Genomic DNA, 50075 nt, shown 5'->3' with positions numbered 1-50075 from the left:
TCAGGACATCGGTGACAGTTGGTGTCTCAGGACATCGGTGACAGTGGGCGTCTTCTGGGGGCCGATCCTCGGGGTCTGCCGTTGCCGACGTAGCGGGTGCCGGGTTGTGGCCAGGGGTGTTCGATGATGAGGGTGCCGCGCTCGTCGAAGATCATGATCAGGGCGGGGTTCCAGATCGCGTGGACTTGAGTGCCGGCGAACTCGTTCCCGAGTTGGAATGTGGTGCCGCGGATGCTGATGTCGCCGTGCGTGCGGACGATCCGGACGGCATCTCCAGTCGCCCCGGGATGGGTGGCAGCGTCAGGGTCTGGCTCTGGCGCGGGAGCTTTCGGTGTCGCGTCCCAGGCCTGTTGCGGGGTGCTCCGACCGGGAAGCGCCTGGTGCGGGCGCTCGGTGTTGTAGATCACGTCGAACCGGTCCACGAGATGTTGGAGTTCCTCGATCGTCCCGGCGAGGGGCTGCTTGTCCAACCATCGGAACAGGGTCTGGTGGAATCGCTCGTTCTTGCCCTGGGTCATGGGGTGCCCGGGCTTCCCGGTGATCGCGACGACGCCGAGCGTGCTCACGTAGGCGACGAGCTGACTGACGATGCCGCGGCGGTGCGGGTTCAATGCGGCACCGTTATCCGTGAGGAGCCGCTGCGGGACCCCATGCCGGGCGATCCCCTTCTCCATCACCGTGACCGCGCCCTTGCTCGTCTCCGCCCTCGCGACATGCGACGCGACCGCGAGACGAGCATGATCATCGGTGAGCTGGAAGATCACGCAGGTCCGTCCGCCCGCGAGGACGTACTCGGTCGCATCGAGTTGCCAGCACGCGTTCGGAGCGGGATACACGAACCGTCGGAACGCGGACCGCGGCTTCTTCTTTGGCTCCACCCGGGCGACGCCCGCTTCGCGGAAGATCCGTGCGAGTGAGGCGATCGACGGGGTCGTGAATCCCATCGATGTCATCTTGTCGTGCACGCTGATCGGCCCGTAGTCGAGCCCGGATCGCTCCAGCGCTGCCCGCACGTCCAGCGCGCTCCGCTTCACCTCCTCGCCGATCTTCGCCGGCGACGCGGACGGACGACGAGACTGCGGCTCCAGCACCGCCGCCGGGCCCTTCTCCCGCGCACGAGCGAGCAGCACATAGAACGTCTTCCGCGAGATCTCGTGCTCTCGACAAAACGACGTCACCGCCCCACGCGGAGCATCCGCAGGCCAACGAGAGATCGCGAGACGGACACGCGCATCAACAGGTTCAAGAGATCGCGAGACGGACACGCGCATCAACAGGTTCATTCTTCGACACCGCTCAATCTGAGCCGAGAAGTGTCACCACCAAGACCCCCAGAACTGTCACCGATGTCCTGATACAGAACCGTCACCGATGTCCTGAGACATAACAGCGGAAAGAGCGGCCGCGCCGGCAGGAAGGGACAGCGCGAGCGGAACAGAACAGCCTGCAACGAGAGAGGGCCCGCCGCGGTTGCGACGGGCCCTCAGCGGGCGGAACGGATCCGGATCAGTAGTGGACGGTGACCTCGGTGCCCTTGGGGCTCCAGTAGAACAGCCACTGCGCGCGGTACTCCGGCATGCCGACGCAGCCGTGGCTCATCGGCGTGCCCCAGTTGTCGTGCCAGTACACGCCGTGCAGGGCCTCGTCGCCGTTGAAGTACATGATCCACTTCACGGCGGGCTGGAAGTAGTACGGCGCGACCGAGGTGTCGACGTTGCCCATGTCCTGGGTGGCGAGCTTCCAGTTCACCGCGAACGTGCCGGTGTGCGTGGCGAAGCCCTCACGACCGGAGGAGATCTCCCACGAGTCGACGACATTGCCGTTCTCGGTGACCGTGAGCACCTCGGTGCTGAGGTTCACGTCGATCTTGCGCAGCAGCGAGGTGGTGGCGAACGGGGAGTCCTTCACCGGCAGCACGTAGACGCCGTTGCCGTTCCCGATCTGTGCGGCGAACGCGGCGGCGACGCCGGTGACGTCGCCGAGCTGGCGTCCGGTCACACCGCCGGTGACGTCCTGGAGCACCTCGCCGGCGGAGTTCACGATGCTCGTGGCGTTGACCGGGGCGCGGTTGACCGCGGCGGGCAGACCGGCGACGGCCTTCTGGATCGCCGCCTGATCGGCCTTGATCGTCAGGGCGCCGGCGTCGGGGGTCACCGTGATCCACGAGGCGGCTGTCGCCGGGTCGACCGGGACGGTGCGTTCGCTGCCGACGTAGAAGCCGATCGTGGAGAGCAGGGAGTTCAGCCGGGTCGTGGTGTCGCCCGCGGTCTTGTCGGTGATCGCGGCGGAGACCGGCGTGGCCTCCGCCCGGAACGACACCGTGCTTCGGCCCTGCTCGGAGGCGCGGGTGATCGCGGCGGTGAGCCTGGCGAGGTCGACGCCGGTGCCGTCCTTGGCCGGGGTCGTCACGTACTTGCCGGTCGCCTTGTCGAAGGTCACGGTCGCGTCGGCGGCGTCCTTGTAGACCGACGGCACCTGCGCGCGCAGCGCGTGGTCCGCGGCGCGGTCGTCGAGGGCGATCGTGCCGGTGATCGGCGCGCCCAGCCAGCTCGTGATGTTCCACATCGGGCGCTGGGCGAAGGCCTGCTCGGCGAGCCTGGTGGCGTCGATGTGCGCACCCAGGTCGGATCCGGTCACCGCGGTGCCGGATCCCGATCCGGTCAGCGTGATCCTCATGCCGGAGAGATGGCCGCTCACGGCCTCTGCGGCGGCGCCGACGGTCATCCCGCCCACCGGGACACCGGCGATGGCGGTGCCGGGGGCGATCAGCACGGTCGAGGCGGCACCCGCGCCGAGCGCGAGAACGCCGATGCCGATCGCGATCCAGCGGCCGATGCGGCGCTTCTTCCTCGGTGCGCCGTCGGCCGGAGCCCACTCCACCGGGCGCGCGCCGGATCCGTCATCGCCCGAGGCGACCTGGTCCGCCACGACCGCCGTGTCGGCCGTGGGCTCTGCGTCCGCGACCTGTTGCGCACCGTCGACGATGGTCGTCTCCTCCGTCGGAGCCCCCGCTGCCATTGCCAGATCCGTCACGTCCACACCCCCCTGCCCTCAGCGTTGAAAATCCACCTCTCAGGATACGGGATGCCATATCACAAAACGGCAACGGACGCACCTTTGGCGGGATCATGCCTGTTCAGGGGCATAAAGAGAGGTCCGCGGCGCTACTTCGCAGCGCAGACCCGGCTGAGCCCCTGGGTGGCGTCTGCGAGGTCCTTCGGGGCCTGCAGCAGCGCGAACGCCGCGCTCGGATCGTGATCCTGGACGGCGCGGGTCAGGGTGTCCCCGTACTTCTCGTACACGCCTTGGACCTTCAGCGCGGCGGTGCGGATCTCGCCGTTGCCAAGACCGTCGACAGCGGTGCGGACCTTGTCCACGTCCGCGGTGACACGCGCCATGGTGCCATTCGGATCTTTCGCTGCAGCCGTGGGGTCGATCGAGGCGACGTCCTGTCCCACCGTGGTGAGCACCGCCGTGACGGCGGCGCAGGCGTCCGCGGCGGACTGGGTGTCGGGACGAGAAGGGGCGCTCGAGGAGCCGGGCGCAACGGCGCCGGTGGCACAGGCGGTCAGGCCGAGGGCGGCGGCGAGGGTCAGCGCGGCGAGGGTCGGACGGCGGATCATGACGGACTTCCTCCAGGGCGATCGGCGGCGGGCCTCACATCCAAGCAGGCCGACCTGGCAGCGCCGTCCAGGAGGATCCGGGGCCGCGCTGCCAGGTCGGTGCGGAGCGAATGCGGCGCGGTCAGGCCGGGTCGACGATCGCGATGCCGTCGATCTCGACGAGCATCTCCTCGCGGGGCAGGCCGGTGAACACCGTCGTGCGCGACGGCAGCACGCCGCTCGTGGTGTGCGCGGTGACGAAGGCGCCGTAGGCGTCGTTCATGATCGAGAAGTCTTCGCGCTTGGTGAGGTAGACGCGGAGCATCACGACGTCGTCGAAGGTCGCGCCGGACGCCTCGACGATCGCCTTCACGTTCTCCAGCGTGCGGGTGGTCTGCGCGGCCACGTCGCCCGGGAAGAGGTACTCGTTGGTCACCGGGTCGACCGGGCCCTGCCCGGAGACCTGCACGAACGGGCCCTTGCGCACCCCCTGGGAGAACGTGTGGGCGGGGGCGGGGGCGGCGTCGGTGGAGACGCGGATCTTCTCGGACATGCCCCCAGTTTATTTCGCGCCGATCGCCCGCCCCGCACCGGGAGGACGGGCGGCGCACGAGCGGATAACGTGGACATGCGGCGTCCCCCAGCCGCAGGCCCGCCTCGACCCGATGGACGCCATGATCGCTCTCAGCCCCTCCCTCGCCGCCGCCGGGCGGATCCGCGTCTACCGAGGGGCGACCGTCGTCGACGGCACCGGATCCCCGCGCTTCGTCGCCGACGTGACGGTCGAGGGATCCCGCGTGGTCGCGATCGGCGAGGGACTGCCCGATCCGCTCCCGGTCGGCGTCGTCGAGGTCGACGCGCGCGGCCTCGTGCTCGCCCCCGGGTTCATCGACATGCACGCGCACAGCGACCTCGCCGTGCTGCAGGGCGCGGCGCACCGTCCCAAGCTGCTGCAGGGGGTGACGACCGAGGTGATCGGGCAGGACGGCATCGGCTACGCCCCGCTGGACGACGCGTCGGCTCCCGTGATCGCCGAGCGGATCGCCGGATGGAACGGCACCCCGGTCGCTCTCGACTGGCGCTCGATGGACGAGTTCCTGCGCCGGATCGACCCGGCCACCGCGGGCGGCGTCGCCGTGCTCGTGCCGCAGGGGAACCTGCGCATGATGACGGTCGGCCACGAGAACCGTCCCGCGACCGCGGACGAGCTGCGCCGGATGGGCGAGATCCTCGCCGAGGCCCTCGACGCCGGCGCCTTCGGCATGTCCAGCGGGCTGACCTACGCCCCCGGCATGTTCGCCGACACGGCCGAGCTCGAAGAGCTGTGCCGGGTGGTCACCGCGCACGGCGGCTATTGGGCGCCGCACACCCGCAGCTACGGCGGAGCGGCGCTCGAGGCGTACGCCGAGGCGCTCGACATCGGCCGGCGCACCGGCTGCCCGATCCACCTCACGCACGCGACGATGAACTTCGCGCCGAACCGCGGCCGTGCCGCGGAGCTGCTCGCCCTCGTCGACGCCGCCCTCGCCGACGGCGTGGACGTGACCCTGGACACCTACCCGTACCTGCCCGGGGCGACGACCCTGGCGGCACTGCTGCCCAGCCATCTCTCCGCGAGCGGCGACGTCGTCGCGGCGGTGGCGGCGCTGGACGCCGCGGGGCGGGAGCGGGTGCGCGTCGAGCTCGAGGAGGAGGGCTGCGACGGTTTCCACGGTGAGCCCGCGGACTGGTCGGTGATCGAGGTCTCGGGCACCGGATCCGAGGCCCTGGGCGGCCTCGTGGGCCGGACCATCGCCGACATCGCGGCCGCCGAGGGGCGCGCGACGATCGACGTCGTCCTGGACACCGTGGTCGCCGACCGCGGCGCGACCGGGGTGCTCATGCACATCGGCGACGAGGCGAACGTGCAGGAGATCATGCGCCACCCCCGGCACACCGGCGGCAGTGACGGGATCCTGATCGGCGCCAAGCCGCATCCGCGCGGGTTCGGCGCGTTCCCGCGCTACCTCGGCCACTACGTCCGCGAGCTCGGCGTGCTCACGCTGGAGGAGGCCGTGCGCCACCTCTCCGGCTCGCCGGCGGCCCGGCTCGGACTGGACCGCGGCGACGCCCCGCGCGGCGTGATCCGGGATGGCGCGACGGCCGACCTGGTGCTGTTCGACCCGGAGCGGATCGCCGCGGGCGCGACGTTCGAGGATCCGCGCCGGGAGCCGACCGGAGTCGTGGAGGTGCTCGTCGACGGCGTTCCCGTCGTCTCCGGCGGCGCGGTCACGGGGGAGACCCCGGGGCACGCGCTGCGCAAGGCGCCCGCGCACTCCGCCTGAGCCGTGCCGGATGCCGCGAGGATCCGCTAACGTTCTGGTAACCCGTGCATCGCTGTGCGGGCCGGAGGTTGCGCTTCACCCGATTCGTAAGGTGTACTAACAAACATGGTCCCACGGATGAGCGGCGGCGCCCGATGAGCACCGGTGCACCCAACCCGCACTCGTTCGGGTCTGCGCGTCATCTGCGCTCCCGCGGGAAGGTGCTGCCCGAGCAGGCCAGGGGGCACAACCGCTCGCTCGTGCTGCAGACGCTGTACCACTCCGGGGCGATGAGCCGGGCGGACCTGTCCCGCGAGACGGGGCTCACGCGCGTCACGATCTCCGACCTCGTCGCCGAGTTCATCGACGACGGCATCGTCGTGGAGAAGGGGGTCCGCGAGACCACCGGGCCGGGCAAACCGCCGATCCTCATCGACATCGATCGCTCCGGCCATCGCATCGTCGGCATCGACCTCTCCGGCCCCGGCGTGTTCGAGGGGGCCCTGATGAGCCTCGACGGCGAGGTGCTGGAACGGCGCGAGGCGCCGCGGCCGAGCGGAGGCACGGCCGCGTTCGAGGTCGTCCGCGACATGGCCCGGGAGCTCGTCGCGCTGTCGCCCGTGCCGGTGCTCGGCGTCGGCGTCGGCGCCCCCGGCATCGTCCGCCCGGACGGTGTCGTCCTGAGCTCGCCGAATCTGGACTGGACCGACTTCCCGCTCCAGCGGATGCTCGGCGCCGCCCTCGACCTGCCGGTGATGGTGCGCAACGACGCGAACGCCGCGGTGCTCGCCGAGTACACGTTCGGCCAGGCCCGCGCGGACATGCTGCTCATCAAGATCGGCCGCGGCGTCGGCGCCGGGCTCATCTCCGACAATCAGCCGCTCGTCGGCAGCCGGTTCGCCGCGGGTGAGATCGGGCACGTCGTGGTCGGCACCGATGGCGGCCCGCGCTGCGCGTGCGGCAAGAACGGCTGCCTCGAGGCCTGGCTGAGCGCCTCGAACCTGCGCGGACGACTGGCCGACGCGACCGAGGAGGAGGCCGAGGACGTGCTGCGCGAGGCCGGCACCCGCCTCGGCGTCGCGATCGCGCCGGTCGTCGCGGCGCTCGACCTCGCCGAGATCGTGCTCGCCGGCCCCGCCGATCTGCTCGACGGCACGCTCATCGACGCCGCCATCGCCGCGCTCACCGCGCGCACCCTGGAGGGCGTCTACGACGACGTCGTGATCCGGCTCACCACGCAGGACGACATCGTGCTGCGCGGCGCCGCCGTGATGGTGCTCTCCGGACAGCTGGGGGTCTCGTGACCGCCGTGCGGGTCGGACTGGACGTCGGCGGGACGAAGATCGAGGCACTCGGGCTCGGCGAGGACGACACGATCCTCGCGCGCACCCGGATCCCCACCGGCTGGGGCGACGAGGCCGTGATCGCCGCCGTGCACGACGCGATCGAGGCGCTCGCGGCCGCCGGCGGATTCGCCGTGGCCGACGTCGTCTCGATCGGGATCGGCATCCCCGGACTCGTCGACGCCCCCGGCGGCCGGGTCCTGCATGCGGTCAACCTCGGGGTCGACGAACTCGACCTCGCCTCGGCCGTGCGGGCACGGATCCCCGTGCCGGTCGCGATCGAGAACGACGTCAAGGCCGCGGCGGTCGGCGCCGGGTCCCTCCGCGGCGACGCGCACTCGATGGCGTACCTCAACCTCGGCACCGGGGTGGCGGCAGGCGTCGTGATCGGCGGCATGCTGTGGCGCGGCGCGCGGGGCACCGCGGGCGAGGTCGGGCACATCTCGATCGACCCCCGCGGTCGGGTCTGCGGCTGCGGCCAGCACGGCTGCATCGAGACGTTCTGCGGCGGCGGCGCCGTCATGAAGGCGTGGGGGCGCGGAGGCGAGCTTCCGCTGCGCGACGTCTTCGATCTCGCGGAGAAGGGGGATCCGCTCGCGGTCGAACTGCGCGAAGGGATCGCGTTCGGCGCGGCCGCCGCGGTGCGCAGCCTCGTGCTGAGCGCGGACGTGGAGACCGTCGTGCTCGGCGGCGGGGTCACCGCGCTCGGCGACCGCCTGCTCGACGACCTGCGGGACCGTCTGCGGCGCGATGCCGCGGAGTCGCCGTTCCTGGCATCCCTGCGCGTGGAGGAGAGGATCGAGCTGCTGCCGGCCGGGTCGCCGGCGGCGTCGCTCGGCGCCGCCCTCGTGGGCGCGGCCCTGCTGCACGGCGAGAACCCGCACACGGACCACGTGAACATCGAAGCCGATACGGCCGGAGCCGATATCGAACCGGAAGGGGCCGTGCATGGCTGAAGTCGTCATCGTCGAGAACTCCCAGGCCGCCGGCGAGCTGGTCGCCGCCGAGATCGCGCGGCTGATCGCCCGTCGCTCGGACGCGGTGCTGGGCCTCGCCACCGGATCCACCCCGCTGCCGGTCTACGCCGCCCTGCGCGAGCAGCTCGCCGGCACCGACGTGTCGCGCGTGCGCGGTTTCGCGCTCGACGAGTACGTCGGCCTCGACCCGGCCCACCCGGAGAGCTACCGCTCCGTGATCACCCGCGAGGTCGTCGAGCCGCTCGGGCTCACGCCGTCCCTCGTGCACGTGCCGGACGGCGCGGAGGCCGGCATCGAGCACGCCGGCGCGGAGTACGACGCGCGGATCCACGCGGCCGGCGGCGTCGACCTGCAGCTGCTCGGAATCGGCACCGACGGGCACATCGGCTTCAACGAGCCGGGATCCTCGTTCGCCTCCCGCACCCGCGTGAAGACGCTCACCGAGCAGACCCGTGAGGACAACGCCCGGTTCTTCGACTCGCTCGAGCAGGTGCCGCGGCACTGCATCACGCAGGGGCTCGGCACGATCCTGGAGGCGCGGCACCTCGTGCTGCTGGCGTACGGCGAGGGCAAGGCGCAGGCGATCGCCGACGCCGTCGAGGGCCCGCTGTCGGCGTTCATGCCGGCCTCCGCGATCCAGCTGCACCCGCACGCGACCGTGGTCGTCGACGAGGCCGCCGCGTCGAAGCTGAAGCTCGCCGGCTACTACCGGTACACGTTCGCGAACAAGCCCGCCTGGCAGGGGATCTGACGGATCAGGCGCGGGGCCACGCGATCGGGAGCAGGTGCTCCTCGCTGAGCGGGGCGAGCGGGAGGCCGTCGACGTCGCCGGCGGTGATCCAGCGCAGCTCGGCGAGCTCGGCCTGAACCTGCACGTCGCCGGGCTCGGCGGTCATCGCGAACGCCGTCGCGACGACACGATGGCCGGGCTCGTTCGCGGCGGCCGACACGAACACGCCCAGCGCACGCAGGTCGGCCTCGTCGACGTGAAGTCCGAGCTCCTCGTGCAGTTCGCGGACGAGCGTCTGTGCGGCGGTCTCGCCCGGCTCCGGTTTGCCGCCGGGCTGCATGAACCGCTCGGTGCCCTGTTTGCGCACCACGAGCACGCGGCCGGTCCGGTCGGTGATGATCGCGGCCGAGACGTGGATGTCAGGCATCGGATCCCTCCGGCCCCGTCTCGAAGGCCGGCCCCTCCTCGAAGACCTTCCCGGGGTTCAGGATCCCGGTGGGGTCGAACGCGCGGACGATCCGCTGCTGCAGGTCCCACTGGTCCTCGCCGAGCTCCTCGGCCAGCCAGCGGCTCTTCAGCACGCCGATCCCGTGCTCGCCGGTCAGCGTGCCGCCGAGCCGGATCGCCGCGCGGAACAGCTCCTCTGCGGCGCGCCAGATCACGTCGGGGATCTCCGGTTCGTCCGTGACGAAGTTCGGGTGCAGGTTGCCGTCGCCGGCGTGCGCGACGGTCGGGATCGGCACGCCGAACTCGCGCTCGATCCGGGCGATCTCGTCGAACATGTCCGGCAGCGCGCTGCGCGGCACCGACACGTCCTCGATGAGGGTGGTGCCGAGCGTGAGCATCGCGGCGTGCATGGAGCGGCGGATCCGCAACAGCCGCTCGCCCTCGGCGGCGTCGTCGGTGACGGTCACCGCGCCGCCGGCGGTGCGCAGCACCTCGGCGATCTGCGCGGCCTCGGCCGCGGCCAGGGGGCCGTCGGTCCGGATCGTCAGCTGAGCGAGGCCCTCGGCGGGCGGATCCAGCTCGAGCAGGGCGTGCACGGCCGCGAGCGAGCGCGCATCCATGAGCTCCATGATCGCGGGCTGCGCACCACTCGCGGTGACCGCGGCGGATCCGCCCGCGGCCGAGCGCACGTCCGGGAAGGTCGCGACGATCGTGCAGGGGGTGCCGGGCACGATCCGGCGCAGCTTCAGCGTCGCGCCCACGATGATGCCGAGGCGCCCCTCGGAGCCGATCACGAGCGAGGTCAGATCCAGGCCCGTGACGCCCTTCACGCTGCGGTGCCCGAGGTGCAGCAGCCGTCCGTCGGCGAGCACGAGGTCCACGCCGAGGACGGCGTCGCGCACCACGCCGTACTTCGCGCACAGCAGTCCGCCGGCGCCGGTCGCGATGTTGCCGCCGACCGTGGAGATGTCGCGGCTGGCCGGATCCGGCGGCCACCACAGGCCGTGCGGGGCGAGGATCGCGTCGAGCTCGCCGTTCAGGACGCCGGGTTCGACGACCGCGAGAAGGTCGTCGGGGCGGATCTCGAGCACCCGGCGCAGGTTCATCGTGGAGAGCACGATCTCGCCCGGGCCGGCGTTGGCGGCCCCGGCCAGGCCGGTGCCCGCGCCGCGGGCCACGACGGGCGTGCCGGTCGCGTGCGCGATCCGCAGCGTCGCCTGCACGTCCTCGACCGAGGCGGCGTGCACGACGGCGAGCGGGGCGCCGGAGGAGGAATGGCCGGAGCGGTCGGCCCGCGCATCCTCGAGGGTCGCGGGTGCGGTGTCGACCCGGTCTCCGAGGGCGGCGCGGAGCCGGTCGACGACGGCGTGCGTCATCGGGACAGCGTGCGACGCCCGGCGACGACTCCCGCGGCCACGGCGACCACCGCGAAGCCGAGGCCGATCCAGGCCTGGCCCATGGTCCACCAGGCGATCGTGACGCCGGCGTAGATGAGCAGCTCGACCGCGGCGCGAAGGAACGGGTGCACCGTGAGCACGGGCCGCGGGGACAGGAACAGCGCCCACAGCAGCAGGGTGATCAGCGGGGCGCCGATCGCGGCGACGATGTTCCACGGCATCGTCCAGGCGACGAAGCCCCAGAGCGCGAGCGAGGCGAGCGCGACGACCAGGATGACGACGCGGATGATGTCGAGGGGCGTCGCGCGGGGCAGGACCCCCTGCGGACGGGGCAGCGACGGCGTCGCGCCGGGGGTCTCGGAGGCAGGCGTGTCGGCGGACATGCCTGCAATTCTACGCGGCCGGGCGGTGGGGACCGCCGGGGGCCGGGGGCCCCGTTCCTCGCAGTGCACGTCCTAACAGTGCGCGGGGCCCGTCGAGTTCAGATCGAGCGTCGCGGGGGCGCCGAGCTGTGCCCCGAGCGCGTAGGAGAAGGTCACCGACGCACCGCGGTCGACCTGGCCGGTCAGCAGCGGAAGGACGAAGACGCCCGATCCGGAGGGACCCAGGACGCTCTCCGCGGTGCCGGTGACGCCGGAGATCGTGGCTTGGACGGTCGCTCCCGGTGCGCCGGTGAGCGGTACGGTCACCAGGACGTGGTGACCGCCGGGCGAGGCGGGTGCGCACGTCATCGAGACGGTGCCGAGCGCGAGGGCGGTCGACGGCGGAGTGCCCGGGGCGGTCGTTCCGGGGTTGGTCGTGCCGGGGTTGGTCGTGCCGGGGTCGGTCGTGCCGGAGTTGGTCGTGCCGGAGTTGGTCGTGCCGGAGTTGGTCGTGCCGGAGTTGGTCGTGCCCGTGTTGGTCGTACCGGGATTGGTCGTACCGGGATTGGTCGTTCCGGGGCCGGTCGTGCCGGGGCCCGCCGGCTTCGACGCGGTGGGAGGGGCCGCGGCCGCGCTGTCGGCGAGCGGCGCCGGAGCGGCGACGGGCGGGGCGGGCGGCGGGACGGGCGCGGGAGCGGGCACCGGCGCGGGCGGAGGGTCGACGGGCGGAGCGGGCAGGGGCGGCGCGGGCGGCGCGGGCTGCGGCGGCGCCGGGACGTCCTTCGGCGGCGTCACCTGGGCGACGATGCTCGACTCGGCCAGGTCGCTCGCCGAAGGCGCCGACGTGGAGGAGGGGTTCGCGGTCAGGCCGGGCACGACGGCGGACGCGACGATGGCTCCCGCGATCACGAGGGCGGCCGATCCCGCACCCACGAGCGCCCCGATCCCGGTGACGAGAGCGGATCCGGATCCGCCCGAGGCGCTTGCGGATCCCGTGGCACCCGAACCCGTCCCGCCGGCCGATCCGCTCGCCGCGCCGACCGTCCCGGATCCGACCAGGACGGCTCCGTGGACGACGCTCGACGGCATGGCGGCGAGGGCGACCACGGGAGCGGCGCCGCTCTGCAGCATCGCCAGGTAGGCACCGGATCCGCCGACGCCGAGCACGAGCGGCAGCAGCACGAGCGCGAGCCGGTGCGAGACCTCCTCGGCCTCCGCCGCGACGATCAGGCAGCGCGCGCAGTCGCCGAGGTGGTCCTCCAGCTTGGCGCGGTCGCGGACGCCCAGGTTGCCGCGGGCGTACGCGCCGAGGCGCTCGATCGTCCACTCGTGGACCGATCCGACCTCGGCCGTGCCGAGGTGCGCCTGGATCCACGCCTCGCGGAGGCCCTCACGGGCCCGGAACGCCAGCTGCGCGGTCGCCCCCGCGTTCAAGCCGAGCAGCACGCCGACCTCGGCCGGCTTCATCTGCTCGATCTCGGTGTACCAGAGCACCTCCTGCCAGCGCGACGGGAGACTGCGAAAGGCCTGTGCCGACAGGCTGTTGTCGAGGGCCTCGTCGGCCGCCTGATCGGTGGAGGCGGGGTCGGCGACGGCGTCGAGCTCGTCGACCGCGGTCTCCCGGCGGGCTCTGCCCCAGCCGGCCGCGGTGTTGCGGATGCTCGTGAAGAGGTAGGCGCGGAACGATCCGGTCGGGCCCCCGCCCTTCCGGATCGCCTGGTAGATGCGGGCGAAGGACTCCTGCACGAGGTCGTCCGCGTCGAACGTGCTCGTGATCGCGCGCGCCACGCCGATCCCCGCACCGTAGTGCCGTCGCCACAACTCGCCGTACGCCTCGGCGTCGCCGGACCGGGAACGCAGGACGAGATCGGCGTCACTGCGTGCCGGCGCCTCGCCGGCGTCGATCGGGGCGGTGGGGGTCTGGTCGGTCATCGATCGGTTCTCATGGGCGGATGCGGTGTCATCCGGGAAGACGCGGACTCTGGGTTTCTCGTCACGCGGAGTTCCCCATTCTTCACCTTCGCGCGGGAACCCGCCAGGCCGATCCGGAAATCGATGCGCCCGCATCGATGCGTCACACGTGCGAGCGTCCTCCGGGTGAGGGACGTCGCCGGACGCGGGAGAAGTTCGGAAGAAGATCCCGGAACCCGCGTAATGGATCGTGCCGATCGCCGTCTCCACCATCGGAGACGGTCTGCGCGGGCCACCGGGGGGCGGTGCGCGCAGGCTTTCGGCGGACCGGGATCCGCCGGCCAGGTCGGTCCGGGAGCCTCGGGGGAGGAGTTCCCGGGCCGCCTGCTCCGCAACCGGAGGACGCGCCGGGGATCCAGCCGGGCTGGTGAACCGCGGGGCCGCGCGAGGTCGCCGCGCCAGAAGCGCGGCGGCCTCCCACGCGCCACGAGGCGGCGTCGGTCGACGCCGCCCCGCTGTCGTTCAGCGCAGGGCGCCGCCCGTCCAGACCCGCGCGACCGTCGCGTCGGCACTCAGCAGCACCGCGTCGGCGAGGAACCCGGGCTCGAGCACGCCGAGCCGGTCTGCGACGCCGATCGCGCGCGCCGGCGTGCGGGTCAGCGCGTCGACCGCGTCGGGCAGCGCGACGCCGGCCTCGAGCGCGCGCCGGAGCGCGACGTCCTGGGTGAGGGTCGATCCGGCGATCGAGCCGCTGTCCACCCGTGCGACGCCGTCGGTGACGGTGACCCGCAGCGCGCCGAGCAGGTACTCGCCGTCGGCCGACCCGGCTGCGGCCATGGCGTCCGTGATGAGCGCGACCCGTCCCGGTGCCTCGTCGAACACGAGCTTGATGATGTGCGGGTGCAGGTGGATGTTGTCGGCGATCGCCTCGAGTGTGACGCGTTCGTCGTGCGCGGCGGTGAGCACCGGACCGGGCTCGCGGTGGTGCACCGGCCGCATCGCGTTGAACGCGTGCGTGAGGATCGTGGCGCCGGCATCGAACGCCGCGCGCAGGGTGTCGTCGTCTGCGTCGGTGTGCCCGACGGCCGCCGCGGCTCCCGCCGCGACGACCATCCGGATGGCGTCCAGCCCGCCCTCCAGCTCGGGCGCGAGCGTCACCTGCCGGACCGTGCCGCGGCCGGCGTCGAGCAGGCGGCGGACGGCGTCGGCGTCCGGTGCGCGCAGCAGCTCGGGGTCGTGCGCGCCCTTGTGGCCCACGTCGAGGAACGGCCCCTCCAGGTGCGAGCCGAGCAGATCCTGATCCGTCTCCATCAGATCCGCGATCGCCGAGACGCGGTCGGCGAGCAGGTCCAGGGTCGAGGTCACGAGCGACACGACCGCACGGGTGGTGCCGTGCGCGCGGTGCATGGCCCGGGCCGTGCGGATCGCCGCGGCGCCGTCGTCGAACGCGGCGCCGCCGCCGCCGTGCCCGTGGATGTCGAGGAATCCGGGCGTGAGGATCGCACCGGCGCCTGCGGCCTCGGTCGCGTCCACCACGACGTCGGCGGGAGCCCAGCCATCGCCCGTCCCGCGCGCCGCGACGACGCCGTCCTCGAAGCGGACCCAGCCGTCCTCGACGACGGATCCGCCGGACGCGATCCGGGCGGAGTGGATGACGAGCGTCCCGCGCTCGGAGCTCTCGGTCGTGCTCATGCGTTCTCCTCGGTGCTGGTCGCAGCGGTGGCGGTCGGGGGAAGGACGTCGTGATCGCCCACATCCAGGGTGGCGCGGTCGACGGCGATGCCGGAAGCCTCCCACGCCGGGGCGAGCTGCGCGACTCTCGCATGGAACGAGTCCCAGGTGCGCTGCGGGCCGCCGGGCGCGGACCACCCGATCTCGGCGTGCGCCGCGATGCGCGGGAACATCAGCCGGTCGGCCTCCGCGAGCGTCGTCACGGTCTCGGTCCACAGCGGCGCCTCGATGCCGAGGATCGCGCTCGCCGGGACGCCGTCGAGCACCGCCGTGGGCTCCCAGTCGTAGGCGGTGCGCAGCGGCACGGTCCCAGCCCAGGCGAGGCCGAGGGGGAAGTCGGCGGACGGTTTCATGTCGAGGTACGCGCGGTCGGAGGGGGAGAGGATCAGCGCGCCGCCCCGCTCCGCGAAATGCGCGGCGTGCTCGCCATGCGCGCCCTCGGGCTCGACGCCCGCCCAGTACTGCCCGATCATCCCCTCCGCGAGGTCCTCGGCGGCGCCCGCCTCGTGCCAGGCGATCGGCGTCTTGCCCGTCGCGGCGGCGATCCTGCTCACCCGGCGGAAGAACAGCGCGAAGTCCGGGGCCGGCGTGCCCAGGCACTCGTCCCCGCCGATGTGCAGGTACGGGCCCGGGGTGAGCTCGGCGAGCTCGCTGAGCACGTCCTGGATGAAGCCGTAGGTGCGCTCCTCGTGGATCCGCACCGACGAGTGCCCGACGGCCCAGCCCGCGTATGGCACGCCGTGCGCGGGGAGCGGCTGGCCGAGCTGCTCCGACTCGGTGATCGTCTTCTCGCTGATCCACGGTTCCTCGACGAGGTCGGGATAGGCGACCCCGGCGGCGTGGGTGTGCCCCGGCAGATCGATCTCGGGGACGACCGTCACGTGCCGGGCGGCGGCGTAGGCGACGATCTCGCGGTAGTCGTCCTTCGTGAAGAAGCCGCCGGATCCGCCGCTCGCATCGCTCGCGCCGCCGCGGTCGGCGAGCAGCGGCCAGGCGTCGACCTGGATGCGCCAGCCCTGGTCGTCGGTGAGATGCACGTGCAGATGGTTGAACTTCAGCCCGGCGGCGCGGTCGATGAACCGCTTCACGTCGTCGACGCCGAAGAAGTGCCGGGCGACGTCGAGCATGACCCCCCGGTAGGCGAAGCGCGGAGCGTCGGCGATGCTCACGGCCGGGACGGACCAGCCGGCGTCGTCGCGGCGCAGCAGCTGGAGGAGCGTGCGTGTGCCGTTGCGGAGGCCCGCCGCATCGTGCCCCGCGACCCGGATCGCGTCGCCGGAGGCCTCGAGCGCGTAGCCCTCGGTCTCGCCGATGGCGGGATCGATCGCGAGTGCGATCAGCGTCGTTCCGCCGTCGTGGATCGCGTCCGCGCCGATCCGCTCCGCGAGGTCGTCGCGCAGCAGGGCGGCCGCGTTCGGTTCTCCCGTGATCCGCACGGACGCGAGCGGGACGGATCCCTCGCCGACGCGGACGGAGGAGGGGAACGGGATGAGCGCCGGCGCATCATGCAGGACCATGAACAAAACCTACCGTGCGGTGAGCGTGGTGATCGCCTGACTCGGGGGCTGAGCGCACTCCCGGCGAAGTCATGACGACCGCAACGATGTCCGGCATGATGAGGTCGTGGGGTGGGAGCAGATCACGGCGAATGCGATTGCAGGGCCGATTGTCATCGTTGCCGGAGTTCTAATGGTCAAGTTTCGCAAAAAGTTCGGGCGGGGACAGGAGAACTTCGCGCGAATCTTGTTCGGGCAGGCCATCGGCGACATCATGCAACACGCGCATCCGGCGTTCTGGGCGGCGGTCGTTGGTGTCTGCGCGGTCGGTATGGGGGTCGCTGCCTGCGCTCTTGCGGTCGTCGGGGTTGTACAGGTGGCCACGTGAGAGCCGGGCGGGGCCTTCGGGAGCGCGCTCAGACTCCCGGCGCGACCGCGTAGCCGGGGATCGCCTCGATGAGCGCCGCGGTGTACGGGTCCTTGGGCGCGGCGAACAGCTCCTCCGGGGAGCCGGACTCGACGATCCGGCCTGCGCTCATCACGTGCACGCGGTGGGAGATCTGCCGGACGACGGCGAGGTCGTGGCTGACGAAGATGTACGCCAGTCCGAGCTCGCGCTGCAGCGAGACGAGCAGCTTCAGGATCTGCGCCTGCACGACCACGTCGAGGGCCGACACGGCCTCGTCCAGCACGATGACCTTCGGCGAGAGCGCGAGCGCGCGCGCGATGGCGACGCGCTGCCGCTGCCCGCCGGAGAGTTCGTGCGGGAATCGTGTGGCCACCTGCGGATCCAGCGAGACCAGGCCGAGCAGTTCCGCGACCCGGGCCTTGCGCTCTGCGGGGGTCCCGCGACGGTGCACGTCGAGAGGCTCGCGAATGCTCTGGCCGATCGTGAACCGCGGATCGAGCGACGCGTAGGGGTTCTGGAACACCGGCTGGACCTCGGCGCGGTAGGCGAACCTGCCGGCATGGCCGAGACGGGCGAGGGAGGCCCCGTCGAACCGGACGGTTCCGGAGGTGGGCACCTCGAGGCCGAGGATCATCCGTGCGGTCGTCGACTTGCCGGATCCGGATTCGCCCACGATCGCGACCGTCTCGCCGGGGGAGACCGTCAGTGACACGCCCTCGGCGGCGATGATCCGGTTGTCCTTGCCGGTGAGCGTGCGGTGGCCGAAGATCTTGGTCGCCGCCTCCAGTTCGAGGATGGGCGCCGCCTCAGGCGGTGCGGCGTCGACCAGACGCGCGGAGGTGAGGTTGGGGGCGGCGGCGAGGAGCTCGCGGGTGTACGCGCCCTTCGGGGCGGAGAGCACCTGCTCGGCCGTGCCGCGCTCGACGACCTCGCCGAGCTTCATCACGACGACGTCGTCGGCGCGCTCGGCGGCCAGGCCCAGGTCGTGCGTGATGAACAGCAGCGCTGTGCCCTGCTCCCGGGTCAGGTCGTCGATGAGGTCCAGGACCCGGCGCTGCACGGTGACATCGAGAGCCGAGGTCGGCTCGTCGGCGATGAGCAGCCGCGGACGGCAGGCCATCCCCATCGCGATGAGCGCGCGCTGGCGCATGCCACCGGAGAACTCGTGCGGGAACTGGTCGATGCGCCGAGCGGGCTGCGGGATGCCCACCCGGTCGAGGGCGTCGATGGCCTGCGTGCGCAGCTCGTCGTGGGAGAGGGAGGGGCTGCCCACGCGGATCGCGTGCATCAGCTGCTTGCCGATGCGCTGGACGGGGTTGAGATTGGACAGCGGATCCTGCGGGACGTATCCGACCTCCCGTCCGCGCAGCCGAAGGATCCGCGACGTGGACATCGTCGTGATCTCCTCGCCGTCGAGGCGGATCGAACCCTCGACCTTGGCGTTCGGCGGGAGCAGGCGGTGCACGGCGGAGGCGGTGGTCGACTTCCCGGACCCGGACTCGCCGACGACCGCGAGACGTCGCCCGGCTTCGAGTTGGAACGTGACGTCCTTGACGGCGCTGACGGTGCCTCGAACCGTTTCGAAGTGGATCGAGAGGTTCTCGATGCTGAGGAGCGGCACTGCTCCCGATGCGGCAGGGATCATGCTCTCGAAAGTAGGCGGTGCAATCGTGTGTTGTCAATCGGATCCAATGGATAACGATGTGCCTCCGGGCTCTTGCGGGGATTGCGGGTCCGCGATAGAAACTTCGACGCAATCGTTTGCAATTCGTGATACCCGAAGGAGCTCAATGATGACTCATACTCGTTCGCCGCGGAGGGCGGTCCGGAGCGCGACCGCGGGCGCCGTGCTCGCGGCCGCCGTGGCGCTGACCTCGTGTTCCGGTGCGGCACCACAGCCCGGGACCTCCCCCGCCGGGAGGACGGCATGGGCGGAAGGCGGCACTCTGACGATCGCGCTCAACGGGACCTCGACCGGGTCGCTGGATCCCACCCTGGCCAACACCCTCGTCTCGGTGAGCGTGATCGCCGCCCTGTGCGATCCGCTCTACGACGAGAGCGTGGACGGCAAGCTCGTCCCCCAGCTCGCCGAGCGGCCGCAGTTCTCGTCCGATCGGACCACGGCGACCGTGAAGATCCGCAGCGGAGTGACCTTCACGGACGGCACCGCCATGGACGCGGACGCGGTCAAGCAGACGTTCGAACGGAACAAGACGCTCAAGGGCAGCCAGCGGGCCGGCGACCTCGAGATCATCAAGGACATCCAGGTCGTCGATCCCACGACGTTGAAGTTCGTCTTCGACGGGCCGACCTCGGACGGCGCGTTCCAGGACGCCTTCGTGAGCCGCGCGGCCTATCCGCTGTCGCCCAAGGCCTTCACCTCGATGGGGGCCGAGTTCGCCACCCACCCCGTCTGCGTCGGGGGCTTCGTGCTGGACTCCCAGACGACCGACACGGTGACGCTCAAGCGCGACCCGGCGAAGACCTACTACGACCAGAAGTCGCTGCACCTGGACTCGATCGTGTTCAAGGTCGTCGCCGACCCGAGCGTCCGCTACGCGAACCTGCAGTCCGGGCAGTTCGACGTCATCCAGGACCTGTCGCCCAAGGACCTCTCGACGGCGAAGTCCGACTCCTCGATCGACGTGACGCAGTACCCCGGGCGCGGCTACGTCAACATCCTGCTGAATCCGAAGACGATGGCCCAGCCGCTCGTGCGCAAGGCCTTCGCCGAGAGCATCGACCGCAAGGCGATCTCGAAGGCCGTGTGGGAAGGCGTCTACACGCCGGCGTGCACCTTCATCCAGCCGCAGAGCCCGATGGCCGATCCCAAGAACCAGGCCTGCATCCCCTACGACCCCGCTCAGGCCAAGAAGGACCTGGCCGCCGCCGGGGTGACGACGCCGGTCAAGGTGGTCCTGGAGTACTCGTCCACACCGGAGCGATCGCAGCTCGCCACTCTGGTGCAGGCGATGGCGAAGCAGACCGGCTTCGAGGTGTCGCTCAAGCCGACCGACACCGCCTCGGTGCTCGCCGACACGCGAGCCGGCCGGAACGACGCCGGGATCAACTCGTACACGGGCGGTGCGGATCCGATCAGCAACCTGATGCTCACCCCGGGTGCGTTCCTGAACTCGTACCCGTGGAACGACGACCGCGTGAACGCGCTGTACGACAAGATCCTGGTCACACCCGATCCGGCCCAGGCGAAGCCGCTGTACGACCAGATCCAGGAGATCCTGAACACCGAGGTGCCCGTCGTGTACATCGCCCACAACGCGCTCATCCATGGGATCAAGAAGGCCGTGAAGGGACTGAACCTCACGGCGTCGGACGGCTTCTCCGCCATGCACGCCGGGTTCGCGAAGTAGCGAGCGCCGTGCGGAGGGGCGGGTGCGCGACGGCGCGCCCGCCCCTCCGTCTCGTCCTGCAAACGTGTGCTGTCATGGCTCACCGTCCCGATAATGTGATTCCCGCCGCAATATGGCCCTTGCGGAACCATCGACGTCTCGGGCAGTATGGGAGACAACAAACGTTTGCATCACCGAAGCAAAGGAGCAAGAGATGATGCGCAGGAAGGTCTCGCGGATCGGGACTCGGGGAATCGCGCTCGCCGCGACGGCGATCGTCACCGGTCTGGTCCTGTCGGCCTGCTCGGGAGGATCGGTGCCCGCGTCGACGCCGGCATCGTCCGCGAGCGCGAAGATCAAGGACGGCGGAACTCTGACGATCGGCCTGGCCGGCACGTCGATCGGTTCCGTGGATCCGTCTCTCTCGCAGACCCTCGTGTCGTCCAGCATTCTCAGCACCCTGTGCGAGCCGCTCTATCGTGAGTCGGTCGACGGCAAGCTGCAGCCGGCCCTCGCCGCCTCGGCGCCGAAGTTCAACTCGGACAGCTCGTCGGCGACGGTCACCCTGCGCGACGGGCTGAAGTTCACCGACGGCACGCCGATCGACGCCGCTGCCGTCAAGTTCACGTACGACCGCAACAAGACCATGAAGGGCAGTCAGCGCGCCGGCGACCTCTCCTCGGTGACGGCGATGACGGTCGTCGACCCGAAGACGGTCAAGATCGACTTCGCCGGTCCGACGACGCCCGCCGCGTTCAGCGACGTGTTCACCGGCCGTTCCGGCTACCCGGTCTCGCCGACGGCGGTGCAGAAGATGGGCGACGCGTTCGGGACGGCGCCGGTGTGCGCGGGCGGCTTCGTGCTGAAGACGCAGACCACGGACACGGTGCGGATCGAGCGGGACCCCGGCAAGAACTTCTACGACGAGAAGTCGCTGCACCTCGACGCGATCGAGTTCAAGGTGGTGGCCGACCCGAGCGTGCGGTTCACGAACCTTCAGTCCGGGCAGTTCAACGTCATCCAGCAGCTCTCGCCCAAGGACATCGCGGCGCTCAAGGGCAACAGCGACCTGTCCCTGATCAGCTACCCCGGCCGCGGCTTCGTCAACCTGTCGATGAACACCAAGACCCTCTCCGACCCGCTCGTGCGCCGCGCCCTGGTGGAGAGCATCGACCGGAAGGTGATCTCAGACACGGTGTACGCGAGCCTGTTCCCGCCGACCTGCTCCTTCATGAACGAGAAGAGCCCGCTGTCGAGCCCCGAGGCGCAGGCGTGCATCACGTACGACCCGAAGGCGGCGAAGGCCGACCTGAAGAAGGCGGGCGCGAAGACGCCGGTCCCGGTCGTGCTCGAGTTCTCGTCCAGTACCGAGTTCTCCCAGATCGCGACCCTCGTCCAGGCGATGGGCAAGGAGACCGGTTTCGACATCCAGCTCAAGCCCACCGACACCACCACGAACACGGCCGACACCAAGGCGGGCAAGAACGACCTCTCGATCGGGCAGTGGACCGGCGTGGCCGATCCCGCGGGCAACATCCAGCTCGACCCCGGCGCCTTCCTGAACCAGCGCGGCTACGACAACCCGAAGATGAACGCTCTCGTCGACCAGCTGCGCAAGACCGCCGACCCGACGAAGCAGAAGGCGCTGTACGGGCAGGTCCAGACCCTCATCAACGAGGATCTTCCGCTCATGTACCTCGTGCGCACCGCGGTGATCCACGGCGCGGGCAAGAGCGTGGCGGGCGTGCAGTACGGCCCCACGGGCGGCATCTACGCGATGCGCGCCGGCCTCACCTCCTGAGGACGCCTCCCGGGCGGGCGGGGATCCTGTGCCCCGCCCGCCGTGGAGCCCGCAGCACGGCGCTTCGCCCCACGGCGCGCAGAAGATCACCGCGGGCACGCCCCGTGAACCGATCGGCGGCTTCGGCCCGATGCGCGCCGGTCGCCCCCTGAACCAACCCACCAGGCGGACAGGCATCCCACCCGGTGCCGACTCCTACGAAAGGTCCCCATGTCACTCCTGATCAAGGGCGGTGTCGTCGTCACCGCCGAAGACGGCGCCGTTCCCACCACCTCGGACGTCCTCATCGAGGGCAATCGGATCGCGGCGATCGGCACCGACCTCGACGCGGAGGGCGCCGAGATCCTCGACGCGACCGGCGCCCTGGTGATGCCGGGTCTGATCGACACGCACACGCACTCCTGGCAGTTCGGCATCCGTGGGGCCCTCGTGCGCGGGCACGGATTCCTCGACTACGTCAAGAAGTTCGAGCTGTACCGTCACCGCTTCACCCCCGAGGACACGTACGACGCCGTCCGCGGCTGCAGCCTCGCCCAGCTCGACCTGGGGATCACCGGCGTGCTCGACTTCGCGCACGGCGCGAACGACACGCCCGCGCACGTCCGCGCCGCCTTCGATGCCCACCGGTCGACGGGGCAGCGCACGCTGTTCGCGGTCGGCAGCACCTCGGACGTGGAGGAGGCGGCCGACCCGGAGCGGTTCGAAGCGGCGCGGCAGGAGCGCCTGGACACGGTGACCGAGCTCGCGCAGCTCGTCGCGTCCGAGACCGACCCGCTCGTCACCGTCGCGCTCGGTCTGCTCACGCCGGCGCCCGGTCGCGAGCAGCGCGTGCTCAGCGAGATCGACTTCGGCCGCTCGCTCGGGCTCCAGCTCACCTTCCACCAGAACCGCCCGGGCGAGATCGCCCTGCTGGCCGAGAACGACCGGCTCGGCCCGGACCTCATCGTGGTGCACTCCAACACCGCGAACAGCGACGAGGTGGACATGCTCGTCGCCTCCCGGACGGCGCTGTCGGCGACCCCGGAGTCCGAAGTCGGCGCGGGATGGTCGCCGCACATCATGCGCCGGGCCCTGCGCCGGGGCATCCCGGTCGGCATCGGCATCGACACCCCGAGCACCGATCCGGTCAACCTGTGGCAGCAGATCCGCGTGCTCATGCTCCTGATGAAGGCACTGGACGCCGAAGAGGCGCGGCGGCTCGGCCGCTATCCGGTGGACTCGACGCTGGAACGGTCGACCCTGGAGTACGAGGGCGCGCTGCGCGTGGCGACCCGAGGCGGCGCGTACTCGCTCGCCGGGAAGGATGCCCGGCTGGGGATCCTCGAGCCCGGCGCCCTCGCCGACGTCATCGTCGTGCGCCCGGATGACCCGGACATCGCTCTCGCGGATCCCGCCCCCTACCTCGTGCAGTACGGCTCCGGGTCGCAGGTCGAGGCCGTCGTGGTCGACGGCGTCGTGCGCAAGCGCGACTTCGCGCTCGTCGACGTGGACGCCGAGGAACTGAAGAGGAAGAACAGCGCCGTGCGACGCCGCGTCGTGGACGGAGAGAGGAACGACTCATGAGCCGCATCGTGATCACCGGCGGAGTGGTGCTGACGGCAGACGACGACAGTCCCGTGCTGCGGGACGTCGACGTCGTGATCGAGGACGACACGATCGTCTCGATCGCCCCTGGCGCCGAAACCACCGGCGCCGAGGTGATCGACGCCTCGGGATCCATCGTCATGCCCGGTCTCATCGACACGCACCTGCACGCGTGGGAGTACGGCTGGCGCGGGACCGTGATGCGCAAGAACGGCCCCGTCGACTACATGAAGCTGCTCTTCCAGACCAGCGCCGGATACTCGCCGCAGGACGTGCATGACTCGATCGTCGGAGCCGGCCTGGAGACGATCGCCAACGGCGTGACCGGCGTGCTCGACTTCATGCACGGAGCGACCGGCACGGCGGAGCACACCGACGCTGCCGTCGAGGCCTATCGCGTGACCGGACAGCGCGCGCTGCTCGAGATCGGCGCTCTCCGCGCCAACAGCGCGTCGGACGAGGACTTCTCGCAGTCGCGCGCGGCGCGGATCGCCGATGTCGCCCGTCTGCGGGACGCGACACGGGACGACGGGCTCATCGACGTGGGCACGGCCCTGATCACACCGCGCCCAGGCCCGCTCTGGGAGATGTTCGTGGCCGATGTCACGGAGAGCCGCGAGATCGGCGCCCGCATGACCTTCCACGCGAACGAGGTCGGCGAGTTCCGAGAGATGGAGCGCTCCGGCCTGCTCGGCAGCGACATCGTCCCGTCGCACGGCAACCGCGCCTCGCGCCACGAGCTGAAGGCTCTGGCCGAACACGGCGTCGTGCTCTCGGTCTCGCCGCACACCGAGATCAACTCCGGCAAGTCGCCGGGGGTGTTCATCCGCGCCGTCGAGCAGGGCGTGAAGGTGGCGATCAGCATCGACACGCCGCCGAGCATCATGCCGCTCAGCGAGTTCGCCCAGCTCACCCAGCTGTGGGCCTCGGTGACGACCTTCGACCGGCTGGACGCCCGCGAGGGCGGCCGTTACGAGCTCGACTTCGACCTCGACCCGCAGTCCTTCACCCTCGAGGACGCGGTCCAGGCGGCGACCGTGAACGGGGCGGTGGCGCTCGGCTACGACAACCTGGGGCGGATCGCGCCCGGGCAGCTCGCCGACGTCATCGTCGTCCGGCCCACCGATGCGATCGCACTGCGCGACCCCGCGGCCTACGTGGTGCGCGCGACGCCGCACGCGAGCGAGGTGTCCGAGGTGATCATCGGCGGAACCGTGCGCAAGCGCGGCGGGCGTCTCGTCGCCGCGGACTCGATCGACATCCCCGCCATGAACGCGCGCTCGCAGGAGCGGGTGCTCGCCATGATCGAGGACCGGTGAGGAGGATCCGATGACCCGCATCGTCATCACCGGGGGAGCCGTGCTCACCGCCGATCCGGCGCAGCCCCTGCGGCACGGCGTCGACGTCGTGATCGAGGACGACACGATCGTCTCTGTCGGCCCGGACGCCGACATCACAGGCGCGGAGGTTATCGACGCCCGCGGCTCGATCGTGATGCCCGGGCTGGTCGACACCCACCTGCACGTGTGGGAGTACGGCTGGCGCGGCATCATGATGCGCAAGAACACGAAGTACGACTACATCGAGCTGCTCTGGAAGACGGGCGCCGGCTACCAGAGCGTCGACACGTACGAGTCCACGCTCGGCGCGAGCATGGACGGGATCAACAACGGCGTCACCGGTGTGCTCGACTTCATGCACGGCGCGAACACCACCGACGCGCACACCGACGGCGCGGTGAGCGCATACCGTGAGACCGGCCAGCGGGTCATGCTGGCGGTCGGCTCGCGCAAGCCCTACACCGCCCCCGCGGCGGAGTTCGACGCGGCCCGCGCCGCACGGATCGCGGATGTCGCGCGGCTGCGCGAGGCGACGCGGGGCGACGCGCTGATCGATCCGGGTGTCGCGCTGGTGACGCCGGACGGCGGACGGCTCTGGGAGCAGTTCGTGCAGGACATCGGCGCGAGCCGCGACATGGGCGCGCGCATGACGTTCCACGCGAACGAGATCGGCGAGTTCCACAGGATGGACCAGGCCGGTCTCCTCGGCAGCGACATCGTCCCCTCGCACGGCAACCGCGCCTCCGAGATCGAGCTGAAGGCGCTCGCCGAGCACGACGTCGTCCTGTCGGTCTCGCCGTACTCCGAGGTGAGCTCGGGCAAGTCCCCGGCCATGTGGAACCGCGCGGTGCGGGCCGGAGTCCGGCTCGCACTGAGCGTCGACGTGCCCCCGGGCATCATCCCGATCAGCGAGTTCGCGCAGATGCGGCAGTTCTGGGCGGTGCTCAACGTGTTCGACCGGCTCGACGCCCGCGAGGGCGGCCGGTTCGGCGGTCCGTACGCGCTGGATCCGCACACCCTCACGCTCGACGAGGTGGTCGAGGCGGGCACGTACAACGGCGCCCTCGCGCTCGGCTACGAGAACCTCGGACGGATCGCGCCGGGGCAGCTCGCCGACGTCATCGTCGTCCGGCCCGAGCCGGGCGACGTCGTGCTCGAGGACCCGGCGGCCTACGTCGTCATGTCGACGCCGAGCTCGCACGAGGTCAGCCACGTGATCATCGGCGGCGTCGTGCGCAAGCGCGACGGCGTGCTCACCGACGCCGACCGTCTCGACCTGGCGGCGGTCAACGCGCACTGCCGCGAGCGCGTGATGCGCATCGTGGAAGGCTGAGTGCGGACATGGCCGGGCGGATGACGCGGGCGGACGTCCTAGCGCCGGGAGAAGACCTCCGGGTGCTGCAGCAGCTCCAGGCGGCTGCGGCGGACGTGCGCGGCGAGCATCTGCTCGGCCTCGACGGCATCGCGGCCGCGCAGTGCGCCGACGATGAGCCGGTGGTCGTAATGGATCCGGCGATCGCCTTCGGCGGAGAACAGCCGGGACACCGCGCGCCGGTAGTGCTGGGTGCGGTTCCACAGCGACACGACGGTGTCCCCGAGCACGCTCGTCGGCGCGACCGACACCGACGAGAGGTGGAACTCCCAGTCCAGCCGGAGGAACTCCTCGACGTCATCGGTGCGCTCCATGAGTTCGGCGAGCTCGGCGAGACGGTCGATGAGCGCCTCGTCCAGAAGGGGCACGTTGAGACCGAGCAGGAGCGGCTCGAGCCGCTCGCGCATGCGGTACATCTCCTCGCACTCCGCGAGGCTGAGCTCGCTCACCCAGGCGCCGGTGTTGGCGACGACCGTCACGAGCCCCTCGCTCTCGAGCATGCGCAGCGCCTCGCGCACCGGGAGCCGGCTGATGCCGTGCGACTCGGCCAGCTCGTCCTGGCGGATCCGCTCTCCGGGGGCGTAGCGCCCGTCGAGGATCGCCTCCCGCAGCGCGTCCGCGAGCATCGCGCCGGTCGCCCCGTGCCCCGCCGAACCTCGCGCCACTCCCGGCTCCCCTTCCGCTTCGCTCCCGCGATTGTATCCAGTCGCACCCCATACACGCGCTTCCACCCCGGTCGACCGTCCGGGATCGGATGAATCGGATCAGAACTTCACCCCCTGCCCGGACACCCGGGCGACGTATCAGAGGAGAAACACCATGACCGCACCTGCCATCGGATGGATCGGCGCCGGCCGGATGGGCTACCAGCTCGCGACACGGCTGCTCAACGGCGGGCACGACGTGGCCGTCTACAACCGCACCCGCGCGAAGGCCGAGCCGCTCACCGAGAAGGGCGCGAAGATCGTCGACCGCCCGATCGACCTGGCCGACCGTGACATCGTCTTCATCATGGTGTCGACCTCGGACGATCTGCACCACGTGCTGTTCGGCGACGGCGGCCTGCTCACGGACCCCGACCGCACCCCGCGCATCATCGTCGACTCGTCGACCGTCTCGACCGACGCCTCCGCCAAGGCCCGCGAGGGCGCCGCCGCGCGCGGCACCGAGTTCCTCGCCGCGCCCGTGAGCGGCAACCCGAAGGTGATCGCCGCCGGCAAGCTCACGGTCGCGGTCTCCGGCCCGCGCGCCGTGTTCGACGAGGTGCAGCCGCTGCTCGCGCTGTTCGGCCGCGGCACCACCTACGTCGGCGAGGGCGAGGTCGCCCGACTCGTCAAGATCGCCCACAACGTCTACCTCGGCGTGGTGACCCAGTCGCTCGCCGAGATCACGACGCTCGTCGAGCGGGGCGGCGTCGAGCGGGGCGCCTTCATGGAGTTCCTGAACGACTCGGTGATGGGATCGATCTTCAGCCGCTACAAGTCCCCGGCCCTGGTCAACCTCGACTTCCACCCGACGTTCACCAACATCCTGCTGCGCAAGGACATGCAGCTCGGCCTCAGCGCGGGCAAGGAGCTCGGCGTGCCGATGCCGCTCGCCGCCGCGACCGACATGCTCGTGGCCGAGGCGATCGGCGCCGGACACGTCGAGCAGGACTTCGCCACGCTGCTGCTCGAGCAGGCGCGCCGCTCGGGCTACGAGCTCGTCGCCGAGACCGTCCCGTTCGACGACGGCCTCGCGCCTGAGGCGTCCGCGTGAGCGAGCACCGCACGCTCGATGCGGCGGGGCGACTCGCCGCACCGGGCCACACCGGTGTCGACTACGAGCAGCGCGTCGACTTCGACCGGTTGCGCCGGTATCGGCTCGGGCGGGCGCAGGACGCGATCCGCGCGAGCGGGTGCGGCGCGTTCCTGCTCTTCGACTTCTACAACATCCGGTACACGACGCAGACCTGGATCGGCGGCGCCCTCGGCGACAAGATGATCCGGTACGCGCTCGTGTTCCCGGATCGGGAGCCGATCCTCTGGGACTTCGGATCCGCGGTGCGCCACCACAAGCTGTACTCGCCGTGGATCGCGGAGGAGAACTACAAGGCCGGGTTCCTGGGCTTCCGGGGCGCCGTCGCGCCGGAAGCGGGGCTGATGCGCAATGCGGTGAGCGAGATCAAGGCGATCCTGAAGGAGGAGGGGCTCGCGGACGCCCCGCTGGGGCTGGACATCGTCGAGCCGCCGTTCCTGTTCGAGCTCGAGCGTCAGGGCATCACCGTGCGCGACGCGCAGCAGTCGATGCTGGACGCCCGCGTGATCAAGTCGGTCGACGAGATCATGCTCCTCAACCAGGCCGCGGCCATGGTCGACGGGGTCTACCAGGACATCGTGGACGTGCTCAAGCCAGGGATCCGGGAGAACGAGATCGTCGCGCTCGCGAACAAGCGGCTGTACGAGCTGGGCAGCGATCAGGTCGAGGCGATCAACGCGATCTCGGGGGAGCGGTGCAACCCGCATCCGCACAACTTCACGGACCGCATCATCCGTCCCGGCGACCAGGCGTTCTTCGACATCATCCACTCGTACAACGGTTACCGCACGTGCTACTACCGCACGTTCGGGGTCGGCAGCGCCACCACGTCCCAGCGCGACGCCTACAAGCAGGCGAGGGAGTGGATGGACTCTGCGATCGACGCGATCAGGCCGGGGACCACGACCGATGTCGTCGCGCGCACTCTGCCGAAGGCCGAGGACTTCGGGTTCGACGACGAGCTGTCGGCGTTCGGACTGCAGTTCGCGCACGGGCTCGGTCTCGGCCTGCACGAGCGTCCGATCATCTCGCGGCTGAACTCGCTGGAGAACCCGGTCGAGCTGCAGGTCGGCATGGTCTTCGCGATGGAGACCTACTGCCCGGCGTCGGACGGCGTCTCGGCGGCGCGGATCGAGGAGGAGGTCGTGATCACCGAGAAGGGCGTCGAGATCCTGACGAAGTTCCCGGCGCAGGAGCTGTTCGTGGCCAACGAGTACTGACCCCGCGCACACAGGAGAGGCCTCGTCACCCGCTGGACGAGGCCTCTTCTCGTCGCGCCGCGCGGCATGGCCGGGCGTCAGTGCGACGGCGTCAGTGCGACGGCGGAGCGGTCGACGCGCGGGTGACGAACTCGACCGGCAGCTCGGTGGATTCCGGATCCTCACCGCGCAGGATGGCCAGCAGCGCCTCGGCCGCGGCGCTGCCGATCTCCGCGTGCGGGACGTGGATCGTGGTGAGCGGCGGGTTGAGGAACTCCATGAACGGCAGGTCGTTGCAGCCGATGATGCTGACGTCCTCGGGGCAGCTCATGTCCATGCGGCGCAGCACGGAGAGCACGCCCACGGCCATCATGTCGTTGCCCGCGATCACCGCGGTCGGCCGCCCGCCCTCCTCGAGCAGCCGCTCGAAGAGCTCGGCGCCGTCGTGCTGACCGTATCCGGGGGACAGACGCACGGCGCGGTCCGAGGAGTCGAGGCCGCGGGCGCGCATGACCCGCTCGAACGCGACGTGACGGTCGAGGCCGGTGTTCGCGTCGCCGGCCGCGCCGATGTAGGCGATCTCGCGGTGCCCGAGGGAGAGGAGGTGGTCGATCGCCTGCTCGATGCCATCGCCGACCGATGCCGTGACCGTCGGAAGATCCGTCTCGACCCGGCGGTTCGCCAGCACGACCGGCGTGCCGGACGCGGCGATCTCGGAGTACAGCGACGGCGTCTTGGTGCTCGCGACGATGAGCCCGTCGACCTGGCGGGACACCAGCGCAGCGATCTCGGAGCGCTCGTGGGCCTGATTGGCGTCGGTGCTGACGACGAGGCCCACGTAGCCGGCACCGCGCAGGACGTCCTGCACACCGCGGGTGAGCGCGGCCGCGATCGGATTGGCGATGTCGGGCACGACGACGCCGACGGTCGAGGTGCGGTTGGTGCGCAGGCTCTGCGCGATCAGGTCGGGCGTGTAGCGCAGCTTGGTCGCGGCGGAGCGCACGCGCTCGACCGTCTCCGGGCTGACCAGGTGGGCGGTGTCCTCACGCAGAGCACGCGACGCCGTCCCGTAATGGACGCCGGCGAGCGTCGCCACATCACGCAATGTCGCCTTGCGCCCCATCGTGTCCCCCTCGCAGTTGCAGATTTCGTTGGCGCCAACTTACACACTCGGCGCATCTTCCGGTCGTCCGCATGATCAGACCCGCCGGGACTTCGGATCCATGGCATCGCGCAGGGCGTCGCCGAACAGGTTGAAGCCGATCGTGATCGCCAGGATCGCCAGACCCGGGAACAGTGCCATCCACCATCCGCCGCGGATGAGCTCCGCCTGCGCCTCGGACAGCATGATGCCGAGTGACGGCTGCGGGGGCTGCACGCCCAGGCCGAGGAAGGACAGCGCGGCCTCGCCCAACACGGCGGAGGGCACGTGCACGGTGAGCTGGACGAGGATCGCGCTGATCGCGTTCGGGAACAGGTGCAGGCCGAGGATGCGCGCGCCCGAGGCGCCGGTGGTCTGCGCGGCCTCGACGAACTCGAGATTGCGCATGCGCATGACCTCGGCACGGGTCACCTGGATGAACGGCACGAGGGTCGACACGATGAGCGCGATCGTCAGGTTGCGCTCCGACCCGCCCCCGAGGATCGCTGCGAGGCCGAGAGCGAGCACCAGGCCGGGGAACACCATGAGGACCTCGACGACGCGTGCCATGACCACCTGCACGGGGCGGTAGTAGCCGGCGAGCAGTCCGAGCGGGATGCCGATGCACGCGGCGATCAGCACCGAGAAGACGCCGATCCGCAGCGAGACGGCGATGCCGCTGAGAGTGCGGGAGAGCACGTCGCGGCCCAGCGAGTCGGTGCCCAGCCAGTGCAGCTCGCTGGGCGACTGGCTCGTGTGCAGCACGTCGGGGGCGGTGGGTGAGAACGGGGTGAGCATCGGGCCGATGATCCCGGCGAGCAGCATCACGACGACGAAGGTGACGCCGACGACGCCGCCGGGGCTCGCGAACACGTCGCCGATCACGGTGAGGACACGGCGGTCGCTCGTGCGCATGCGTCGCACCAGGACGGTCATGGTGGTCATCAGTGCTTCCTTCCGGAGATGCGCACGCGCGGATCGATCAGGGTGTAGACGACGTCGGTGAGGAGGTTGATGGTCACGTAGAGCAGCGCGATCACGATCACGACGCCCTGCACGACCGCGTAGTCGCGGCTCGCGATCGCGCCGAGCATGAGCTTGCCGAAACCGGGCAGCACGAACACCTGCTCGGTGACGACGGCGCCGGCGATGAGGAAGCCGAGCTGCAGGTTCACGATCGTCACGACCGCGATGACGCTGTTGCGCACGGCGTGGCCCCAGATCACCTGGTGACGGGGCAGGCCGTGCGCCCGGGCGCTGCGGATGAAGTCGGAGCCGAGCGTCTCGAGCATGCCGGCCCTGGTCTGGCGCATGGTGACCGCGGACAGGCCGGTGCTGAGCACGAACACCGGCATGATCATGCCGACGAGGTTCTTGACCGGATCGGTGAAGAAGGGGGTGAAGCCGGAGGCAGGCAGCCAGTGCAGGGTGACGGCGAAGACCAGGATGAGGATCATGCCGAGCCAGAAGCTCGGGACCGAGAGGAAGAACAGGGCGACGCCGTTCGTCGCCCACTCCTCGATGCGGCCCTTGCGCAGGGAGGCGACGATGCCGAACAGGATGCCGCAGATCGTGGCCACGAAAAGGGCCATGAAGGTGAGCTGCAGGGTCAGGGGGAGCGTCTGGCCGATGGCGACGGTGACCGGCTGGCCGGTGGAGATCGACATCCCCCAGTTGCCGTGCAGCAGACCGCCGACATAGCGGACGAACTGCACCGGCAGCGGCGCGTTGAGGCCCAGCGCCTCACGTACCTGATTCACGTCGAGCCGTCCGGACGTGTCCTGGGAGACCAGGACGTCTGCGGCGTCTCCGGGGAGCATGCGCACGCCGATGAAGATCACCACCACGGCGAGCACGAGAGTGATCAGTGCCTGACCGAAGCGCATCAGCAGATACCGCGCCATCGGTTCTCCCTCCATGAAGACTGCGTTGTCGTTGGTTGAGATTCTAGATGCAAACGTGTGCAATTCTGGCTACGATGTCAGAAGTTCGCCGAGTATCCCGTGAGAACCAGTCTACACAAGGGGTCACGTCGGACACATAGGTCAGTGACGACATGCAGTCGGTGTGATGACGCACACGATTGCGCAGAAAGGGAACCTGATGAGCACACCGGATCTGATCCTGCGGAACGGTCGCATCGCGACCCTGGCCAAGGACGGGACGGCGCCCGAGTTCGTGGAGGCGCTCGCCGTCCGCGGGGGGAAGGTCGTGGCGATCGGCGCCGAGGCCGATCTGCCGGCGGCGGGCCCTGCGACGGTCGTCTACGACCTCGACGGCAAGCTGGCGGTCCCCGGTCTGATCGACTCGCACGTGCACTTCGTTCGCGCCGGACGCACGTGGGACGACGAGGTGCGCTGGGAGGACATGTACTCGCTGGCCGACGCTCTCGCCTCGCTCGCCGCACGCGCCGAGGACGTCCCGGAGGGTCGCTGGATCCGCGTGATCGGAGGCTGGGACGAGAAGCAGTTCTCGGAGAAGCGCGGGCCGACGCGGGAGGAGCTCGACGCCGCGGCGCCGAACCATCCGGTGTACGTGCAGATGCAGTACACCTACGTCGTGCTGAACTCGCGCGGGATGACCGAGGTCGGTCTGCACGGCGACGGCGCCGAGGACCGCGTGCGGGACTCGCAGTTCCCGCAGGGGTTCCAGCGGGACGAGTCGGGGGCGCTGACCGGACGTGCCGGCGGCGGGCCGCTGATGACCTGGTTCTACCGGCAGCTGCCGATGCCGACGGTGGACGAGCAGGCGGCGGGCACCGTCTCGCTGTCGAAGGAGTTCGCGCGGCTCGGCATGACCGGCGCGATCGACGGCGGCGGCCTGTCCACCGGTCCCGAGGCCTACCGGGCGATCGCCAAGGCGAACTTCGACGGCGGTCTGAAGACGAAGGTGCGGCTGTTCAAGCACGCCACCCGCCCGGGCATGGAGGACGAGGACTTCTCCGGCTATTACCGCTTCGACAGCCCCGGGTTCGGCGACGACATGCTGCGGTTCTCGGGGATCGGCGAGATCATCATGTACCGCTCGCACGATCGGATCGCCGACCCCGCGGACTACTCGGACGAGGCGATGGCCGAGAACAAGGCCGTGATGCGCGAGGCGGCCAAGCACGGCTGGCCGGTGCAGGTGCACGCCCACCAGCGCGAGTTCATGGACAAGGTGATGACGGCCTGGGAGGAGATCAACGAGGAGTTCCCGATCACCGATCTGCGCTGGGGCTTCGTGCACGGCGAACTGCTGGGCGCGGGCGATGCGGAGCGGCTCAAGCGCCTCGGCGCGGGGGCACTGTTCCAGAGCCTGCTGCGCCTCAACGGCGAGGAGGCCATCGCGGTCTGGGGCGCCGAGCGCGTCGCGCACGCGCCCGAGCTGAACCTGATGTGGGACGCCGGGGTGCAGATCGGCCTCGGCTCCGACGCGATGCGCGTCGCGTCGTACAACCCGTGGGTGAGCCTGCACTGGTTCCTCACCGGCCGCACGATCCAGGGCAACCGCACCCTCGCCGACGAGCACCTGCTCAGCCGCGAGCGGGCGCTGCGCGGCTACACCCAGGGCGGGGCGTGGTTCACGTTCGAGGAGGAGGAGCGCGGGCAGCTCGTGCCCGGGTTCGCGGCCGACATCGCGGTGCTCACGGACGACTTCTTCACCATCCCGGTCGACGAGATCCCGCACCTCGCGTCGCGGTTGACACTGCTCGACGGCGACGTCGTGCACGACGACGGCACCGTCGCCCGCCAGTCCTGAGCGACGGATGACGAAGGAGGGAGGGGAGCGCGCTCCCCTCCCTCCTTCGTCATCTGCGACGACAGCCCTCAGTCGCCTGCGGCGAGGATCCTCGACCGGGTGGCGCTCAGACGCGCGGCCCGCTCGGCGGCGTCGGCCACGCCCACGAGCACACCGTCGCGCTTGCGCACGACGCCGTCGATGATCACCGTGTCGATCTCCCGCCTCTCGGCGCCGACGAGCACCAGGTGACCCACCGGATCCGTCTCCGCCGCGTCGCGGTCGGTCGGTCGCACCAGCACCACGTCCGCGAGGCAGCCCGCCTCGATGCGGCCGAGGTCCGCGCGGCCGAGCGCGTGGGCGGCGTTCGCCGTGGCGGCGCGCAGGAAGTCGTCCGGTCCCGCCGACGGCGGGTCGGTGTCGTCGAAGATCGGCAGGCGGGCGCCGTCTCGGGCCGCCCCGGCGTCGAGGTACTGCATCAGGCGGTAGCCGATCCGCAGCTGCTGCAGGAGGTCGATGTGGGCGCTGCCGGCGGTGTCGATGCCGAAGGAGATCCGCACACCGTGGCGGAACGCGCGGCCGATCACGGTGAGCGAGCGGCCCACCGAGCACTCGCACTCCGGGGTGACCGAGATCGGCACGTCCGCCTCGGCGAGCAGATCCAGCTCCCGGTCGGAGAGGGCGTTGCAGTGCACCGGCACGAAATCCGGGCCCAGCGCGCCGCGCTCGCCGATCCGGGCGATCTCCCTGGCGCCGTTCTGGTGCATGCTCGTGCGGGCGCCGATCGACCGGGCGAAATCGAGCTCCGTCCAGAAGTCGTCGCTCGTGGCCACGCCGGAGGCGCCGATGCCGACCTCGACGCGTGCGCCCGTGGCACGAGCGCGCAGGCGCGCGACGCGGGCGAGCCGCTCGTCGACGGGCGGGGCGAAGTGCTTCTGGCCGTGGAACGGGTAGCCGAGGCCCATGCCGTAGGCGAGCAGCACCCGCTGGCCCGTCGCCTCGTGCGCCTGCAGAGCGGAGAACCCGTGCTCCTCGGTGACCGCGGCATGGAAGAAGTCGAGGCTGCCGGTGATGCCCCGCTCGATCATGTCGAGCCCCGCGGCGTGGATGCTCTCGTAGACGTCCTGCGGGGCGTAGCGCTCCCGCAGGGACGCGATGCGCTCCTGATAGATCCGGTGCCCCCACAATCGCATGCCGATGCCCCGCGCCGCGTACTGCCAGGCGTGGTTGTGCGTGTCGATGAGACCAGGCATCACGAGGGCGCCGGTCCCGTCGATCACCTCGGCGCCGGTGGGTGCGGCGAACCCCGCGCCGACGGCGGCGATCCTGTTCCCGTCGATCAGCACGTCGTGGTGGCGACGCACCGGCATCGATGCGTCGCCGGTGAGCACCGTGGCGCCGCGGATCAGGATCGCCCCCATCAGGCGACCCAGACCGTTTTCAGGTTGCAGAACTCGCGGATGCCCTCGGCGGAGAGCTCGCGGCCGTAGCCCGAGCGCTTGACACCGCCGAAGGGAAGATCCGGATAGGAGACGGTCATGCCGTTCACGAACACCGCCCCCGCCTCGAGGGCGGCGACCGCGTGGTCGATCTCCGTGTCGTCGGTGCTCCAGAACGCCGAACCCAGGCCGAAGTCGTTGTCGTTCGCGATCCGCAGGGCGTCATCGAGCGACTCGGCGCGGTACAGCGAGGCGACCGGGCCGAACGCCTCCTCCGACCACAGCCGCATGTCCGGGGTCAGTTCGGCCACGACCGTCGGGCGGTAGAACCAGCCGTCTCCGTCCTGCCGGGAGCCGCCGGTGAGGATCCGGGCGCCGCGGGAGCGCGCGTCGTCGACGAGCTCCTCGACGTCCTCCCGGCCCCGTTCGGAGGCGAGCGGGCCGAGATCGGTGCTCTCCCGTGCGGGGTCGCCGATCGTCAGGGCGGCCATGCGCTCGGTGAAGCGCGCCGCGAACGCGTCGTAGACGTCTGCGTGCACGATGAATCGCTTCGCGTTGATGCAGGCCTGGCCGTTGTTCGTGACCCGTGCGCGCACGGCCGTCTCGACCGCCGCGTCCAGATCGGCGGACGGCATCACGATGAACGGATCCGATCCGCCGAGTTCGAGCACGCTCTTCTTCAGCGCATCGCCCGCGGCCGCGGCGATCGAGCGGCCTGCGCCCTCCGATCCGGTCAGCGTCACGGCGGCGACGCGCCGGTCGCGGATCACGCCCTCGACCCTGGCCGATCCGATCAGCAGCGTCGCGAAGGCGCCCGCGGGGAACCCGGCGCGCGTGAACAGCTCGCCGAGGTAGAGGGCCGCGCGCGGCACGTTGGACGCGTGCTTCAGGACACCCGCGTTTCCGGCCATCAGCGCCGGGGCGGCGAAACGGGCGACCTGCCAGATCGGGTAGTTCCACGGCATGACCGCGAGGATCACGCCCAGGGGGTCGAAGCGCGTGCGGGCGGCCGAGGCTCCGACGCGGTCCGGCTCCGCGAGTGCGGTCCCGGTGAGGAAAGACTCGGCGTTGTCGGCGTAGAACCGCATCGTCGCGGCCGACTTCGACACCTCCGCGCGGGACTGCGCGATCGGCTTGCCCATCTCGGCGGTGATCATGCCCGCGACCTCGTCGGTCTCGGCCTCGAGGAGGTCGGCCGCCGCCCGCATCCACTCCGCGCGGCGTGCGAACCCGGCCGCGGCAAGCATCCGCTGCGCGGTGGCCGCCGCGGCGAGGCGCTGGTCGACGACCTCGGGGGAATCCTCGTCGAACTCCTCGATCACGGATCCGGTGGTGGGGTCGATGCTGCGGATGCGGGACACGTCGCTCCTCGGGGTCGGATGGATGGTGAGCGCAGGGCTCAGAGCAGGGTCGAGAGGGGATTCTCGATGCGGTGCTGGAACGCGGCGAGCAGCCGGGCGGCGAGGGCGCCGTCGAGCACCCGGTGGTCGGCCGAGAGCGTGACGGTCATCACCGAGCCGACCCCGAGGGTGTCATCGTCGCCGACCACGGGCACGCGCCGCACCGCGCCGACGGCGAGGATGCCGGCGTGCGGCGGATTGAGGATCGCGCTGAACTCCGCCGTGCCGTACATGCCGAGGTTCGACACGGAGAAGCTGCCTCCCTCGAGCTCGTGCTGACGGAGTCGTCCCGCGCGCGCCCGCTCCGCCGCGTCGGCGATCTCGGCGCTGACGGCGGCGAGGGCCTTGCCGGCGACATCGCGGATCACCGGGGTGGTCAGTCCGCCCTCGATCGAGACGGCGACGGCGATGTCGACGGCCGCGAAACGACGGATGCTGTCGCCCCGCCACACCGCATTCGCCTCGGGGACCTCGCGCAGCGCGCCGGCGAGGGCCTTCACCACGAGGTCGTTGATCGAGACGCGCCGCTCGGAGAGCTCGTTGATCCTCGTGCGCAGGCGGAGCAGCTCGTCGACGCGGCAGTCCGCGACGAGGTAGAAGTGGGGCACGGTGCTCTTGCTCTCGGTGAGCCGGCGGGCGATCGCGGCGCGCATCCGATCCACCGGGACGTCGACGAAACCGGCGTCGGTCGCCGGGACGGCGGGAGCGGCCTCGGGGCGCATGGGCGCGGCGGCCTCGGGGCGTGCGGGCGCGGCGGCTGCTGTCACCTGCCGAGCGGCGAGGTGACGCTCCAGATCGCGGCGCACGACGCGGCTGTGCGGACCGGATCCGGCGATGTCCGCGGGATCCACCCCGTGCTCGGCCGCGAGCCGGCGGACGAGGGGGCTCGCGAACAGGCGCCGGGGTGCCGATGCCGGGTCGGGGTCGGGGGGTGTCCCGCGCTCGGCATCGGCACCGGTCGGGGTGGCGGCGCTCGCCGCGGTCGGGTCGGCGCCGGGGGTCCGCCCGTCCGCGACCGGCGCGAACCCGGCGGTCGCGAGAGCGGAGTCGATATCCGCGTCGCCCTCGCCGTCGGAGAGCAGAGCCACGATCGGGTCGCCGACCGTGGCACTGCCGCCCTCGTCGAGCAGCAGCCGGCCGATCACGCCGTCCTGCTCGGAGAGGTATTCGACCACGGCCTTGTCGGTCTCGAGCTCGGCCAGCGGCTGGCCGATCGCGACGTGATCGCCGTGCGCCACCAGCCAGGACTGCACGGCGGCCTCGCGGGCGCCCGCCAGGACCTCGGGCATGCGGATCAGCTCCACCATGTCAGCCTCCGAATCCGGTGCGCACGGCCTCGAGGCCGGCCGCGATGTCGTCGACGCCGGCGATCGCGGCCTGTTCCAGCACGCGCGAGATGGACGGCGAGGCCTCGCCGCCGGTGACGCGGGCGACCGGCTGATCGAGCCAGTCGAAGAAGCGGCGCTGGATCTCGTCGGCCAGCCAGGCCCCGTACGAGGTGCCGCGCGCGCCCTGTTCCACGATGAGCACGGCGTTGGTCTTGCGGATGCTCTCGCCGATGGTGTCCCAGTCGATCGACGCGCGGTCGAGCCAGCGCAGGTCGACGAGCTCGGCGTCGATGCCTGTGCGCTCGATCGCCGTGCGGGACTGCTCCACCATGGACAGGTAGCTGAGCACGGTGACGTCGGCGCCGGCGCGCACCACCGCGGCCCGGCCGGGCGGGAGCACGTAGTCGAGATCCCCGGCCGGCACCTCGTCGGCGCGGCTGTACAGGTCGACGTGCTCGATCACCAGCACCGGGTCCTCCAGCGCGAGCGCTGCGTTCATCAGCCCGACGTAGTCGGTCGCGTTCGACGGGGCCACGATCCGCCATCCCGGGTGCGTCGCGAAGATGCCCGCCGGATCCATCAGGTGCTGCGATCCGTAGCCGGATCCCATCGCGACCTTCGTGCGCAGCACGAGCGGCACGGGGTTGTCTCCGCCGAACATGTGGCGGGCCTTGCCGATCTGGTTGAAGACCTGATCCGCGGCCACCCAGACGAAGTCGGGGTACATGAACTCGACGACGGGACGGAAGCGCCCGTCCAGCGCCATGCCCCCGGCGAGACCCGTGAACGCGTTCTCGCTGATCGGCGTGCCCAGCACCCGGCCCTCGCCGTGGTGCTTCACGAGGTTCTTCGTCGCCCCGTTGGTGCCGCCGCTGAGGTGGTGCACGTCCTCGCCCATCACGACGATGCGCGGATCCTCGGTCATCCGCCGGTCCATCACCTGCGCGACCGCGTCGACGAACTTCACCGGCCGCGTCCCGGCGCCGGGGTCGAGCCGGGGGAGCCCCTCCAGCTCGGACGCGTCGCCGCGGACGCCGACGTTCACGAAGCCGGGGTCGGGCCACAGCTCGGGACGGATGCGGCGTCGGCCGGCGTGCTCGGGGTCCTCCTCGAGCAGGGCGTCGGCCGCGCGGGCCATCGCGGCCTGCGCGGCCTCGCGGAGCCGGGCGACCTCGCCCTCGGTGATGAGGCCCCGGGCGATCATCCGGCTCGCGACGAGGTCGAGCGGATCGCGGGCTCGCCACTGCGCCTCCTCCTCCTTGCTGCGGTAGCCGAACGCACTGCCCGGGTACGAGCCGTTCTGGTGGAAGAAGCGGTAGACCTCGGCCTCGACGACCGCGGGACCGGCGCCGGAACGCAGGTGCGCGGCGACCTCCTGCATGGCGAGGTGCACCGCGAGCGGGTCCATGCCGTCGACGCGCCACGACGGGATCCCGAAGCCCTGACCGCGCACCGAGAACCGGGTGTCGGCGGTGGCCTCGTCGGCGCGGGTGGAGACCGCGTAGAGGTTGTTCTCGACGAAGAAGCAGACCGGCAGTCGCCAGGCGGCGGCGAGGTTCATCGACTCCAGGACGGATCCGATCTGCGCCGCGCCGTCGCCGAAGTAGTTGATCGTCAGGTCGGTGGTGCCGCTGCGCTTCTGCGCCCACGCGTTGCCGGTCGCCATCGGGGCGCCGCCGCCGACGATCGCGTTGGTGCCGAGGGCGCCGGCCTCGAACCACTGCAGGTGCATCGAGCCGCCGCGTCCGCGGCAGTAGCCCGGGGCGAGGCCGAGGATCTCGGCGAGCGTGCGGTCGAGCACCTCCTGCACCGCCGCGTCGATCGGCGCGGCGGGGTCGATCACTCCGCCGGTGACGTGCGTCAGCGCCTTGGCGAGGAACTGGTGGTGTCCGCGATGCGAGCCGTTCACGCCGTCGGCGGAGCGCAGGCCGATGATCGAGCCGACCGCGCCGCCCTCCTGTCCGATGCTGGAGTGCGCGGGCCCGTGCACGAGCCCGTCGCCGGCCAGCTCGAGCACGGTCTCCTCGAAGGCGCGGATCAGGTGCAGCTGACCGAGCATGGATCCCAGCAGGGCGGGATCGGCCGCGGCCCAGTCCTCGTCGGTGGTCGAGAGCTCGATCCAGTCGACTCCCGTCTCCAGCCGCTTCTTCGCCGGCATCGCATGCCACCTCTCTTCCCGGATCGTCCCGGGTGTCGTTCCCTGCGCTCCGAAGATACGGGAAGATTGGATCCAATACAACCGTTTGCATGACGTTGGAGGAGGATCTACGTGACGGAAGAAGCTGTTCGGATCCAATCAAGGACGGAAGACAGAAACATGAGTCGAGGCATCCCCGGCCTGCGCGGCACCGACCACATCGGGTTCACGGTGCCCGATCTCGACGCGGCACACGCCTTCCTCGTCGACGTGATCGGCTTCGAGCCGATCTACACGCTCGGCGCCAAGCAGGCCGACGACGACTGGATGCGCACGCACCTCGGCGTGCATCCCGACACCGTGATCCGCGAGATCCGCTTCTACCGGCTCGGCAACGGCGCCAACTTCGAGGTGTTCCTGTACGAGTCCGCCGATGGGCAGAACCCGCAGCCGCGCAACAGCGACATCGGCGGCTACCACATCGCCTTCTACGTCGACGACCTGGACGCGGCCGTCGCGCACCTGCGCGCGCACGACGTCGAGGTGATGGGCGAGCCGACCGCGAGCAAGCAGTCCGCCGAGGGGCAGCGGTGGATCTACTTCCGCAGCCCGTGGGGTCTGCAGTTCGAACTGGTCAGCTTCCCGCAGGGCAAGGCGTACGAGGGCGGGGGCGGACCGCTGCTCTGGCATCCGGGACACCCCGAGCGCTGACGGACTCGCGGCGGCCCAGAGCGCCGAGCGATCGGAGAGTTTCCCGCGCTGGCCCGGGCGCAGGATCCTCCTGCGCCCGGCCCTGCGCGCGGTCAGGACAGCGTGCGCACCGATCCGGTCCGGGCGCGGATCTCCTCGGCGACCGCGATGGCATCTCCCGCGGCGGCGGTGGACTTGCGGTCGGGGCGGGCGAGGAAGAGGTAGAGCAGGCCCGTGACGAGCACGATCCCGAGGCCGATGAGGACGATCCCGTCGGTGAACGGGTTGCCGGAGGATCCGGGCTTCGCGAGCAGGTACATCGCGAACAGGCCGTAGGCGAGCGCGAGGGCGTTCACGACGATGCCCCAGCGGCCGAGCGAGAACGGTCCGGCCGGCCGCCAGCCCTTGATCCGCTGACGGAGGGCGGCGAGCACCACCATCTGGAACGCGACGTAGATCCCGAGCACCGCGAACGCCGTGACCGAGTTGAGCAGATCCTCGTTCACGAAGATCAGCAGCGCGAGCAGCACCGGCACCGTGCAGGCCACGACGAGCGCGTTCGCCGGCACCTTCGTGCGCGGTGTCACCTTCGACAGCCAGCGGTGGCCGGGCAGCATCCCGTCCCGGGCGAACGAGTACAGCAGCCGGCTGGCCGCGGCCTGCAGACTGAGCACGCAGGACAGGAACGCCGTCACGGCGACGACGAGGAACACCTTCGCGCCGATCGGTCCGAGCGTCAGTTCGAGGATGTGCGGGATCGGGTCGGCGTCCTTGCCGGCGACGATCGCGGACAGATCCGGAGCCGCGAGCACGTAGCCGCCGAACGAGAACAGTGCAGAGACGCCGCCGACGAGGATCGTCAGGATCATCGCACGCGGGATCCGGTGCGCCGGGCGCTCGACCTCCTCGGCGACGTCGCCGCACGCCTCGAAGCCGTAGAACAGGAACAGGCCGGCCAGGGCCGCGCCGAAGAACGCCGTCGCGTAGCCGCCGTCGCCCTGCACCCCCATCGTGTCGAAGAACACGCTGAACGGCTGCTTGCGCTGGAAGATCAGCAGATAGAGCCCGACGCCGATGACGCCCAGGAGTTCGGCGGCGAGACCGATCTGAGCGACCCGCGCCATCGTCTTCGTGCCGGAGAAGTTCAGCAGCAGTGCGACGAGCAGCAGGACGAGGGTGAGCAGCAGCGTCGACAGCGGGGTGACCTCGATGCCGAACAGGCTGGCCAGGAAGCCGGATCCGTACTCCGCGACCGCAGTGATCGTCACGATCATCGCCCAGATGTACACCCAGGCCGCCATCCAGGCGTATCGGCGGCCCCAGAGGCGCCGCGCCCACGGATAGATGCCGCCATGGATCGGGTACTGCGAGACGACCTCGCCGAACACGAGCGAGACGAGCAGCTGCCCCGCGCCGACGATGAAGATCCAGAAGATCGACGGCGGTCCGCCGACGGCCAGGGCCGTGGCGAACAGCGAGTAGACGCCGACGAGCGGGGAGAGGTAGGTGAAGCCCAGGGCGAAGTTGGCCCAGAAGCTCATCGACCGGTTGAAGTGGTCCTCATAGCCGAGGACGCTGAGGTGCTCGCCGTCCTCCAGGACGGTCTGCTTCTCGGAGTTGCGGGACATCGTCTTCCTTTCGCGCGTCGTTGCGCTGTCGGGGGAAGGGTGCACGGAAGCGGCGTGCGGACCTGGAGTCCGGGGTGCCTCTTCGACCGCATCCGGTGCGACCACCAATAAAACATATAGTACCGAATGATTTAGGAGCGCAACTGTTCGCCCCTTCCGACGGGCCGGGATCCTTGCGGGCGGATCCGGTCGTCACCTCCGGACACACCCACCGGATCCTCCTCGCGATCCGGTAGGCTCTTGGATGTCGCGACTGGCGTCTGGGTGGGTCACCACCGGGGAGCGACCGATACGGATTCGACCGCGCGCCTGGGCCGATGCATCAGCCATCCGTACACACCCCCCAATGCAGGAGGACGCTTTGACCGACCGCTTTTTCAACGCCCCGCTCGCCGAGGTCGACCCGGAGATCGCCCAGGTCCTCGACCGTGAGCTGAAGCGCCAGCAGACGTTCCTCGAGATGATCGCCTCGGAGAACTTCGTGCCGGTCTCGGTCCTGCAGTCGCAGGGCTCGGTGCTGACCAACAAGTACGCCGAGGGCTACCCGGGCCGCCGCTACTACGGCGGCTGCGAGGAGGTCGACGTCGCCGAGGAGCTCGCGATCGCCCGCGCCAAGGAGCTGTTCGGCGCCGAGTTCGCGAACGTCCAGCCGCACTCCGGCGCGACCGCGAACGCCGCCGTGCTGCACGCGATCGCCCGTCCCGGCGACACCCTGCTCGGCCTCTCCCTCGACCAGGGCGGCCACCTCACGCACGGCATGAAGATCAACTTCTCCGGCCGTCTCTACGACATCGTCGCCTACGGCGTGAACCCGGAGACGTCGACCATCGACATGGACGAGGTCCGCCGCCTCGCCATCGAGCACAAGCCGAAGGTCATCATCGCCGGCTGGTCGGCCTACCCGCGCACCCTCGACTTCGCCGCGTTCCGTGAGATCGCCGACGAGGTCGGCGCCCTCCTCTGGGTCGACATGGCGCACTTCGCCGGCCTCGTCGCCGCGGGCCTGCACCCGAACCCGGTGCCGCACGCGCACGTCGTCTCCTCCACGGTGCACAAGACCATCGGCGGCCCCCGCTCGGGCTTCATCCTCACGAACGACGCCGAGATCGCGAAGAAGATCAACTCCGCTGTCTTCCCGGGCCAGCAGGGCGGACCGCTCATGCACGTGATCGCCGCCAAGGCGACCGCGTTCAAGATCGCCGGAACCCCGGAGTTCAAGGAGCGCCAGGAGCGCGTGCTCCGCGGCGCCGCGATCATCGCCGACCGCCTCCTGCAGCCCGACGTGGCGGCCGCCGGCATCGCCGTCCGCTCGGGCGGCACCGACGTGCACCTCGTGCTCGTCGACCTGCGCGACGCCGAGATCGACGGCAAGCAGGCCGAGGACCTCCTGCACGACATCCACATCACCGTGAACCGCAACGCGGTCCCGAACGACCCGCGCCCGCCGATGGTCACCTCGGGCCTGCGCATCGGCACGCCGGCGCTCGCGACCCGCGGCTTCGGCGATGCCGAGTTCACCGAGGTCGCCGACGTGATCGCGCTCGCGCTGCAGCCGAACGCCGACGTCGAGGCCCTGCGCGCCCGCGTCGACGCGCTCGCCGGAGCCTTCCCGCTGTACCCCGACCTGCAGCAGTAGGCCCGGCGGATCCCGGTCCGCGCGCGGATCCGGATCCTGATCCGCGAGAAACCACTTCCCGCATGAGACACCACCCCACACGCGGTTTCTCATGCCCATAGTGGTTTCTCGCGGGTCGGTGGAGCGAAAACACGTAGGCATGAAAGGAAGCGACATGACCGCGAAGATTCTTGACGGCAAGGCGGCGTCCGCCGCGATCAAGGCCGAGCTCGCCGAGCGGGTCGCCGCGCTGCGGGAGAAGGGCATCGTCCCCGGCATCGCCACGGTGCTCGTCGGCGCCGACCCCGCCTCGCAGCTGTACGTGGGCATGAAGCACAAGCAGTCCGAGGCGATCGGGATGAACTCCATCCAGCGCGAGCTGCCCGCCGACGCCACCCAGGCCGAGGTCGAGGCGCTCATCGACGAGCTGAACGCGGATCCGTCCTGCCACGGCTACATCGTCCAGCTGCCGCTGCCGAAGCACCTCGACACGGACGCGATCCTGGAGCGGATCGACCCCGCCAAGGACGCCGACGGCCTGCACCCGACCAACCTCGGCCGGCTCGTGCTGAATGTGAACGCGCCGATCCGCACCCCGCTGCCGTGCACGCCGCGCGGCGTGATCGAGTTGCTGCTGCGCAACGACTACGACCTCAAGGGCAAGCACGTGGTCGTCGTCGGCCGCGGCGTCACCATCGGCCGCCCGATGGGGCTGCTGCTCACCCGCCGCGACATCAACGCCACGGTCACCCAGGTGCACACCGGCACGCCGGACATGGCGCCCTACCTGCGCGAGGCCGACGTCATCGTCGCCGGCGCGGGTGTGAAGCACCTCATCCGCGCCGAGGACGTGAAGCCCGGCGCCGCCGTGCTCGACGTGGGTGTGACTCGCGAGGACGACCGGGAGACGGGCAAGTCCAAGGTCTACGGCGACGTGCACCCCGACGTCGCCGAGGTCGCCGGCTGGATCTCGCCGAACCCCGGCGGTGTCGGCCCGATGACGGTCGCACTGCTGATGACGAACGTCGTCGAGGCGGCGGAGCGGCTCGCGGGCTGAGGCCGCGGCAGGTCTCCGCTCAGCCGAGGCCGAGAGCGCGCTGCACGAGCCAGACCAGGCCGAACACCAGCACGACCGCGGCGACGATCACGCTGAGCACCGTCGCCGTGCGCGGCGCCCGCCGGCGCAGCAGAGAGAGCGGCGGGAACAGGATCGCGATGATCGCGAGCTGCACCGCCTCGATCCCGAGATTGAACACGAGCAGCGACCAGAGCAGGGTCCACGACCACGGCTCCTGGATGTTCAGGGCGCTCGCGAAGCCGAGCCCGTGCACGAGCCCGAACGAGAACACGATCCCCAGTCGCACGGCCGTCGCCGCCCGGGAGGGGATCCGCGGACCCGCCGGCCTCGTCGGATCCAGCACCTGCGTGGGCGTCCGCCGGCGGGCGGTCCACAGGAACCAGCCGGCGACGGCGGCGATCGACAGGGCGATCGCCGGCTCGACGACCCGCGACGGCACGTGCACGAGGCCGAGTGCGGCGAGCAGGAACGTCACCGAGTGCGCGACCGTGAAGGCGGTCGCGGCGAACACGACGTCGCGGAGCCGGCGCGAACCGACGATGAGCGCGACGAGGAACAGGATGTGGTCGAGCCCGGTGAGCAGGTGCTCCGCGCCGAGCAGGAAGAACTCGGCGAACCGGTCCGTCCACGGCTGCGCGGTGGAGAACTGCGGATGCGCGGCGTCCAGGGCGGCGCTGCCTCTGCGCCCGTCGAGGGTGTAGGTCACGATCGTCTTCGTGTCCTTCACCTGGCCCTCGGAGTCCGGGAACAGCGCACTGCGCACCAGGTACGCCCCGCCGTGCGCGGATCCGCAGACGTAGCGGACCGCGAAGCGCGCGTAGTCGGTCGCGTCGCGGTTGTGGAAGCCGGCGGGCCCGTCGGGCTGCGGCCGGCAGGGGGTGCCGTCCTCGGCGGAGACCGTGAACCGGGCGGTCGTGTACGCGAGGATCGCGGCGGCGTGATCGGCGAGGACCTGGTTCTCGGCGCCCGGCTGCGGATCCCCGACAGCCTGTTCGAAGAGCGACGGATCGTTCTGCGCCTTCGCGGCGGAGGCGCTGAGCAGCTCGTACTGCAGGTCGAACTCGACGCGCACGTCGGTCGGGTTCGCCGCCGTGAGATCGGCGTAGGCAACCGTGGTCACGTGCGCGTCGGCGGGGGCTGCGACGAGCAGCAGAGCGGCCGCGACGAGGGCCAGGACGACGCCGAGGCGCGGGGCGGCGCGCATCGGGGGTCCGGAAAGGGCTCGGTCGAGCGCGGGTCAGGCCCGGGGGGCGCCCAGCTGCGACTCGACGCCCGAGATCCGGGCGTACTCGTCGAAGTGGAACGTCGCGCTGCCGCTGGCATCGCCCACGACCGCGCCGGAGTACGCCTCGTCCGTCCACTGCATGCTCCAGCCCGCGAGCCGGGCGAGGTCCCACACCGAGGAGCGCGGGTCGGAGAGGGTGAGCTCGGAGAGGATCCGGGGGAGGGCGGTCACCGCGTCGGCCACCGTGAGCGGCGCGAGCGGGGCGTCGAGCAGGAACACCGCGCGGGTGCCGCTGCCGACCGGCGCGGAGTAGTACGGGGAACGGCCGGTGATCTCCTCCGCGATCGCGCCGATCTGGTGCGCGGCTGCGGCGATCCAGGCGTCGACATCCGCGTCGGCCTCGGCCGGGAACGGCAGCTCGGGCTGCGCCAGCTCGGTCAGGGCGTAGGTCGTGCCGTAGTCGCGCAGCGCGGCGATCGACGGGTCGGCGCCGCCCTGCGGGTGCGCCCACGCCCACATCAGCGAGCGCGGTCCGGGCGCGATGGTCGCGACGAGCGAGGCACGGGCGACGAGCTGGCGGGAAGGGTCCGTCTCGGAGGTGAAGGTGAGCGTCCCGGCGGCCAGATCCGCATCCCAGCGGTGCTCGCCCAGGGCGGCGGTCGCGGCGACCAGCTGGTCCTGACGGAGGGCGGCGAACAGGGCCGCGCGGTCGGCGAGGGGCGCGAGGGCGGGGAACGTCATGTTTTCATCCTGCCGTCCCGGGCTATGAATGCGCCACTCGGGGCGCGTCGTCTCTCGGCGTTTCGAGGAGCGATGTTCGCTGTGCGGATGGCGTTTCGACGACGAACATCGCTCCCCGAAACGGGGGCTCGGCGGCGGGAGGGGATCCCTCAGCCGAGCTGGGCGCGGAGGGCCACGGCGGCGGACCGGGGATCCTCCGCCTCGGTGATCGCGCGGACGACGACCACCCGGGTCGCACCCGCAGACCGCACCTCGTCCAGCCGGGCGCCCGCCGCGACGCCGCCGATCGCGAACCACGGCTTGGCGGTGCCGGTCGCGGCGACCGCTCGCAGCGGGTCGAGGCCGACCGCGGCGCGGCCCGGCTTGGTCGGGGTCTCCCAGACCGGGCCGACGCAGAAGTAGTCCAGGCCGGGGTCGGCGTCCGCCTCGGCGGCCTGCCCCGCGGAGTGCGTGGAACGGCCGAGGATCACGTCGTCGCCGAGCAGCCGGCGGGCCTGGGCGGTGGTGAGGTCGCCCTGGCCGACGTGGAACACGTCCGCACCGACGAGGGCCGCGACGTCGGCGCGGTCGTTCACGGAGAAGAGCTTGCCGTGGCGTCGGGCGACGGCGGCGAGGATCTCCAGCGCCTCGATCTCGGCCCGCGCCTCGAGCCCCTTGTCGCGCAGCTGCACGATGTCGACGCCACCCGCGTAGGCCGCATCGAGGAACTCCTCCAGATCGCCGGTGGCCGTGCGCGCGGTCGTGCACAGGTACAGCCGGGCGTCGGCGAGGAGCTCCCTGCGCCGGGCACCCAGGGCGGCGGGCGCGGCTTCCGAGTCGGTTCGTGTCGGGAAGGGGTTCAGCGGTGCGGGCATAAGCCCTAGGGTAGAGGGGTCCGCGGGAGCCCAAGAGGGCTGAGAGGGCCTTGTGCCGACCGCCGAACCTGAAACGGGTCATGCCGTCGTAGGAAGGGGCACGCATGCGCATCGCCGTCGCCGGCGCCGGGATCATCGGCCTGGCCACCGCCGTCGAGCTGGATCGGCGCGGGCACGAGGTGGTCGTCTTCGACCCGGCGCCCGCGTCCGGGGCGAGCCTCGCGGCGGCCGGGATGCTCGCCGCCGTGACCGAGATCGCCTGGGCCCAGGACGCCCTGCACCCGCTCATGGCGGACTCCGCCGCGCGCTACCCGGATTTCGTCGCGCGGCTGGAGGCCGACGCCGGCCGCGCTGTCGGCCATCGCGTGACCGAGACCCTGTCCGTCGCCGTGGACGCGGCGGATCGTGAGACCCTTGCGCAGCTCGCCGCGCTGCAGGGCCCGTCGGCCGGGCGCGTGACCGGATCCCGCGCCCGTGAGCTCGAGCCCGCGCTCGCTCCCGCGGTCAGCGCCGCCGTGCTCGTCGCCGACGACCACCAGATCGACCCGCGCCAGGTCACCGCCGCGCTGCTCGAGCTGCTCGGGGAGCGGGTGCGTCGGGAACGGGTCGCGGAGGTGCTGCGCGACGCAGGCCGCGTCTCCGGCGTGCGGCTGGCCTCGGGCGAGCGCGTGGCGGCGGATGTCGTCGTGGCCGCCGCCGGGCTCGCCACCTCCGGCATCGCCGGGGTTCCGGTGCTGCCGCTGCGGCCGGTGTGGGGCGACATCCTGCGGCTGCGCGTGCCCGCCGCGCTGCGGCCGCTGCTCACCCGTACGATCCGTGCGCTCGTGCACGGACGCGCCGTCTACCTCGTCCCGCGCGAGGACGGCACCGTCGTCCTCGGGGCGACGGTCCGCGAGGGCGGCGTCGCCGGCGTGCAGGCCGGGGGCGTCCTCGCCCTGCTGCGCGACGCGGAGCGGATCCTGCCCGGCATCGACGAGTGCGAGATCGTCGAGATGCTCGCCCGCCCGCGCCCCGGCAGCCCCGACGCGGCACCGCTGCTCGGCGTCGTCGAGCCCGGCCTCGTGGTCTCGACCGGGTACGACCGGCACGGGGTGCTGCTCACCCCGCTCGCCGCAGAGGTCGGCGCGGATCTCGTCGAGGGGATCCCGGTGGATCCCGCTCGTGCCGCGGCGGTGGATCCGTTCCGGTTCGGGCCGCTCCCGGCGTTCGCCTCCGCACCCGACGCGGCGTCGCCGACAGTGCCCGCTCGCGACGTGGCCGCACCGGCGCCGTCCGCGCTGACGGCCGATCCGCCCGCGCTGACGGCCGATCCGGTTCCGCCCGCGCTGACGGCCGATCCGCCCGCCGTCGAAGCGGCGCCCCTTCTCCTCACCCTCCAGGAAGGCCGATGATGACCGACACCCTCACCGTCCGCGTGAACGGCGACGAGCACGCCGTCGCGTCGGGCGCGACCCTGCTCGACCTCGTCGTGCGCCTCACCGGTCATGCGCTGCGGCCGGACGGATCCCGCGCCGACGGCGGGCGCCTCGGCGTCGCCGCCGCGGTCGACGGGACCGTCGTCCCGCGCAGCCGCTGGTCCGCCCGCGCGCTCGCCGCGGGGGACGAGATCGAGGTCGTCACCGCGGTGCAGGGAGGCTGACGCATGACCACGATCACCGGCGGGACAACCGCCCTCCGGCCCGCGGCCGACCCCTTCCTCGTCGCGGGCGAGAGCTTCGGCTCCCGCCTCATCATGGGCACGGGCGGCGCGAGCAGCCTCACCCTGCTCGAGGACGCGCTCGTCGCCTCGGGAACCGAGATCACGACCGTCGCGATCCGCCGGTTCTCGCCCGAGGGGCGCGACTCCGTCTTCGCGATGCTCGAGCGGCTCGGCGTGCGGGCGCTGCCGAACACGGCCGGGTGCTACACGGCGCGCGACGCCGTGCTCA

General features: G+C 71.1%; 42 protein-coding genes and 2 riboswitches (1 of these 44 cut by a window edge). Of the genes, 19 read left to right on the top strand and 23 right to left on the bottom strand.

Features of this window, described 5'->3' with window-relative positions:
• Window positions 1–26 precede the first annotated feature (26 nt).
• The 4 genes from RBR11_RS12385 to RBR11_RS12370 form a co-directional block, all read right to left on the bottom strand.
• A complete protein-coding gene (locus tag RBR11_RS12385) occupies window positions 27–1271 on the bottom strand; it encodes an integrase core domain-containing protein (protein ID WP_419956800.1) in 1245 nt (414 codons plus the stop codon).
• Between the two features lie 235 nt (window positions 1272–1506).
• A complete protein-coding gene (locus RBR11_RS12380) occupies window positions 1507–3018 on the bottom strand; it encodes a L,D-transpeptidase family protein (RefSeq protein WP_308489656.1) in 1512 nt (503 codons plus the stop codon).
• A gap of 146 nt (window positions 3019–3164) precedes the next feature.
• Complete coding sequence (locus tag RBR11_RS12375; RefSeq protein ID WP_308489655.1) at window positions 3165–3623, bottom strand: hypothetical protein; 459 nt, start codon at window positions 3621–3623, stop codon at window positions 3165–3167.
• Window positions 3624–3744: 121 nt separating this feature from the next.
• Window positions 3745–4155 (bottom strand): RidA family protein, encoded by a 411-nt coding sequence (locus tag RBR11_RS12370; RefSeq protein WP_308489654.1) that lies wholly within the window; start codon window positions 4153–4155, stop codon window positions 3745–3747.
• Between the two features lie 121 nt (window positions 4156–4276).
• Between RBR11_RS12370 and RBR11_RS12365 the strand changes: the two genes are divergently transcribed.
• The 4 genes from RBR11_RS12365 (at window position 4277) to nagB (ending at window position 8976) form a co-directional block, all read left to right on the top strand.
• Window positions 4277–5926, top strand: a complete 1650-nt coding sequence (locus tag RBR11_RS12365; RefSeq protein WP_373889796.1) for an N-acyl-D-amino-acid deacylase family protein — start codon at window positions 4277–4279, stop codon at window positions 5924–5926.
• A gap of 134 nt (window positions 5927–6060) precedes the next feature.
• Window positions 6061–7209, top strand: a complete 1149-nt coding sequence (locus tag RBR11_RS12360; RefSeq protein WP_308489652.1) for an ROK family transcriptional regulator — start codon at window positions 6061–6063, stop codon at window positions 7207–7209.
• Complete coding sequence (locus RBR11_RS12355; protein WP_308489651.1) at window positions 7206–8204, top strand: ROK family protein; 999 nt, start codon at window positions 7206–7208, stop codon at window positions 8202–8204. The genes RBR11_RS12360 and RBR11_RS12355 overlap by 4 nt, the downstream gene beginning before the upstream one ends.
• Complete coding sequence (nagB, locus tag RBR11_RS12350; RefSeq protein WP_308489650.1) at window positions 8197–8976, top strand: glucosamine-6-phosphate deaminase; 780 nt, start codon at window positions 8197–8199, stop codon at window positions 8974–8976. The genes RBR11_RS12355 and nagB overlap by 8 nt, the downstream gene beginning before the upstream one ends.
• A 4-nt stretch (window positions 8977–8980) precedes the next feature.
• On the opposite strand, the gene RBR11_RS12345 is transcribed toward nagB, so the two are convergent.
• The 6 genes from RBR11_RS12345 to RBR11_RS12320 all read right to left on the bottom strand — a co-directional run bounded on the left by RBR11_RS12345 (window position 8981) and on the right by RBR11_RS12320 (window position 16320).
• Entirely contained in the window at window positions 8981–9382 is a 402-nt protein-coding gene (locus RBR11_RS12345; protein WP_308489649.1) for an NUDIX hydrolase, read from the bottom strand.
• Window positions 9375–10778, bottom strand: coding sequence for an FAD-binding oxidoreductase (locus RBR11_RS12340; RefSeq protein WP_308489648.1), 1404 nt, complete (start codon window positions 10776–10778; stop codon window positions 9375–9377). Before RBR11_RS12340 ends, RBR11_RS12345 begins: the two co-directional genes overlap by 8 nt.
• Window positions 10775–11182, bottom strand: coding sequence for a YrdB family protein (locus tag RBR11_RS12335; protein ID WP_308489647.1), 408 nt, complete (start codon window positions 11180–11182; stop codon window positions 10775–10777). Before RBR11_RS12335 ends, RBR11_RS12340 begins: the two co-directional genes overlap by 4 nt.
• A gap of 72 nt (window positions 11183–11254) precedes the next feature.
• Window positions 11255–13093 (bottom strand): sigma-70 family RNA polymerase sigma factor, encoded by a 1839-nt coding sequence (locus RBR11_RS12330; protein ID WP_308489646.1) that lies wholly within the window; start codon window positions 13091–13093, stop codon window positions 11255–11257.
• Between the two features lie 501 nt (window positions 13094–13594).
• Window positions 13595–14764 carry an N-acetylglucosamine-6-phosphate deacetylase gene (gene nagA, locus RBR11_RS12325; RefSeq protein WP_308489645.1) on the bottom strand — a complete coding sequence of 390 codons (1170 nt, stop codon included), beginning with the start codon at window positions 14762–14764 and terminating at the stop codon, window positions 13595–13597.
• On the bottom strand, window positions 14761–16320 hold the full coding sequence (locus tag RBR11_RS12320) for a family 20 glycosylhydrolase (protein ID WP_308489644.1): 1560 nt from the start codon (window positions 16318–16320) through the stop codon (window positions 14761–14763). The genes nagA and RBR11_RS12320 overlap by 4 nt, the downstream gene beginning before the upstream one ends.
• A 106-nt stretch (window positions 16321–16426) precedes the next feature.
• On the opposite strand from RBR11_RS12320, the gene RBR11_RS12315 reads away from it, so the two are divergent.
• Entirely contained in the window at window positions 16427–16687 is a 261-nt protein-coding gene (locus RBR11_RS12315) for a hypothetical protein (protein ID WP_308489643.1), read from the top strand.
• A gap of 28 nt (window positions 16688–16715) precedes the next feature.
• Here the strand turns inward: RBR11_RS12315 and RBR11_RS12310 are convergent, their stop codons facing one another.
• Entirely contained in the window at window positions 16716–18353 is a 1638-nt protein-coding gene (locus RBR11_RS12310; RefSeq protein ID WP_308489642.1) for an ABC transporter ATP-binding protein, read from the bottom strand.
• 148 nt (window positions 18354–18501) lie between these two features.
• Here RBR11_RS12310 and RBR11_RS12305 point away from each other — a divergent pair, with 148 nt between their 5' ends.
• The 5 genes from RBR11_RS12305 (at window position 18502) to RBR11_RS12285 (ending at window position 26116) form a co-directional block, all read left to right on the top strand.
• On the top strand, window positions 18502–20079 hold the full coding sequence (locus RBR11_RS12305) for an ABC transporter substrate-binding protein (protein ID WP_308489641.1): 1578 nt from the start codon (window positions 18502–18504) through the stop codon (window positions 20077–20079).
• 193 nt (window positions 20080–20272) lie between these two features.
• Complete coding sequence (locus RBR11_RS12300; protein WP_308489640.1) at window positions 20273–21859, top strand: ABC transporter substrate-binding protein; 1587 nt, start codon at window positions 20273–20275, stop codon at window positions 21857–21859.
• Between the two features lie 210 nt (window positions 21860–22069).
• Window positions 22070–23422, top strand: a complete 1353-nt coding sequence (locus RBR11_RS12295) for an amidohydrolase family protein (RefSeq protein WP_308489639.1) — start codon at window positions 22070–22072, stop codon at window positions 23420–23422.
• On the top strand, window positions 23419–24762 hold the full coding sequence (locus tag RBR11_RS12290) for an amidohydrolase family protein (protein WP_308489638.1): 1344 nt from the start codon (window positions 23419–23421) through the stop codon (window positions 24760–24762). Before RBR11_RS12295 ends, RBR11_RS12290 begins: the two co-directional genes overlap by 4 nt.
• Before the next feature lie 10 nt (window positions 24763–24772).
• Window positions 24773–26116, top strand: coding sequence for an amidohydrolase family protein (locus tag RBR11_RS12285; RefSeq protein ID WP_308489637.1), 1344 nt, complete (start codon window positions 24773–24775; stop codon window positions 26114–26116).
• Window positions 26117–26154: 38 nt separating this feature from the next.
• On the opposite strand, the gene RBR11_RS12280 is transcribed toward RBR11_RS12285, so the two are convergent.
• Window positions 26155–26820: a GntR family transcriptional regulator gene (locus RBR11_RS12280; protein ID WP_308489636.1), complete on the bottom strand. Its 666-nt coding sequence runs from the start codon at window positions 26818–26820 to the stop codon at window positions 26155–26157.
• 154 nt (window positions 26821–26974) lie between these two features.
• On the opposite strand from RBR11_RS12280, the gene RBR11_RS12275 reads away from it, so the two are divergent.
• Both RBR11_RS12275 and RBR11_RS12270 read left to right on the top strand, forming a co-directional pair.
• On the top strand, window positions 26975–27913 hold the full coding sequence (locus tag RBR11_RS12275) for an NAD(P)-dependent oxidoreductase (protein ID WP_308489635.1): 939 nt from the start codon (window positions 26975–26977) through the stop codon (window positions 27911–27913).
• Window positions 27910–29172 (top strand): M24 family metallopeptidase, encoded by a 1263-nt coding sequence (locus RBR11_RS12270; protein ID WP_308489634.1) that lies wholly within the window; start codon window positions 27910–27912, stop codon window positions 29170–29172. Before RBR11_RS12275 ends, RBR11_RS12270 begins: the two co-directional genes overlap by 4 nt.
• 91 nt (window positions 29173–29263) lie before the next feature.
• On the opposite strand, the gene RBR11_RS12265 is transcribed toward RBR11_RS12270, so the two are convergent.
• The 3 genes from RBR11_RS12265 to RBR11_RS12255 all read right to left on the bottom strand — a co-directional run bounded on the left by RBR11_RS12265 (window position 29264) and on the right by RBR11_RS12255 (window position 32196).
• On the bottom strand, window positions 29264–30274 hold the full coding sequence (locus tag RBR11_RS12265; protein ID WP_308489633.1) for a LacI family DNA-binding transcriptional regulator: 1011 nt from the start codon (window positions 30272–30274) through the stop codon (window positions 29264–29266).
• A 75-nt stretch (window positions 30275–30349) separates the two neighbouring features.
• Entirely contained in the window at window positions 30350–31237 is an 888-nt protein-coding gene (locus RBR11_RS12260; RefSeq protein WP_308489632.1) for an ABC transporter permease, read from the bottom strand.
• Window positions 31237–32196 (bottom strand): ABC transporter permease, encoded by a 960-nt coding sequence (locus RBR11_RS12255; RefSeq protein WP_308489631.1) that lies wholly within the window; start codon window positions 32194–32196, stop codon window positions 31237–31239. The genes RBR11_RS12260 and RBR11_RS12255 overlap by 1 nt, the downstream gene beginning before the upstream one ends.
• Window positions 32197–32395: 199 nt before the next feature.
• Here RBR11_RS12255 and RBR11_RS12250 point away from each other — a divergent pair, with 199 nt between their 5' ends.
• The gene (locus RBR11_RS12250; RefSeq protein ID WP_308489630.1) at window positions 32396–34033 is read left to right on the top strand and encodes an amidohydrolase; all 1638 of its coding nucleotides are present in this window, start codon (window positions 32396–32398) and stop codon (window positions 34031–34033) included.
• Window positions 34034–34101: 68 nt separating this feature from the next.
• Here the strand turns inward: RBR11_RS12250 and RBR11_RS12245 are convergent, their stop codons facing one another.
• Genes RBR11_RS12245 through RBR11_RS12230 form a run of 4 tightly spaced genes read right to left on the bottom strand, consistent with a single transcriptional unit; the run spans window position 34102 to window position 40337 of the window.
• A complete protein-coding gene (locus RBR11_RS12245; RefSeq protein ID WP_308489629.1) occupies window positions 34102–35433 on the bottom strand; it encodes an amidohydrolase family protein in 1332 nt (443 codons plus the stop codon).
• Window positions 35433–36812, bottom strand: a complete 1380-nt coding sequence (locus RBR11_RS12240) for an aldehyde dehydrogenase family protein (RefSeq protein WP_308489628.1) — start codon at window positions 36810–36812, stop codon at window positions 35433–35435. The genes RBR11_RS12245 and RBR11_RS12240 overlap by 1 nt, the downstream gene beginning before the upstream one ends.
• Window positions 36813–36850: 38 nt before the next feature.
• Window positions 36851–38158 carry a dihydrolipoamide acetyltransferase family protein gene (locus RBR11_RS12235; RefSeq protein ID WP_308489627.1) on the bottom strand — a complete coding sequence of 436 codons (1308 nt, stop codon included), beginning with the start codon at window positions 38156–38158 and terminating at the stop codon, window positions 36851–36853.
• 1 nt (window position 38159) lies between these two features.
• A complete protein-coding gene (locus tag RBR11_RS12230; protein WP_308489626.1) occupies window positions 38160–40337 on the bottom strand; it encodes an alpha-ketoacid dehydrogenase subunit alpha/beta in 2178 nt (725 codons plus the stop codon).
• A 159-nt stretch (window positions 40338–40496) separates the two neighbouring features.
• Here RBR11_RS12230 and RBR11_RS12225 point away from each other — a divergent pair, with 159 nt between their 5' ends.
• A complete protein-coding gene (locus RBR11_RS12225; RefSeq protein ID WP_308489625.1) occupies window positions 40497–41027 on the top strand; it encodes a VOC family protein in 531 nt (176 codons plus the stop codon).
• Window positions 41028–41119: 92 nt separating this feature from the next.
• On the opposite strand, the gene RBR11_RS12220 is transcribed toward RBR11_RS12225, so the two are convergent.
• Window positions 41120–42634 carry an APC family permease gene (locus RBR11_RS12220; RefSeq protein WP_308489624.1) on the bottom strand — a complete coding sequence of 505 codons (1515 nt, stop codon included), beginning with the start codon at window positions 42632–42634 and terminating at the stop codon, window positions 41120–41122.
• Window positions 42635–42873: 239 nt separating this feature from the next.
• Window positions 42874–42956: riboswitch (ZMP/ZTP riboswitch) on the top strand.
• A 39-nt stretch (window positions 42957–42995) separates the two neighbouring features.
• Here RBR11_RS12220 and glyA point away from each other — a divergent pair.
• Both glyA and RBR11_RS12210 read left to right on the top strand, forming a co-directional pair.
• Entirely contained in the window at window positions 42996–44270 is a 1275-nt protein-coding gene (gene glyA, locus RBR11_RS12215) for a serine hydroxymethyltransferase (RefSeq protein WP_308489623.1), read from the top strand.
• Window positions 44271–44424: 154 nt separating this feature from the next.
• Window positions 44425–45306: a bifunctional methylenetetrahydrofolate dehydrogenase/methenyltetrahydrofolate cyclohydrolase gene (locus RBR11_RS12210; RefSeq protein ID WP_308489622.1), complete on the top strand. Its 882-nt coding sequence runs from the start codon at window positions 44425–44427 to the stop codon at window positions 45304–45306.
• A gap of 19 nt (window positions 45307–45325) precedes the next feature.
• Here RBR11_RS12210 and RBR11_RS12205 read toward each other — a convergent pair whose 3' ends face one another.
• The 3 genes from RBR11_RS12205 to thiE all read right to left on the bottom strand — a co-directional run bounded on the left by RBR11_RS12205 (window position 45326) and on the right by thiE (window position 48147).
• A complete protein-coding gene (locus tag RBR11_RS12205) occupies window positions 45326–46531 on the bottom strand; it encodes a HupE/UreJ family protein (RefSeq protein WP_308489621.1) in 1206 nt (401 codons plus the stop codon).
• A gap of 33 nt (window positions 46532–46564) precedes the next feature.
• A complete protein-coding gene (locus RBR11_RS12200; RefSeq protein ID WP_308489620.1) occupies window positions 46565–47293 on the bottom strand; it encodes a DUF6882 domain-containing protein in 729 nt (242 codons plus the stop codon).
• A gap of 149 nt (window positions 47294–47442) precedes the next feature.
• Complete coding sequence (thiE, locus tag RBR11_RS12195) at window positions 47443–48147, bottom strand: thiamine phosphate synthase (protein ID WP_308489619.1); 705 nt, start codon at window positions 48145–48147, stop codon at window positions 47443–47445.
• 12 nt (window positions 48148–48159) lie between these two features.
• A riboswitch (TPP riboswitch) is annotated at window positions 48160–48259 on the top strand.
• Between thiE and thiO the strand changes: the two genes are divergently transcribed.
• From thiO to RBR11_RS12180, 3 genes are all read left to right on the top strand, one after another.
• Window positions 48252–49538, top strand: coding sequence for a glycine oxidase ThiO (gene thiO, locus RBR11_RS12190; RefSeq protein ID WP_308489618.1), 1287 nt, complete (start codon window positions 48252–48254; stop codon window positions 49536–49538). It overlaps the preceding riboswitch by 8 nt.
• Window positions 49535–49786, top strand: a complete 252-nt coding sequence (thiS, locus tag RBR11_RS12185; RefSeq protein ID WP_308489617.1) for a sulfur carrier protein ThiS — start codon at window positions 49535–49537, stop codon at window positions 49784–49786. The genes thiO and thiS overlap by 4 nt, the downstream gene beginning before the upstream one ends.
• A gap of 3 nt (window positions 49787–49789) precedes the next feature.
• On the top strand, window positions 49790–50075 hold the beginning of the coding sequence (locus RBR11_RS12180) for a thiazole synthase (RefSeq protein WP_308489616.1). It continues 545 nt past the right edge of the window; the window shows 286 of its 831 coding nt (coding positions 1–286); the start codon lies at window positions 49790–49792; the stop codon falls past the right edge of the window.

This window comes from Microbacterium capsulatum (assembly GCF_030865425.1).
GTDB classification, from domain to species: domain Bacteria; phylum Actinomycetota; class Actinomycetes; order Actinomycetales; family Microbacteriaceae; genus Microbacterium; species Microbacterium capsulatum.
The sequence above is the reverse complement of the archived record's forward strand: the minus strand, read 5'-3'. Positions and strand labels throughout refer to the sequence as shown.

What these genes read in the sequence shown, in the direction of transcription:
- RBR11_RS12375 (WP_308489655.1), bottom strand. Translation starts at nt 3,623, where the DNA reads ATGATCCGCCGTCCGACCCTCGCCGCGCTGACCCTCGCCGCCGCCCTC.
- nagB (WP_308489650.1), top strand. Translation starts at nt 8,197, where the DNA reads ATGGCTGAAGTCGTCATCGTCGAGAACTCCCAGGCCGCCGGCGAGCTG.
- RBR11_RS12225 (WP_308489625.1), top strand. Translation starts at nt 40,497, where the DNA reads ATGAGTCGAGGCATCCCCGGCCTGCGCGGCACCGACCACATCGGGTTC.
- thiS (WP_308489617.1), top strand. Translation starts at nt 49,535, where the DNA reads ATGATGACCGACACCCTCACCGTCCGCGTGAACGGCGACGAGCACGCC.
- RBR11_RS12320 (WP_308489644.1), bottom strand. Translation starts at nt 16,320, where the DNA reads ATGGTCCTGCATGATGCGCCGGCGCTCATCCCGTTCCCCTCCTCCGTC.
- RBR11_RS12250 (WP_308489630.1), top strand. Translation starts at nt 32,396, where the DNA reads ATGAGCACACCGGATCTGATCCTGCGGAACGGTCGCATCGCGACCCTG.
- RBR11_RS12330 (WP_308489646.1), bottom strand. Translation starts at nt 13,093, where the DNA reads ATGACCGACCAGACCCCCACCGCCCCGATCGACGCCGGCGAGGCGCCG.
- RBR11_RS12235 (WP_308489627.1), bottom strand. Translation starts at nt 38,158, where the DNA reads ATGGTGGAGCTGATCCGCATGCCCGAGGTCCTGGCGGGCGCCCGCGAG.
- nagA (WP_308489645.1), bottom strand. Translation starts at nt 14,764, where the DNA reads ATGAGCACGACCGAGAGCTCCGAGCGCGGGACGCTCGTCATCCACTCC.
- RBR11_RS12255 (WP_308489631.1), bottom strand. Translation starts at nt 32,196, where the DNA reads ATGGCGCGGTATCTGCTGATGCGCTTCGGTCAGGCACTGATCACTCTC.
- RBR11_RS12370 (WP_308489654.1), bottom strand. Translation starts at nt 4,155, where the DNA reads ATGTCCGAGAAGATCCGCGTCTCCACCGACGCCGCCCCCGCCCCCGCC.
- RBR11_RS12285 (WP_308489637.1), top strand. Translation starts at nt 24,773, where the DNA reads ATGACCCGCATCGTCATCACCGGGGGAGCCGTGCTCACCGCCGATCCG.
- thiE (WP_308489619.1), bottom strand. Translation starts at nt 48,147, where the DNA reads ATGCCCGCACCGCTGAACCCCTTCCCGACACGAACCGACTCGGAAGCC.
- RBR11_RS12365 (WP_373889796.1), top strand. Translation starts at nt 4,277, where the DNA reads ATGATCGCTCTCAGCCCCTCCCTCGCCGCCGCCGGGCGGATCCGCGTC.
- RBR11_RS12210 (WP_308489622.1), top strand. Translation starts at nt 44,425, where the DNA reads ATGACCGCGAAGATTCTTGACGGCAAGGCGGCGTCCGCCGCGATCAAG.
- RBR11_RS12340 (WP_308489648.1), bottom strand. Translation starts at nt 10,778, where the DNA reads ATGACGCACGCCGTCGTCGACCGGCTCCGCGCCGCCCTCGGAGACCGG.
- RBR11_RS12310 (WP_308489642.1), bottom strand. Translation starts at nt 18,353, where the DNA reads ATGATCCCTGCCGCATCGGGAGCAGTGCCGCTCCTCAGCATCGAGAAC.
- RBR11_RS12275 (WP_308489635.1), top strand. Translation starts at nt 26,975, where the DNA reads ATGACCGCACCTGCCATCGGATGGATCGGCGCCGGCCGGATGGGCTAC.
- RBR11_RS12205 (WP_308489621.1), bottom strand. Translation starts at nt 46,531, where the DNA reads ATGCGCGCCGCCCCGCGCCTCGGCGTCGTCCTGGCCCTCGTCGCGGCC.
- RBR11_RS12345 (WP_308489649.1), bottom strand. Translation starts at nt 9,382, where the DNA reads ATGCCTGACATCCACGTCTCGGCCGCGATCATCACCGACCGGACCGGC.
- RBR11_RS12295 (WP_308489639.1), top strand. Translation starts at nt 22,070, where the DNA reads ATGTCACTCCTGATCAAGGGCGGTGTCGTCGTCACCGCCGAAGACGGC.
- RBR11_RS12305 (WP_308489641.1), top strand. Translation starts at nt 18,502, where the DNA reads ATGACTCATACTCGTTCGCCGCGGAGGGCGGTCCGGAGCGCGACCGCG.
- RBR11_RS12300 (WP_308489640.1), top strand. Translation starts at nt 20,273, where the DNA reads ATGATGCGCAGGAAGGTCTCGCGGATCGGGACTCGGGGAATCGCGCTC.
- RBR11_RS12335 (WP_308489647.1), bottom strand. Translation starts at nt 11,182, where the DNA reads ATGTCCGCCGACACGCCTGCCTCCGAGACCCCCGGCGCGACGCCGTCG.
- RBR11_RS12385 (WP_419956800.1), bottom strand. Translation starts at nt 1,271, where the DNA reads ATGCGCGTGTCCGTCTCGCGATCTCTTGAACCTGTTGATGCGCGTGTC.
- RBR11_RS12200 (WP_308489620.1), bottom strand. Translation starts at nt 47,293, where the DNA reads ATGACGTTCCCCGCCCTCGCGCCCCTCGCCGACCGCGCGGCCCTGTTC.
- RBR11_RS12245 (WP_308489629.1), bottom strand. Translation starts at nt 35,433, where the DNA reads ATGGGGGCGATCCTGATCCGCGGCGCCACGGTGCTCACCGGCGACGCA.
- RBR11_RS12290 (WP_308489638.1), top strand. Translation starts at nt 23,419, where the DNA reads ATGAGCCGCATCGTGATCACCGGCGGAGTGGTGCTGACGGCAGACGAC.
- RBR11_RS12380 (WP_308489656.1), bottom strand. Translation starts at nt 3,018, where the DNA reads ATGGCAGCGGGGGCTCCGACGGAGGAGACGACCATCGTCGACGGTGCG.
- thiO (WP_308489618.1), top strand. Translation starts at nt 48,252, where the DNA reads ATGCGCATCGCCGTCGCCGGCGCCGGGATCATCGGCCTGGCCACCGCC.
- RBR11_RS12265 (WP_308489633.1), bottom strand. Translation starts at nt 30,274, where the DNA reads ATGGGGCGCAAGGCGACATTGCGTGATGTGGCGACGCTCGCCGGCGTC.
- RBR11_RS12220 (WP_308489624.1), bottom strand. Translation starts at nt 42,634, where the DNA reads ATGTCCCGCAACTCCGAGAAGCAGACCGTCCTGGAGGACGGCGAGCAC.
- RBR11_RS12260 (WP_308489632.1), bottom strand. Translation starts at nt 31,237, where the DNA reads ATGACCACCATGACCGTCCTGGTGCGACGCATGCGCACGAGCGACCGC.
- RBR11_RS12230 (WP_308489626.1), bottom strand. Translation starts at nt 40,337, where the DNA reads ATGCCGGCGAAGAAGCGGCTGGAGACGGGAGTCGACTGGATCGAGCTC.
- RBR11_RS12360 (WP_308489652.1), top strand. Translation starts at nt 6,061, where the DNA reads ATGAGCACCGGTGCACCCAACCCGCACTCGTTCGGGTCTGCGCGTCAT.